Raw genomic sequence first — 57671 nt, forward strand, 5'->3', positions numbered from 1 at the left:
TAGAAAAGTTAAAGGCAGAGTATGAAGGCAACAAGAATGCTTACATACAAACTATTGCTAGGATAGAAGCCCAATGGCAAGGTGATAGAACTGCTCAGGAAGCAAATATTCGACAATTGGCTGCGGAACTGAAAAATGCTAAATCGGAATATCAACGTTATCAACAGTTATATTCCCAAGGAGCAGTTTCTAATTCTTTAATTGACAGTAAACGGTTAAATGTGGAGACCAGCGAACAAAAATTAACCGAAGCTAGGGCGATTTTGGAACGGATTAATACCACCGCTAGTAAACAACTGGCGGAAGCTAGGGTACAACTGAATAGAATTAGTAGCACTAGTGCGAAACAAATTAGGGCAGCTGAGGAAACACTAAATAGCATTGCTGACGTTCGTTCTGTAGATGTGAATTTAGCCAAAACAGAACTTGAAAGTGCTGTTTCAGTTCTTAACAGTGCTAAGACCGACCTGGAATCAGCTTTTATTCGTGCCCCTATGAGTGGTAGAATTCTGAAAATTCATACTCGTGCGGGTGAGAAAATTACCGCATCAGGTATTGCGGATTTTGCCCAAACGGAAAAAATGTCAGTGGTAGCAGAAGTTTACCAAACTGATATTAATCGAGTCAAGATTGGGCAGAAAGCCAGGATTATGAGTCCTACATTATCAGAGAAATTGGAAGGTAATGTAATTCAAATTGGTTTACAGGTCAACCGTCAAAATGTATTTAGTAATCAACCAGGTGAAAATCTAGACAGTCGAGTGGTTGAGGTGAAAATTCGACTCACTCCCGAGGATAGCAAAAAGGTTGCTGGACTAACTAATTTACAAGTGCAAACGGCAATTGAATTGTAATTTAATTTACTGATCGATTTACCTCTATTATTTAAATCCCTGTATTAAATCCTGGTAGGGTCCATGATATCAAAACTTTTTCTTAAAACCCCTTTGGCGTGGCGACAGCTCATGAAAGAAAGGACTCGATTGGCAGTTGCTGTGGCGGGTATTACTTTTGCTGATATGTTGATCTTTATCCAGATGGGATTTGAAAGTGCTTTATTTGATGCAGCAATTCAACCCCATCGCAAATTGCTGGGAGATTTAGTGTTAATTAATCCTCAATTTAATAGCTTGTTTTCCACGAAAAGTTTTTCTAGAGATAAACTATATCAAGCACTAGGGTATGATGGGGTAGCATCGGTTAATTCCATTTACATTGGTACGGCACAATGGCGCAATCCTCAAACACGAATTGATCGACCAATTTTGGTTTGGGGAGTTGATCCCTATCAACCTGGATTGAGATTTCCCGAAGTAGAAAAAAATAAAGATACTCTCAAATCACTCAATCATATTATGTTTGACCAAGCTGGTCGTCCCGAATATGGTGAGGTTGGTAAAATATTTCGAAAAACCGGCAACTTCCAAACGGAACTGAATAATAATTTGGTCAGCGTGAGGGGTTTATTTAGTAATGGTGCTTCCTTTGCAGCTGATGGCAATGTGGTGGCTAGTGACTCCACATTTTTACGATTATTTCCCCAACGCAAACCCGATCAAATTGAAGTGGGACTAATTAATTTAAAACCCGGTACAGATATCCAGAAATTAAAGGCACAACTGAAAATTGGGTTGAACCCCGATCCTAATAGCCCATTTGTGGAAGTGGGCACAACAGAGGATTTTGCCCAAAAAGAAAAGAATTACTGGGCCACTAGCACAGGGATTGGTTTCATTTTTGGTTTGGGTGTAGGGGTGGGTTTTATTGTTGGTATTGTCATTGTCTATCAGATTCTTTATTCAGACGTTTCTGACCATCTTCCTGAATACGCTACCCTCAAGGCTATGGGTTACACTGACTGGTATCTTTTAGGAGTTCTGATTCAGGAATCTTTATTTTTGGCTATTCTGGGTTATTTGCCTTCACTATTCCTGTCTTTTGGATTATATCAATTAACTTTTGTCGCTACCATGTTACCCATTACTATGAAAGCTGAACGGGCAATTAATGTATTTATTTTAACGGTAATTATGTGTAGTATTTCTGGAGCGATCGCCCTAGGTAAACTTCGTTCTGCTGACCCGGCGGATATTTTTTAGATATTTCTTAAACAAGGAGAATGTCATGTTAGGAATTACCTACGATGCAAAAATAGCAACTCAGACAGTAATTGAAGTTTCTCAACTCAATCATTATTTTGGTGAAGGTGCTTTAAAAAAACAAGTTCTATTTGATATTAATTTACAGATTAAATCTGGAGAGATTGTAATTATGACAGGTCCTTCTGGTTCAGGTAAAACCACTCTCTTATCCTTAATGGGTGGTTTACGTTCTGCACAAGAAGGCAGCTTGCAAATACTCAACCAAGAGGTTTGTGGTGCTAGCAAGAGAGTCTTAACCAAAATGCGCAGACAAATAGGCTACATTTTCCAGGCTCATAATTTAATGAGCTTTTTAACTGCAAAAGAGAATGTAAAAATGTCCTTAGAACTGCACCCTGAGTATTTAAATCAAGACATTAATACCAAAGCCATAGCAATGTTAGAGCAAGTTGGACTAGGCGATCGAGTCAACTACTATCCAGAAAGTTTATCAGGAGGACAAAAGCAAAGAGTTGCGATCGCTCGTGCATTGGTCAGTCATCCCAAAATAGTACTAGCGGACGAACCAACTGCTTCCCTAGATAAACAATCAGGAAGGGATGTGGTGGAACTAATGCAAAAGCTGGCTAAAGAACAGGGTTGCACGATTTTACTAGTTACCCATGACAATCGGATTTTAGATATAGCAGATCGAATCATTTATATGGAAGATGGTCAACTGCGTTGATATAGATCCATTACCACCAAACTGCTGTACCATATATAGTGTAGGGCTTAAAAAAATTCGTCAATAAATTAGGGGAGGTATTTATGAAAATTTGGATCAATGAGCAGATCGATCCCTCGGGGATGATTCATGCTTGTATAGCTTGTTGTGATGAAGACCAGGCTAAAGAATGTCATAACTCCTTTAGCCATGGCTTAACGGAAGGACAAAAAGCTGCTGGTTGGATAGCAAAGTTACGCACGGTAGAAACCTGGGACGAAGTACCAGTTAATGCTTTAAAACTGAATTAGGTGGAGTTGAGATAGTTTTGCCTGAACTTGATGATGATTATGGGAAGGTTGATTTTTGAGCAGTCTTCAGAGTTATGATCATAGACAATTAAAAAACAAAATTGCAAAAACTGATTAAATGTGGTCAACTCTCTAAGTGTTCGCACTTCCGATCCCAGCTATCCTATTAATTTAGTTGGCAAAACAGGACAAGCTGTGTACATTTCCATTCATAACCCCAGTCAATATATCTGTGCCAACTGCGAACAGATATTGCCAGATTGGAAACAACAACAATTCTTATGGGTGATAGTTGTATTACAACAATCAAAATATCCACTGGTAGAAATGACTGGGGAAATAGAAACAGAAAAAGAAAAATTGCGGGAAAAGTTTATCAGGTTCGGTTGTGACGTGGCTTTCAATTTACGAGATCAAGGTTATACTACCGATTTAATTGATCCCCGCACGGGTTATCCCTTACTTTCCCATCCGGGTCTGATTCCCCATGATGACACTGCAGTTGCTAAAGCATTGCTAAATTATCCCGTAATTAAAAATAAATGCTGTGTCTTAGTTCATCCCCAGTGGGGTACCGCTGTTTATCCCAGCGTTTTACTTTCTAGTGCGCCACCAGAAGTAATCCTATCGGCCATTAAATCTATTGCTCCCTTACATGGTTGGATGGAAGTTGATAATTAATGAACTACCTCACCTCTAAATACCCCTAAATATGTTTTGGACGTCTTAACTGTCGGGAATTCATCGGAGCTAAAACTTGGTTTAAACCCCGTAATTGTTCCGCCGTACCCATACAAATCAGGGTATCTCCGGATATTAATATTGTATCCCCCGTCGGTCCCCCAATCAAGTTTCCATCACTCCGCCGAATTGCTAATACTAGAGCACCAGTTTGCGATCGCAATTTTGCCTTTTGTAGAGTCTGTCCTAGGAATGGACAATCACCATCCAGTAAAAATTCTTCCATGTATAACTGTCTGTCCGTCCCCGAAAGTATACCATCAACAAAATCTAGTACCTGGGGTCTTAACGCCGCTGCTGCCATCCTTTTACCTCCAGTAATGTATGGTGAAATTACTGTGTCAGCTCCCCCACGTTGTAGTTTTTGTAAAGACTCCTCCGTACTCGCTCGGGCGATCGCCCTAATTTTGGGGTTAAGGGTTTTTGCTGATAATACGGTATATAAATTTTCAGCATCAGAGGGTAAGGCCGCCACAATACAAACAGCACGTTGTATACTTACCTTCGACAAGGTGTCATCCAGGGTAGCATCACCTTGATAGACCATATAACCCTGGGACTCCGCCTCTTGTACGGATTCCATATTAGAATCAACCACCACAAAGGACACGGACTCGGCCTGAAATTCTTTAGCAATTTGTCTACCGGTACGACTAAAACCACAGATAATGTAGTGACCTATTAATGATTCCATTAAACGCCTTTGTTGTCGAACTTTAATGCCTTGTTGAAAATAGCCTTCAATTATTGCCTGTGTAAATCTATTAACTATGTAACCAATATTAACTACACCCATCAATATCAAGGCAATAGTAAATAAACGCCCCCGACTACCTAAAGGATTGGTTTCCCCATATCCCACAGTGGCCAAGGTAATGACGGTCATATAAGCAGCATCCTCCCATGACCACCCTTCTACTAAACAATACCAACAAGTACCAACAAGGAACACCAAAACTAGAGCCAAAGCACCAGCCATTAGCTCCTGCTGAATCCGTTTATATTTGTCTTCCAGGGTAGAGTACACAGTTAATCAGAAATTAAAAACCAAAGATCCAATCAAAAATCTGAAAATTCACCAAACTTTTACCGACCCTTTACAATAATATAGAAGATAGTGGATAATTTTGAAATCTTCCGGAAAAACTGGCAAATAGAGTATTTACAATTAAAAATTTATTGGAGGTGCGGTAGTGAGTATCCAAAGTTTAGTTGAACAGCCGATGATCCGCCCAAATATGTCAGGTATGAATGTATTTAGTGTGGATAATTTTAACCAAGTAGTGATGTCCACCTACGGACGTTTTCCCATTGCCCTGGAACGGGGTGCTGGTTGTAGAGTTTGGGATACCCAGGGTAAGGAATATCTTGACTTTGTTGCTGGTATAGCTACTTGTACTTTAGGACACGCCCACCCGGCTATGGTAGAAGCAGTAACCCACCAGATTCAAAAGCTACACCATGTTTCCAATCTCTATTATATTCCAGAACAGGGGGAACTGGCTAAATGGATTGTAGATCATTCCTGTGCTGACCGGGTGTTTTTCTGCAATTCTGGAGCGGAAGCCAATGAAGCGGCCATTAAACTTGCCCGGAAATATGCTCACAAGATTCTAGACATTGCCCACCCCATTATTTTAACTGCTCATGCTAGTTTTCATGGTCGAACCCTAGCTACTGTCACAGCTACGGGACAACCCAAATATCAGAAAAACTTTGATCCCCTAGTTCCCGGGTTCCATTATATTAAATACAATGATATCAAAGAAGTAGAAGCAGCAGTCAGTGAGTTAGATGAAGGCAATTATCGGGTTTGTGCAATTTTAATTGAGCCATTACAGGGCGAAGGAGGGGTTCGTCCCGGTGACAAGGAGTATTTCCAAAGATTAAGGGAAATTTGTGATGAAACGGGCATTTTATTGATTTTCGATGAAGTCCAAATAGGAATGGGACGCAGCGGTAAATTATGGGGTTATGAACATTTAGGTGTGGAACCGGATATTTTTACCAGTGCCAAGGGGTTAGGTGGAGGTATTCCCATTGGGGCCATGATGAGCAAGAAATTTTGTGACATCTTTGAACCCGGGGAACATGCGAGCACATTTGGTGGTAATCCTTTTGCTTGCGGTGTAGCTTTGACGGTTTGCCAGACCTTGGAAAGGGAAAATATTTTAGAGAATGTTCAGGAGCAGGGGGCCCATTTACGGGAAGGACTAAAAATGATTGCCCGCAAATATCCTCGCCATATTTCCCAGGTACGCGGTTGGGGACTAATTAATGGTATGGAAATTAAGGAAGATAGTCCCTTAACCGCATCGGATGTGGTCAGAGCTGCTATGGAAGAAGGGTTGTTACTAGTACCAGCTGGTCCCAAGGTAGTCCGGTTTGTACCTCCCCTAATTGTTACAGATACTGATATCAATCAGGCATTACAGTGTGTAGAAAAGTGCATGGCGAGAATTAGCGATAGACTCATGTGAGCTAAAGGGTGAGTGGGTCACGACTCAGTCCCCCTCTCCTCCCTTCCACACAATATCCTTACTTGGATTGGGATTTGGTAACTTTAAGGAAACTAAACCAGCTCCCAACACAAAAATCATTGATGTCCACAAACAACCCACTAAGCCAAATAACTGATAGACTAACCCGGATAATACTGTTCCCGCTAAACGACCACCAGAATTAGCCATGTAATAAAAACCAACGTTTAAAGCTACTTTGTCATCATCGGTAAATGCCAAAACTAGGTAGGAGTGAACCGCAGAATTAAAGGCAAATACCACACCAAATAACATTAGTCCGCTAATCATAACTATATTAGCAGGCATCCCGCTTTGAAGAGCTAATGCTATAATACAAGGAATAGCTGTCAAGGTAAATGTCCAAAATTGAATATTTTTGGCTGTTGGTGCCCGACCGGAACCAAATTTCTTCATTAAATTGGGAGCGAAAAATTGTACAATTCCATAGCCAATCACCCAGGTTGCTAAGAATCCACCTACTTGATAAAAAGACCAACCCAAAACTTCACGTAAAAATACCGGTAAACCAACTACAAACCAAACATCACGGGAGCCAAACAAAAAGAATCTAGCTGCGGATAAAATGTTGATCTCTTCACTTTTAGAAAATAGCTGACTGAATTTAACTTTCTTTTTAATTTTCCCCATCCCTTTGGGTAATAATAATCCTGTGAACATAATCAAAAATAGTGCGCCAGCCATAATTAAGAGAGCATTGACAAAGCCAAATAATGATAACAAAGCACTACCAACAAAAAAACCAATTCCTTTTAAGGCATTTTTAGAACCGGTTAAAATTGCCACCCATTTGAATAGGGAAGATTGAGCATCTTGAGGAACCACTAAACGAATAGCACTTTTGGAGCTCATCTTAGTTAAATCCTTGGCAATGCCAGAAAATGCCTGGGCCACCATCACATAAAGAACTGCTAACCACTGGACCCAATCTGCATTTAACCAAGACAACATTAACAAAGAAAAAACTTGTAAACCTATACCACTATAAAGAGTAACTTTCAGACCTAATTGGGATCCCACCCATCCACCTAAAAAATTAGTAACGATGCCAAATATCTCATAAAACAGAAATAAAAAGGCAATTTGTAAGGGGGTGTAACCAATTTGATTAAAGTATAACAAAACTAGCATTCTCAATGCGCCGTCTGTAATAGTAAAACCCCAATAGGCTAGGGTAACTACGGCATAATTTCTCAAATTTGCACCTGAATCAGCACTATGGTTCATATATTTTTGTTGTATTACTGATGCCAACTTAAAGCTACTTTTCGAGCTAATTCAGCCATCCGATTAGCATAACCCCATTCATTGTCATACCAAGCCAAGATTTTCACTTGGGTTTCATTGACAACCATTGTGGAAAGTGCATCAATAATGGAAGAGCGAGGATCATCTTTATAATCAATGGAAACTAGGGGACGTTCCTCATAACCCAAAATTCCTTTTAATGGTTCTTGTGCAGAAGCTGCTTTTAATAAAGCATTAATTTCTCCTATGGTGGTTGGGCGCACTACCTCAAACACACAATCAGTGAGGGAAGCATTCAATAAGGGTACACGCACAGCTAAACCATTTAACTTGCCATTTAATTCGGGATAAATTAGTCCAATAGCTGTAGCTGAACCGGTGGAAGTGGGAATCAATGACATACCAGTAGCTCTAGCACGACGCAAGTCTTTATGGGGTGCGTCAACTATGGTTTGGGTGTTAGTATGATCATGAATTGTGGTAATAATTCCATGCTTAATTCCTATACCTTCATGAATGACTTTCACCACTGGTGCTAAACAGTTAGTGGTACAAGAAGCAGCTGTTAAAATATGATCTTCTTGAGGTTTATAAAGATGATCATTTACCCCCATTACAATATTTAAGGCTCCCCCTTTTACGGGTGCAGCAACAATTACTTTACCCACTCCTCTTTGAAAGTAGGGACTGAGAGTTTCTAGGGTTCTAAATTTTCCTGAGCATTCTAACACAATGTCCACGGCAAATTCTTCCCAGGGGACTTCCCCAGGTTGGGAATATTCACTAAAGGTGAGGGATTTATCACCAATAAGGATTCGGTCTTTTCCCGTTCCTACCTCATTTTGCCAACGTCCATGTACGGAATCAAATTTGAGTAAATGAGCTGCTGCTTCCACACCACCTTTGAGTTCATTTATATGCACAAATTCTATTTCTGACCAATCCCAACCAGCACGCAATACTAAACGTCCTATACGCCCAAAACCATTAATTCCTACCCGGATTTTCATGTTAAAACTCCTTCCGTTTACGCAATAATTGCCCAATAGTTAAATCCAATTCTGACTTACCCCCAAATACCGTTCCAGCTTTACCGTTGTGCAAATGCACATAGCCAATTTTGTATGCTTCCTCCGGTAAAGGTACGGATCCAACTAAATTAACTATTGCTGGTGCTTTTTTTAAGTAAAAGTCCACAAACTTATAAATTTCCGCCCGCTTTTCACCTGACCACAAATTCACATAAATAAATAGGGGTCTGGATAAGGGTTGATACCTGGATTTCCCTACTGTTTCCTGGGATGGTAAAACCGGTCCCTTTTTGTTATCAATGGCTACCAGTTTTAATTTGTCTTGATTCTTTTCGTAGTATGCATAGCCAAAATAGCCTAAAGCCTTAATATCTTTATTAACTCCTTTAACTAACACATTGTCATCTTCACTGGCTGTGTAATCATTACGACTGGCTTTTTCTCTGCCAATAATGGCCTCGACAAAATAATCATAAGTGCCAGAATCCCTACCTGGTCCGTATAATTTTAATGGATGGTCTGGCCAGGAAGCACGTATTTGATTCCACTTGGTAATTTTTCCCTCGGATTGGGGTTCCCATGTCTTTTTCAATTCATCAACTGTCATATCCTCAACCCAGTTATTTTGGGGATTCACTACAACAGTTAAAGCATCAAATGCAATAGGTATTTCTATATATCTGACACCATTCTTATTACACTCTGCCATTTCCTTGGCAGAAATCGGTCGGGAAGCATTATTTATGTCCGTTTCATTACTACAGAATTTTTTAAACCCTCCCCCCGTACCAGAAACACTTACTTCTACTGAACTGGAATTTTTCCCATCCTTGGTAAACTCTTTAACTATAGCCTGGGTAATCGGATATACAGTGCTGGATCCATCTATATTTATTTTACGTGCTATCTGAGAGTTAACATCTTTTGTTGCTTCTACTGAATTGTTTTTGCTCACATCAGCGGTGCAACTGGTGGCCAATGTTAACATTCCCACTGTGATCAATAATCTTACTGCGGTTGCTTTCACTGGTTTATCCTAAATATGGTTCTACTGGATAGTATGTATTCATCATTTCAAAAAAAATTGATATGTCAATTATGTAAAGGGGAAAATATACAAAAATTAACCATAACAATTTAATATTCCCCATTTCCCTTTCAGGTTAAGATGTCAAATCCTCCAGTTCAGGCAAATCATTAGGCGCACCACATGCGGAAATGTTACCAGTAAAGTTCACATCTGCCATCAATTCGGGATGCTCTTGTTTACGCTGGGCTATTTGTTCACGGGTAAGAATTTTGGACTGGTCAAATCCTAGTTCAATTTCGGTGCTTAAACCTTTATATTTGACCCGTTTGAGATTGTAAAAACGTTTGTTTAGGGTGGTTTTTACAAAAGCTCCTAAACAGCCTAAAAGATATTTACGCTTAAAGGAATCCTTCACAAACCAATATTCAAAGGTCTTGCGGAGGTAAAAGCGGGCATAGTTCTTAAGCACTCCTTTGAGAACATCTTCTCGCTCCATAGCATCCGGTTTCATGATGGGAGTGACGAAGTTATATTGGGAATAATCTCGAACTTCCACACGGTCTCCCAAATCCTGAAATAATTCAGAAAATGGCCAGGGGGTAAACATGTTCCAGTTTACCATGTCAGCTTTCCAGTCCAAAGCCATTTTATAGGTTTCTTCAATGGTTTCTGGGGTTTCGTTTTCCAGTCCCATAATAAACTGGGCTTCAGCAACCATGCCATTTTGCTGTAATAATTGAATTGCCCGTTTATTTTGTTCAATTGTGGTTTCTTTGCGGAACAGATTTAACTTTAATTGTGCAGCAGCTTCCGTACCCAAGGAAACATGAACTAAGCCAGCTTGACGGTAAAGAGGTAAATCTGCTTCGTCTCTCAATATGTCTGTAACTCTGGTGTTGATTCCCCAGTGCACACCTAAATTTCTGGCTATTAACTCATGACATAAATCTAGAAATTTTGGTTTGTTAATAGTTGGTTCTTCATCGGCTAAAATGAAAAATCCTACCTGATATTTTTTTACCAAAAGTTCAATTTGGTCCACGAATTTTTTAGGACTACTAGAACGATATTTCCGCCAGAATGCCCACTGGGAACAAAAACGGCAAGTAAATGGACAACCTCTGGCATAGTTGGGAACAGCTACTCGCACGTTCAAAGGAGTGTAGATATATTTACTCCAATCTAATAAGTCCCAATCTGGGGTCAGGGTATCTAAATCACTAATGGGTGGATGTGCTGGAGTGGCTACTACCTCCCCATTTTCTAAAAAGGCAATTCCTAAGATATGACGACGGTCTTTTTCATCACTACCTTGAGCGATCGCCTGTACTAAATTAACTGTAATTTCTTCTCCTTCTCCACGGATAATATAATCTACCCAGGGAGCTTCCTGGAGAACTTCGTTGTACATATAGGTGGGGTGAACTCCACCCATAATTGTTTTGGCTTGGGGAAGGACTTGTTTAACAATTTGTAGGGTGGTTTGTGACTGATAAATCATGGGTGTAATGGCTGTTGCCAATACAATATCTGGCTGATAATCTCGAATGATTTGTGCTAGAGCATCATCAGTGATATAGTCGGTCATGGCATCCACAAACTGAATGTTAGTAAACCCGGCATTTTTTAATGCTCCTCCTACATAGGGAACCCAACTAGGTGGCCAATTACCCGCAATTTCCGCACCACCAGAATGGTAATTGGGTTGAATCATCATGATCCGCATAATTTACCTCTTAATCTTTCTCGATTTGAAGACAGGATTTACGCATCATCCACGGAAAATTTCGCTATTTCAGACCCAATATAGGGTGGCTATATTCGGCTTTTAATTATTTTTTAAAAACTTTGTTCTGGGAATTTGCTTGTAGGGCACAAAATCAAAAAATGTTATGGTTTATGGTTAAAGGTGATGTTTGGGAGGCGCTCTGGTTCATCCCCTATCATAAGTCTACACCTAGAAACTTTCCTCTATGAATAAACTTTGCTAAGATTTAATGTTCAATTTACTTTTTTCTGGGAACGGTTCATGCTTAATTAATGCTAATGCGAAGCAAAACCTATAAGTATCGTCTATTTATTTACTCATTTACTCACAAAAGGAGGTAAGGGGTAAAACGGGGGAGTTGACCCGAATATCTTGTAAATACTGTTCTAAGATCTGAAATTGACCCAAATTTAAACTATAGTATATCCAACGTCCTTCTTGGCGATTTACGACCAGACTTGTCTGTTTAAGAATCTTTAGATGAAAAGAAAGTTTAGACTGACTAATACCTAAAGCATTACATAAGTCACACACACAGAGTTCTCGATGGCGCAACAGCTCTATCACAGCAATCCTAATAGGATCGGACAAAGCATGAAAAGTCTGGGCCATGAGATAAGAGGTTGTGTGCAAAGAGGTGGGCATGGATTTCTCCAATATTCAAGCCACCATCCTAGCATCTTTAAGCTAGTATTTCATCGTCAACAGAAAAATCTATTTCCCCTTGAGCTGCACCACTGGTTAAATAGTCATTTTGAAAGGAATCTTGCAAACCGGAAATTAAATCGTACTGGGGTTGCCAATTTAATTCTGTAATTGCTCTATTCACAGATGCAAAAAAGTGCTGTGCCCTCATGGGAAAAGCCTTACGCTTACCAAAATCAAACTTTTTAGGGTCATAATGGACAATTTTCACACTGTCACCAGACTTACCAGCAGCAATAGCACAAGCACGAGCTAAACCATCAAAAGTCACAAAGCGATCGCCTGAAACATTATAAATCTTACCAATGGCTGTTTCGTTACCAATTACCTGTAACATTGCCTGGGCTAAATCTTTAACATGACCTAGTTGGGTAATATGTAAACCATTACCTGGAATGGGAATGGGGCGATCGCGCACTATGCGGTCAAAGAACCAACTTTCCAGGGGATTATAATTTTTGGGTCCGTAAATATAAGTGGGACGAATGGAAGTAAAAGCAATTCCTAACTGTTGTAAGAAGGACTCAGTCTCATGTTTACCGCGATGACGACTTTTAGGATCAACAGTATCTCCTTCTACATGGGGCAATTGATCAGATTTAAGATACACTCCAGCTGAACTCATATAAACAAAGTGTTTAACCCTTCCCTGAAACATTTCCGCCACAGGTTGAGTATCAGTAAGTTCCCGACCATTATTGTCAAAAATGACATCAAAACTCTCCTGGGATAACTTAGACAACTGACTAGGATCCGTGCGATCGCCAATAATTTGACCCACATCGTTTGGTGCAGGATTATTGCCACGATTAAACAATACTACTTCGTGTCCAGCCTTAACTAGTAATTGAGTTAAATAAACACCAATGAACCGAGTTCCACCAATAACCAGAATACGCATAAAATCACCATATCTGACAAACTTGAGGAGAAAAAATCGCCTGTGAATTGAGAGTATCACAGAGAATGACCCAATGGGTAATCACTTGCCAACTTTCACTGACTATTGCTATGCTATGGAAACAGAATAATCAGGTGAGAATCCCGACTTTAAGTCACCTCTATACTGATAAGTGACCTCTAAGGAGTCCAGTAAAAATTATTCTGTCTAGTAAAGACGGCGAGAATCAAGCCGCAGATAAGTAAAAGTGCGCGAAGAATTTATCTTCATGCATTGGTTGATACGCCGTTCAATAATGTTATTCGTAATGGGGCTAATCACCGTGTCCACAACTAAAAAATATGCTATGGTTCACGAGTGGCTAACACCCAAAGCTACTGGGGGTTCAGAACTGGTAGTCCAGGAAATATTAAATCTAATTGATGCTGATTTATATGCCTTAATAGATTTTGAATCAAGTAATCCTGAAAGCTATCTTTATAAGCGTCGAATTGGCACGACTTTTTTACAACGCTGGCCATTTGCTCATCAAGGTGTACAAAAGTATCTGCCTTTATTACCGCTAGCTATAGAGCAACTAGACTTGCGAGAATATGAAATTATTTTGTCATCATCCCATGCAGTAGCTAAAGGGATTTTAACCACTCCCAACCAATTACACATTTGTTATTGTCATAGTCCCATGCGTTATGCTTGGGACCTAACCTTTGATTACTTAGCTCAGAGCAAGGTCGGTAAAGGAGTTTTGGGATGGGTAACTAAATATCTACTACATGGATTGAGACAGTGGGACGTGGTCAGTGCTAACCGAGTGGATTACTTCATTGCCAACTCTCAACACACTGCCAAAAGAATTTGGCGGTGCTATCGTCGTCAAGCCAAAGTCATCTATCCACCAGTTAACACTGAAAACTGCCCGTTTAGTTCGCAAAAAGAAGATTTCTACCTGATAGTTAGCCGATTAGTTAGCTATAAACAAGTATCTTTAATTGTTCAGGCCTTTAATCAACTACAACGCCCACTAGTCGTCATTGGCACTGGTCCCCAAAGGAAACATCTACAGGCGATCGCCCGTCCCCATATTCAGATCTTGGGATGGCAATCAGAAACAGTAGTGAAATCATACATGGCACGTGCAAAAGCTTTTGTATATGCAGCTTGTGAGGATTTTGGTATTGCTTTAGTTGAGGCCCAAGCTTGTGGTACTCCAGTAATTGCATACGGTGCAGGGGGAGCTTTGGAAACAGTTAGGGATATTCGTACTTGTATTAAAACCGGAACAGGTATATTCTTTAAACAGCAAACCATAGCGTCTTTAGTGGAGGCCGTGCAAAACTTTGAAACCTATGAGGACCTGTTCAAACATGAGTATCTGAGATCCCACGCGGAAGGATTTTCTTCCCAGGTTTTTGCTAATGATTATCTAGATTTTCTAGATTCTTGTCAAAAGCAACACCACTCATAAAATCATATCCGCAACTCGTGCAGTTATTTTTCCAATTTTCAAGAATGTTTTTGAGAATTGTCTCGGAAATAAGTGTCTTTTAGCTTTAAGATCGGGACTGTGTGTGGTGTGGATTATTAAGGAGTATAATGACTGCCCAGAGCTCACTCCTCTCCGATAAGCGTTACCCGCGTAAAGATGCCAATACTTCGACGCATACTTCTAAAAAACGCGGTCAAAAACCTCAACCTCCCAGGATTAAACCTAGGGGCTTGAACTTTGAGGGTTTAAACGGAGAGTTTACCAAACGATTGTTTGATATCACTTTTTCACTATTGGTTTTGATCCTGTTTTTCCCTGTCTATATAGTTCTGGCTTTACTGATTGCTCTCAGTTCTGAAGGCCCTATATTCTACCTTCAAGAACGAGTTGGAAAAAATTATCGTGTCTTTAATTGCATCAAGTTTCGTACTATGGTGACAAATGCAGATGAAATACTGGCACAGATGATGGAAACTTGTCCAGAAATGCGTGATGAGTTTAACAGCACTTTTAAACTTAAAGATGATCCTCGTATTACCAAAGTTGGTCATTTCTTGAGAATTACTAGTCTGGATGAATTTCCTCAATTTTGGAACGTATTAAAGGGAGATATGAGCGTAGTTGGTCCCCGTCCCCTAGTAGTTAAGGAACTGCAAAAATACGGGTCTCACATTGATCAGGTTTTAACTATCCGTCCGGGAATAACCGGATTGTGGCAAGTCTCCGGGCGTAATGACATACCTTATCCTAAAAGAGTACAAATAGATCTACACTATGTTAGATCTAGGAGCTTTTTACTGGATCTATGGATTATTCTCAAAACTATTAATATAGTCATTATTCCCAAGAACAACGGAGCATACTAAGAAACTTTCGGTTATTTAACCTGATTCAGTGGGTTTTTTCCCACTTACTAATCAGGTTGAACTAGTTGAAATGGTAAGAAACTAACCACCTACATGGTATTCTGGCTAATACTATAACTTTAAAAGGAAAAGTTTGGCGTGAATCAAATCAAAAAAGCTTTAATCACTGGTATTACTGGTCAAGACGGTTCATACTTGAGTGAATTTTTGTTAGAAAAAGGTTATGAAGTTCATGGCATAATTCGTCGCACCTCCACATTTAACACGGATCGTATTGATCACATTTACGAAGATCCCCATCAACAAGGTGCAAGGTTCTTCTTGCACTATGGTGATCTAACCGATGGCACTACCCTACGTCGAATTTTGGAAGAGGTAAAACCGGTTGAAATCTATAACTTAGGTGCCCAGTCCCATGTGAGGGTTAGCTTTGATTCCCCAGAATATACGGTTGATTCCGTAGCTATGGGAACCCTACGTCTCTTAGAAGCTGTTCGTGACTACCAAAATCGCACGGGGATTCAAGTTCGTTTCTATCAAGCTGGTTCTTCAGAAATGTATGGTCTAGTACAGGCTGTGCCTCAAAGTGAAACTACACCCTTTTATCCCCGTAGTCCCTACGCCTGCGCTAAAGTTTATGCCCACTGGCAAACTATCAACTATCGAGAATCCTATGGCTTATTTGCCTGTAATGGTATTTTATTTAATCACGAATCTCCCAGACGTGGGGAAACCTTTGTAACTCGCAAAATCACTAGAGCTGTATCCCGTATTGTAGCTGGTAAGCAAAACAAATTATATATGGGCAATTTAGATGCCAAACGGGATTGGGGATATGCTAAAGATTATGTGCGAGCTATGTGGTTAATGTTACAAAAAGAACAGCCAGATGATTATGTAATTGCTACTGGTGAAACCCACTCAGTGAGGGAATTTTTAGATTTGGCATTTAGTTATGTGAATCTCAAGTGGGAGGATTATGTTGAATTTGATCAACGGTATTTAAGACCAGCAGAAGTAGACCTATTAATTGGTGATTCCACCAAAGCTAGACAAAAATTGTCTTGGCAACCCTCAGTCACCTTTGAGGAGTTGGTAGCTTTGATGGTAGAAGCAGATTTACAGGCATTAGGACTAAACTCTCCCCATAGCAGTAGTCTGCAAATTCCCCGGGATATGGCAATTATTCGTCATGAGATCGGTGCTCTACATTTTTAAGTGGGCGGATAGTCAAAACCCCCCAGGGGTCTCCAGGAGGAAAGAAACATGAATGAATTAGAATTACAAAGCAAACGTATTCTGGTAACAGGTGGAGCGGGTTTTCTAGGTCGCCAGGTAGTAGCTCAATTATGTCAAGCTGGAGCTAATCCAGAAAAAATCACAGTCACACGCTCCCGTGATTGTGATCTAAGAGTTTGGGAAAATTGTCAGCGCGCAGCTAACCAACAGGATATTATCATTCACCTAGCTGCTCATGTGGGTGGAATTGGTTTGAATCGAGAAAAACCAGCTGAGTTATTTTATGACAACTTAATCATGGGAACCCAGTTGATCCATGCAGCTTATCAAGCAGGTGTGGAAAAGTTTGTCTGTGTGGGAACTATTTGCGCTTACCCTAAATTTACCCCAGTTCCATTTCAAGAGGAAGATCTTTGGAATGGTTATCCCGAAGAAACTAATGCTCCCTATGGGATTGCTAAAAAAGCTCTTTTGGTTCAGCTCCAGTCCTATCGTCAGCAATATGGTTTTAATGGTATTTACTTACTACCCGTAAATCTCTATGGACCTGAAGACAATTTTGACCCTAGAAGTTCTCATGTGATTCCCGCTTTGATTCGCAAGGTTTACGAAGCCCAAGTTCAGGGGGAAAAACAACTGTTGGTTTGGGGTGATGGTTCCCCCACCCGGGAATTTCTCTACTCCACAGATGCAGCACTGGGTATTGTTATGGGAACCCAGTTTTATCACGAACCTGATCCCATTAATTTGGGTACGGGTTATGAAATCTCCATTAGGGATCTGATTAATCTTATTTGTGACTTAATGGACTATGAGGGAGAAATAGTTTGGCAAACTGATAAACCTAATGGACAACCAAGACGCTGTTTAGATACTCGAAAAGCTAAGGAAGCTTTTGGTTTTACCGCTCAAGTGGGCTTTGAGGAAGGATTGAAAAATACCATCCAATGGTATAGGGCTAAAAGCTGAAAATGCAAACTAATGTCAGCAAGAAACAACTGCGTCACCAAATATTGGCAACTCGTCAATCCATGACTTTACAAGAATGGCAACTCAAGAGCGATCGCATTTGTAGTATAATAGAGGCCTCACCTTTATTTACCCGAGCCAAAACAATTCTCGCCTACTTGAGTTTCCGTCAGGAACCGGATCTGAGTTCACTGTTTAGTCAGTCTATGAATTCCCAACGTCGTTGGGGTTTCCCCCGCTGTGTTGGCAAATCTCTTGTTTGGCACTTATGGCAACCAGACACCATTCTAACCATCAGCAATTATGGCATTGCTGAACCAGATCCCCGTTCTCCTAGCATAGAATCCACGGAAGCTGACCTCATCCTGGTTCCCAGTGTGGCCTGCGACCACCGGGGATACCGTCTGGGATATGGTGGTGGTTACTATGACCGATTTTTGAGTTCCCCCACCATATCCCACATACCCACTAGAGGGGTAGTTTTTGATTTTGCCTACCTACCAGAAATACCCTGGATTGATCCTTGGGACCAACCATTGGGAGGGGTTTTCACTGATCACCAGGGTTCTTAAAGAACCTGTAATCGGAGCGGCGGGATTCGAACCCACGACCTCCACTACCCCAAAGTGGCGCGCTACCAAGCTGCGCTACGCCCCGTTAATCGAATTAAATCACTTTCCCTAATATATCAAAGGTGGGAAAAAAAAGCAAGGGTTTTTCAAAAAACTTTCAGGTTTGCCACCGCCTTGACCAACTCTTGGACAGCATGGGCACTTAAGTATCCTTGAACAGATCTTCCACTAGTCAGGATAAATCGCATGCTGTACAAATGGGCATACCCTTCTACTTCCATCCACACTAGATCGGTTTCAGCTTCACAGGTAATTTTTTCTTCATCCATGAGTTCTGATGTCAAAACCCTGATGGTGTCCACTAGTTGGGTTAGTAGATGGCAAAAATGTTCCAGCTCCGGTTCGGTTAGTTCAACAGCCCAATCATCACTTCCCACCAAACCCTTAAATTGGCTAGAGTCTGGTTTCCAACCTATTTGCCAACCAGCTCCCCGTTTAACTACCTTTTGCATTTTCCGTGGTATTACAGCCAATCGCTAGGTAACTCACCAATAATTTCTGGCTGAGTTAACTCGTCTGACATTTCAATGATTGCTCTAAGCACCGGTTTCATAATACTGTCTTCGTTATTCTCAAAGTCCTCATAACGGCGACGTTTAGCACGATTAGCCACCTGCACAGTGATCCGATAACGATTTGATGCGGCGTTAATCAAATCCTCTGAGCGCTGCATAATTTGAGATTGGGTGGTCTCGAACCTGGAACGTTTGAGCATACTGGTTTTGGGTTGAATTTTTGACGTTCAATTTACTTACTCACCAATATTAGCACAGTTATCAAAAAACGACTAAACCCACAAGATAATTGTTGGATAATTTTAATGAATTTTTTGAACACCTGTGATACCCTATTTGTGTTACAATCCTTACTTGAACCCAGGAAAAGATCATGAACGAGCTAACAAAGTCCGATCTCAGGGAACGCTTAGGCAACATAGATCAGATCCGCGATATACTAATTGGACCTCATTTGAGAGAGTATAATAACCGTCTAGAACAGCTGGAACGTGGTTTGGCATCGGTTCAGTACGAATTACGCAGTCGAGGTGAGGAAACCCGTCAAGCAATCTTAGTGGAGTTAAACGCTACTGCTGATCTACTAGAAAAAAAGATTCGCAATCTAATTATTAAGGATGAGGAGGAGAAATTTAATCTCAATCAGCAAATAGATAATATTAACAAGCGCATTCTCACAGCCACCCAGGAACTACAAGATTCCCTAACGTCTGAATTAGACGAACTAGCGGAAAATGCTGATAAACGGTTTAAATCAATACAGACAAAAGACGAGGAGGAAAAGCTAGAAATTCGTCAGCAGCTTGAGCTAGTGAACAAAAGGCTGGGGGGTAGTATTGAAACAGTGAAGGAAACATTTCAACAGCAGACTAAAACCTTGCAGGAAAATTTGCAGGCCACTCGGAATAAGTTACAGGATGAAATCACCGAGCTACGTGTTCAAACCATTGAGGAGTTGGAAAGGTACTCCTCTATATTAACTCAAGAGAAAGTTTCTAAGGATGATATGGCGGAATTGCTGTTTGAGCTGGGTCTAAGACTCCAAGGAAAGGAATTTGTTCCCGAGCTGCAGCAGGTTGCCAATTTGACAGAAGAGCTGCAAACAATTATAACTGAGTCCCCAGACCAATCTGTAACGCACTTGATACCTGAAAATCCCCCAGAAGTAACGTCAGAATCAAAACCCACGGTTTCTAATTCTTCCCCACGCGCTAAGGTAGAAGGTTCTACTCCCCGTCGGACTAGAACCAGTCGTCTTAAGGGAGGCTAGCATCAGAGATTGTTTAGCCGGTTTTCATTTTTAAAAACAATTCCTCGTACTGGTTTATACTTTCTAAGGATAAGGGTTTTAAGAACTCGCATTTTTCTAGTAATTCCTGCTCAATTGCGAGTAGGTTTTGTATGGAATCACTTATACCCTGAACCTTAGAAGTATTGATAAAAGTAGGGGTGTTGGTTTTACCCAACATCACAATTTGTCCAGCAATGTCTGGTTGCCAACAAAAGTCAATCCATTGTGATATTAAATTATCTGTTTCCTCAGTCATTAGTGTATTTGCTGGTTGCACCCATAAATCTGCCCAAATTGCTGTTCCTGACTGGGGTATAACTGCTCTCAATTGGGGATAACGACTTAAAATAGGGATAATGTCATTTGACCAACCTACTGCTAACCATGTGTCTCCAGTAATTAGGGGTTCTAGATAGTTAGTGGAGTCATAGAATTTCACCTGCTGATTTAAACTCTCCAGTTCTATGTTTAAGTTGGAAATTTTTACTGGATTTACCGTGTTGTAAGATCTGCCCAGTTTCTTTAAAACCAATCCAATCACCTCCCTGGGGTGATTGGGTAGAGAAATACGAGAGCGCAAATCACTTCGCCATAGATCACCCCAATCTCGTGGTTGCCAATTAAATTTCTGTAACTGTTTTTGATTATATACAAGCACCGTATTTCCCCAACGATAAGGTGCCCCCCATACTTCACCTTGAGAATCCCAATTACCCTGATCATCCCGTTTCACCAACTGCTGCCATTTTTCCTGTAAGGATGACCATTGTTTACTTTTTTTTATTGGTAAGGGTCGAATTAATTTCTGCTCAATAGCTGGTTTTAACCAATAGTCTCCCAAGGTTACTAGGTCACAATGGGGTGATTTTTTCCCCCCTGGACTCTTATCTGTTGTCTCTCGCCAAGTTTGTAACTGTTCAAACAAATCATATATCTGATTTTTTGGTACAAAACTTAGTTTGACATTCGGGAGTGTTTTATCTGATTGTAATTTTTTGTTAAATTGATTGACCACATAGCCTGGTATAGAACCCTTTAAAAGCAATACCTGGAATTCTGATTGATTTTTACCGTTACATCCTATGAGTGTTTGACCAAGCAGAATTCCACCCACATTAAATAGAAAATTCCTTCGTTTCATTTTGTTTCCCCAATTCCTGACCCCATTTTTGCATACCACTACCAATAGGATATCAACAGTTGAATTGTTGAATAATTGCGTCAGCAAATTCAGAGCATTTTAGTGGTTCCACTGGAGGTTCCATTAGCCGTGCTAGGTCATAAGTGACTTTACCATCAGCTATGGAAGCACCTAGCCCTCTTTTAATTAAATCCGCTGCTTCTTGCCATCCCATGTATTCTAGCATCATTACACCTGATAGGATAACAGAACCAGGATTAATTTTGTCTAATCCTGCATGTTTTGGTGCTGTGCCATGGGTAGCTTCGAAAATGGCACAGGAGTCTCCAATGTTTGCTCCTGGACCCATTCCTAAACCACCGACAATGGCCGCAGCAGCATCGGATAAATAATCTCCGTTTAAGTTCATGGTGGCTAAAATAGAATACTCATCTGGCCGGGTCTGAATCTGCTGGAAAATACTGTCAGCAATCCGATCATTTACCATGACTTTATCTTTCCATTGCCCATCCCCGTGGGTAGACCATATTGAATTGATTACTGTTTCTACTTCCTTGACAATTTGTGCTTTTTTTTCTGGTGTCAAATTGTCAAATCCTGGGTCAATCATTCTGGCATTTTCTTCCAGGGAAATTTGGGGATTTTTCTCCTTATTGCCTAAAATCCATGATTCCCTTTCTGTGACACACTCTGCACGAAATTCCTGGGTTGCTAACTCATAACCCCAATCTCTAAACGCTCCCTCGGTGTATTTCATTATATTCCCTTTATGCACCAAGGTTACCTGTTGTTTTTCCTTGGGTAGTTGTAAAGCATGCTTTAGGGCACGTCTCACTAGTCTTTGGGAACCACTCCTACTAATCGGTTTGATTCCTATTCCCGCATCCAGGGGAATCTGTTTTTTGCCATGCTCTGGTGTCGCTGGTATGAGATCTTTGTTCAGGATGCTGATCAATCGCTCTCCTATTTCACTACCTTGTTTCCATTCTATCCCCAAGTAAATATCTTCTGTATTTTCCCTATAAACAATTACATCTAGTTTATCTGGGCTTTTATGGGGAGAAGGAGTTCCCGCATAGTAACGACAGGGACGCACACAGGCATATAAATCAAATATTTGACGCAATGCCACGTTCAATGAACGAATTCCACCACCTACGGGGGTAGTTAGCGGACCTTTAATGGCAATACCATATTCCTTAATGGCTGTAAGAGTATCCTGGGGTAAGTACTGGTAGGTTCCATATAAATCGCATGCTTCATCTCCAGCATAGACCTTGAACCAACTAATCTTTCTTTTTTCATTGTAAGCCCTAGCCACTGCTGCATCTAGCACTTTCTCCGTAGCTGGCCAAATATCTATACCTGTTCCATCACCGCGAATAAAAGGGACAATGGGATTATCCGGAACTATGGGTTCCCCGTTCTGGAAGGTGATTTTTTCGCCGGTTGGGGGAGGGGTAATCTTTTCGTACATGGTTAACACATTCCAAAATAAAGAAACAAGCGCTGCTTTGGTGCTATCTTCCAGCAATTTCCTATAAATACTTCCACCGAAGCTAATTTAACGCAGGAAACCCACCTGTTTTGGTAATTCCATGATAGCATGAATCCATTAACGGTAAAACTTAAAAGTATGGAGTCCCAAGGAATTCTACCCCTCAAATCAGCCTGTGGTATTAGTTACGATTCTTTGGCGCAATTGCTCGTCAAGCAAGATTTTCAGGCTGCTGACCTATTGACAATTCAACAAATGTGTGAAGTGGCGGGAACCCAAGCAGTGCGCAGAAAATGGTTATATTTCACTGAAGTGGAAAATTTCCCCATCCAGGATCTGCAAACCATTAATAGTCTTTGGTTGGCTCACTCCCAAGGCAAATTTGGTTTTTCTGTGCAGCGGGAACTTTGGTTGGGGGTAGGTAGAAACTGGGATAGGTTATGGCCTAAAATCGGCTGGAAGCAGGGTGAAAAATGGACTCGCTATCCCCATGAGTTTACCTGGAATTTGACCGCCCCTAGGGGTCATTTACCCCTGTCTAATCAACTACGGGGGGTGCGAGTTATGGCCTCTCTCTTATCTCACCCGGCATGGATTACTCCTTCCTAGTTTTCTCCTACTGTCCACCAAGCTAGGGCGTAGTCTTGTTTTGATTGGTTAACTTGGTTTTTAAAATCCACGCGTACCTTATACTTACCACCTTCAGGGATACTACAAAAGATATGCTCCACATTGTCAATTTGACTTGTGGAAGAGCAATTGGAAACTTTTATTTTTTTTTCATCGGCTTTTAAGAGGTAAATATCTAAGTTATTTATTCCTTTGTCTATAAATGTTTCGTCCGTATCATATAATCGGTTTTGATTGGTATCCTCCAGTTCTACTAGTCTGTCCCAAGTCAAGGTAATAGCCACAAAACTGTCTTTTTTTAAGGGTTTCCTCAGGCTATAGTCTATTGATGAGTTGGCACTAATCCTATGATAATCCCAACCAATGGCTGGTACTTCATTACCGGGCCCCCATTGTCCCCACATAAATTGTTGGTAGGCACGAAATACATTTAAATGACCTGAACCCATTTGGGGATCTAAGGGAATTCCTGGATTGTTATAGGCTTGGGAAACTACCCAATCTCTATTTTGTTTATCTACTAAGGTCCTGGTCATTCCCAGTCTTAGTCCATTACCATTATCTAGGATTTTCTCCGCTGAGTTTAATAGTACGGCTTTCATGACTTGATGTCTCCTGGCATCAATTTTCCAATTTACAGTCTGCTTTCTTAATTGTCTATCGGCAAATTCTTGTAACAGGGCTATGGTTCCTGTGACCTGGGGCGCAGCAAAACTTGAACCAGTAGATTTATTTAATTTACCATCCGGGTTAATTACCGGAATGTTTGTCCCAGGAGCTACTAAACCTACGGAACTGCGCCCATTAATGTTAAATTCCTTCCCTACCAGGCGATCGCTCACTTCTTGGTTATTTCCTGCCAAATTAGAAACATGAAGTTTGTCAAAAATTCCTCTCCTTGGTGATGAAAAAGCCACGTTGATGGCGTTAAAATTGTCCGTAGGAATGGAAATTCCTCCTTTACCCTGATTTCCAGCAATCACATAGGTTACATCATGCACTCGAGTTGACCAGTCAACACATAAAGTTAGTAGGGCTTTACCATCTAACACTGGTTCTGGTCTAGGATCGCGGTTAAGGGGTTCGCCAAAACTAAAGTTAATGGCTCGTAAATCTCCACCATTTTGTAGAGCAACATGTTGTGCTGACAAGCACTCCTCTGATTGACCTAAGTTACGGCCAAGTCCAACAGCAGAGGAGTATAATTTTGCTTGGGGTGCTACCCCTGGAAGATACTTGTCTTGACTAGTCATCACTCCAGCTACATTGTAGGCATGAGTATCAACACCAAGGTTAGATTGAGCGGGTTCATTTAGTGAAAATACGGCAGTTGGGGTAACGGCGCGGTTTTTAGATACGGCTTTATCCAAGCCAAATACACCGGGACGGCCAATTTCTACCTGGCCCAGGGCAATTTTACGACCAGTTAATTTATAGGGTGGTTGGTGTAAAATCAGAGCATTAATACCATTAGTTCCCAGAAAATTGCTAGATTGAATAGATGCAAGTACTGGCACACCTAAAGAGCAAATACCCAAAGTGCATATAATCAAAGTTTCCTTCATCGTAGCAGATATCCCTATGCAAGTAATTTTTAAAAACGGCAAACGGACTTTCTAAATCATTCTTCTGTGAATCTGCACATAGCTAGGAATAGTAGAATAGAAGAATGAGGGAGTTCTATCCCCCGTGCTTTGAAAGGAAAGCGAAAAATCGCCAATTTCTATTGGAAGGAATTGTTCCATATTCTGTTACAGTAACTACAGACGAAGACGATAAAGAACCCCCTAGCCATGACTCAAAACCGATCTCAAAAGCCCATAGTTATTGCTCCATCCATCCTATCAGCAAACTTTAGCCGTTTAGGCGAGGATATTCGTGCGGTAGATGCAGCAGGAGCAGATTGGATTCACGTTGATGTAATGGATGGACGTTTTGTCCCCAACATTACCATTGGTCCTCTGGTTGTGGAGGCGATTCGTCCAGTTACAACCAAACCACTGGATGTCCATTTGATGATTGTGGAACCAGAAAAATATGTAGAAGGTTTTGCTAAAGCTGGTGCGGATATTATTTCCGTCCATGCTGAACACAATGCTTCCCCTCATCTGCACCGCACCCTAGGACAAATCAAGGAGTTAGGTAAACAAGCTGGGGTTGTACTCAATCCTGGTACGCCCTTACAGCTAATTGAATATGTACTAGAACTCTGTGACTTAGTGCTAATCATGAGTGTTAACCCTGGTTTCGGCGGACAAAGTTTTATTCCCAGCGTGGTACCTAAAATTCGCCAACTACGTCAGATGTGTGATGAAAAAGGTTTGGATCCTTGGATTGAAGTTGATGGTGGTTTAAAAGCTAATAATACTTGGCAGGTATTAGAAGCTGGAGCTAATGCCATCGTAGCAGGTTCAGCTGTATTTAATGCTCCTGATTATGCTCAAGCCATTGAGAATATTCGTCATAGCAAACGTCCTGTGAAGGAACTAGCTGTTTCTCTATAGGGATTCGCCATTAAAGGGGGTGTAGTCAATCATCTGGTTGCAAATCGATAGCATACTGTTTAAATCTTTCTAAGTCTGCTTGGAGTGTTGATTCTACCACCCGACCTAAAAACAAATTGTCCATCAACTTACCAAGGATTCCTGGTATAGCGTAGGCGACTGTCATCTTGACAATGCTACCCCCTTGATGGCGGTCATAAAAGCGAATAGCTCCCTGATTTGGCAGGCCATCAACCGATTCCCACTGAATAATTTGCTGGGAGGTAATTCGGAGGATGCGGGATTTCCAGGTGAATTCCAGACCACCCGTGCTCAGTTTCCAAAGGGAGATATTGGGGTCATCGGTGGAGATATTCACCGAATCAATCCATTTCATCCATTTGGGCATTTGTTGTAAATCAGACCACAATTCCCATACTAGTTCTATGGGAACTGGAACTTCTATCTGTACGCTATGCTCTAACCAGTCAGCCATGGGATTTGAGTTTTGTTTGAGACTTTACATCTTAAATTTTAGACTGTCAATTAACTGTCACTTAAAAATTCCCCAAGTTGCTAAAATTGCCTTAGCTGCTCGTTTACCGGAAATAGTCGCCCCTTCCATACTATCAATATAGTCTTGTTGCGTATAACTGCCAGCTAGGAAAAAGTTGCCCACAGGTGTTTTCTGATCCGGACGGTATGGATCCATCCCTGGTGCTTCTCTGTAGAGAGATTGGGCCAACTTGACTACACTGTACCAGGTCATGTTCAACTCCCTAGAAGAAGGAAACAACTCATGAACTTGCTTGAGTACATGGTGAGCGATCGCCTCATTGCTTTGTTTAATGAAGGGATCACCAGGTGTGAGAACCAGTTGCATGAGGGAACCTTGTCCGGGGCGATAATAATCTGCGGGACTGGTTAGGGCCAAATCAGCAAAACAGGAGAAGTCAGCATCAGCGGTATATAATAAATTATCTATACCGACAGCTTGATGGAGCTGGTGACGTTTTTCTGAGTCTTGTAGTTCTGTGACCCACCCGTCGAACCGGAGTTGTACAGTAGCAACGGGCACTGCATCTAACTTGTAAATATTATCAAATTCTGGCCACTTGCGCCAGGATAAAGGAAGGACACGCTGAATTCCTGGCACATCACAAGCAAAAACATAAGCATCTGCTGTGATTAGTTCTTCCTGCTCACCTTGAGCGACCAATATACCGGTAACCTCAGCTTGGGAGTCAGACTCGGTAAATTGAATTTCTCGTACTTGACGACGGGTGTGAATTTTAGTTCCCCTATCGGTCAAATAATTAACAATAGGTTGATGTAAATATTCTTGAGGTGAACCTTCCAGCATGCGTAAAATAGAAGCTTCGGTTTTAGCTGCAAAGAACTGGAAAATTGTCAACATGCAACGGGCAGAAATATGGTCACAATCGATAAAACCCAAAGCATAAGCAATAGGATTCCACATCCGTTTGATGCTCCCTTTACTCCCTCCATGGCTGTAAAACCACTCAGAAAAGCTAATCTTATCTAAATTGCGGATATCCCTCATAGCTCCTTCAAAGTCAATTAGACCTCGAACAATAGGACTAGTGCCCAGAGCAAGAGCATTTTGTAACTTATCTTGTAATGAAAGTTGGGAAGTGGTAAAAAATGCCTTTAACCCATTAAAAGGTGCGCCAGTAATAAATCGAAAGTCTAAAGCTCCCGTATTTCCACCTTTATTGACAAAAACGTGAGTGTGTTCCTTGAGACGTAAATTATTGCCTGCTCCCACCTTTGCCATGAGCTCAAATAGATTGTAGTAGCATCCAAAAAACACATGCAACCCCATTTCTATGTGATTGCCATCACCATCCACCCAACTGCTGACCTTACCACCGACAAACGGGCGAGCTTCAAAAATTTCCACCTCCCAACCCGCATCGGCTAAATCTACAGCAGTAGCTAATCCAGCCAATCCTGCTCCTACAATTACAACACGCATTCCCAAATTCCTTTATTGCTTAGACCCAGTTATCAGTTGTTTACAAATTGTAACTTGATTGGGGTCAAAAATTTGCGAAGCTATAGCAAGCACAGCATCTAAGAATTTTTATTCTAAAATAAGGTTGTTAGGTCTATTCAGACAAATTTTTTTTATGTTTTGCCACCTGTGGGAGGAAGGTATAGCTAACACCCGTTTAAACTTAACATATTTAAATTCACTAAACTAACACTGAAGTAACTTTATGACAGGCTTTAGTCCATCCACTATTCGTAGATTAAAGAAGTTGACCCAAGTACCCTGTGTATGGGAGGGAGATCGCCGTACACTTTTGTCACCAGTGGTCAGTGAAGAATTTGAATTACCAGCTGGGGAGTGCATTCTCTGGGTGGATGGTTCGGAGGGAGTTATTAGAAGTATGGAGGTAATAGGCTCAGTACAAGGAAGGGAAGCCATGGTGCGTACTCTAATACAGGCCATGGAACACCCGCAAGGTGGAGATAAACGTGCCAGACCTCAAAAAATTCTCGTACGGGACAGGGAAGTTCAATTTTACCTGCGGGGGATTTTACAGGATTTGGATATTACAGTTGATTATTCACCGGAACTACCACTGATTGATGAAATTTTCCAGTCCTTTGGCGAGGTCATGGAAAGTTATGTCCCCCCTTTACCTCCAAAATACGCAGAAGGTCTTACAAAGAAGGCTTATAAAATTTGGGAAATGGCACCATGGGAATTCGTCCATCCAAATAAGATTATTTCCATAGAAATTAATAAATGGGATATAGAAAAACTGTATGTCTCAATTATGGGAGGTGCTGATTATACTGTGTTGTTCTACCGTTCTGCGGAATCTCTGACAAGATTCCGCACTGATTTTTATCACTCCTATGAAGAATCTGAAGATGAGTCTTTGGAATCAGCTTTTCTCCAGCAGGATTGCCTATTTCTTACTTTTGATCCCATAGATGAGGATGATGAAGACCTGGACACAGAAGATGAAGATATAAATATAGGGTATTTACCATCCTCAGAAATTGAACCCGATTTTGGCACTATCCATCCTTTGGAAGGATTGAACTCCATTCTATACGAAGAAGAAGCACAGATTATGTATGTTGCACTCGAAAGCGTCATCCGTTTTCTGCGTGATCATAAACGTCCCCTGTCCCAAAAGGATTTCCCAGTAATTACCCAACGCTATCGCATTTCTGTACCTGATTGTGATCAAGGCAATCAAAATGTATCTGTCAATATTTGTACCATGCCAGAACTGTGTTCGCAGTTATATGAGATTGAAAGTGCCCATTTAGTGGAAGATGATTTCGATCAGATAGAGCAATTACGGAATGACTTAATACCGGAAGGTTGTTTACTGTCTCTCGGAACCATACCCTGGAACAGCTTAATTTCCCTACCTCCTACTGTTAGACATTTAGGAGGTCACAAAATTAAGTCTAAATGTGACACCATACCTATTTTTTTAGTACAAACTTCTCGCGCAAAAGCGAACACTATCATTAAAAATATTCGCGATGCAGGGGATATTAGAGGGATTTGCTTTAATACTGTAAATAGTCACCAAGATGGAAAAAAAGTTGACTTGAGTATCCTGCAAACACATAATGAGGATCTGTTCTTAATTACGGAATTTTCACACGACGATGAAAATTATATTGCATCCCAGAAAAGATGGAATAGAGCATGTCGCCAAAATGGTGGCCATTGTGGATTAGTCATTGCCAAGGGACTCTCCACCACCCGTGGTAATCCTGGAATCAATGATATTATGGCCTTCTTTGATGGAAAATGTATTACCCCTGAAGAGTTAGGCATCGATTTTTTGGAAATTTAAGTATTAATTATTACTCAATATCTATTGGGTTCAACAATTTTTATGCTAATCTGTGGTTTTCCGTAGTGCAGTTAGGCAACAATTGTTGTATGATTGTGGTTCGGACAGTTTAACTCTATACAACAGTAGTCAACCCAAAAAAGTTGGATAATTCTGGGTTTTATCCCCTGGAAGTTTAAAAATAAAGGTATCATTTTCTACTCTTAACAAGCGGGAATTTGTGTCTGATGACTAACAAAAAATGGGCTGTTAAACGTATAACCGTCAATCTGGCAACACAGGAAGCCGAAAAATTGGAAAAATATTGTCAACAAACCGGAAGACCAGCTACAGATGTGATTCGTGAACTGATTAGGAGCTTACCCAACAATGATGAATATAAGTCTTTAGCAAGCGAGCTGGAAGGTCTCCAGGTTTTGAGCAAAACAACCAAAACAATGGTACAATTACACCAGGACTAGTTTAATTCTTAAAAAGGTCTATTTAGCTAAGGAGTTTAAATCAGATATGACACCAGTAACTCAAACTCAACAACGCGGAATTATTCTCAGTGAAGCCGCACTACGTCAGGTAAAATCCCTCCAAGCTCAACAAGGCCAAGATTTATGCCTGAGGGTGGGAGTCCGTCAAGGCGGTTGTTCTGGAATGTCCTACATGATGGATTTTGAAGACCTCTCTAAAATTACCCCCCAGGATGAGGTTTTTGATTACGATGGCTTTAAAATTGTTTGCGATGGCAAGAGTTTATTATATCTATATGGATTAATGCTAGACTACAGCAATGCTATGATTGGTGGAGGCTTCCAATTTACCAATCCCAATGCTTCCCAAACCTGTGGTTGTGGCAAATCCTTTGGAGTATAATAGACTAGATTAATTCAACTAATTAATTCAACACAATGACCGTGACAGTTGAGGAACTATTTGATACAGGGTTACAGCGATATAAGGATGGTGAGTCTGCTGCAGATCTCATCCCCGTATTTAAAGAGGTGTGCGATCGCTCACCGAAATCAGGTTCCGCATGGATATGTTTAGCCTGGTTGTATCTTTTAGAAGAGAAAGGGCAACTAGCCTACAAAGCGGCGAGTAAAGCCGTCAAGATCAACCCCCAAGATCCCCAAGGTAGGGTGAATTTAGCCCTAGCCATGTTAGAGACAGGTCAAAAGGGTTTAAGAGAACACATAATAGCTGCCCAGCAATTGATTTTCGTCAATAAAGAATGGGAAGAAGACCTGAGAAATAGTATTGAGGATGGTTTAGCTAGAAAGCCCAATTGGAACAATTTAGCTAAAGTGAAAACATGGTTATTTGACATCAGTTAAAGCACAATTCGATGAAAGAAAAAATATTAAACTGGGTCAACATAATACTAGTAGCCGACTTTTTCCTAGTAATTTTAGGATTTGGCTGGTTTGCCATAGCCATTGTGGGTAATGCTTCAGGGATGAACTTAGGATTAGACCTTTGGCACAAACTATGGACCCCCCTATTCAATCCAGCCATTGGCTTGCTAATGGGGGGAGCATTAGTGAGTGGAATTAGCAGTTGGGTGAGTAAGAAGTTTAGCAATTAGCCTAGGAATCAGGTCAAGATTTCCCGTAAAGCGGAGGGGAGAAGGGGGTACTGATATTGAAAACCCAAGGCTTGAGTGCGTTGAGGTAGAACCCTTTGTCCTTCCAGAACTACCATCGCCCCTTCTCCCAAAAGTGCTTCCAGGGCGAACCCGGGTACTGGTAACCAAGCGGGACGGTTCATCACCTGTGCCATTGTATTGCTAAGGTCTTTCATTTGCACAGGATGGGGAGCAGTGGCATTGTACACACCTTGTGCATTTGGATCAACCAAAGACTGAATAATTAGATTTACAATATCGTTGAGATGAATCCAAGAGAACCACTGATTACCACTACCAATGGGACCGCCCGCAAAAAGTTTGAAGGGGGTAATCATTTTGCCTAAAGCACCACCATTACCAAGGACAATACCAAAGCGCAAAATGACCAACCGCACATCATAATTCCTCACCATTTGTGCTTGCTCTTCCCACTGTTGACAGACCTGAGCGAGGAAATCATTACCTGTGGGGCTATTTTCATCAAAAGTAGCGGTTTGACTAGTGCCATAAAAACCAATAGCTGAAGCATTGATCAACACAGACGGTTTAGGGTTAGCTTCAGCTATAGCTTGGACGATTTTTTGGGTGCCCAACTTGCGACTATTAAGAATCTCCAGCTTGTGTTCTGGAGTCCAGCGTTGTTGTGCTATGGGTTCCCCTGCTAAGTTTACCACACCATCACAACCAGCAATTCTATTTTGCCAGACTCCGGATACACCAGGTGTGTAAGCCAAAATTTCCACATTGGGAAAAACCTCGGAAGGAAAAATCCTAGCAGCGGATCTAGGATTGCGACTCAACACTAATATTTGTTCACCTCTGTCATGTAGACATTGGACTAAACGACTACCGACAAATCCAGTTGCTCCAGTAACTGCTACTTTCATATAGTTTATTTTTCACATACCGATGGTGTTTTGGTTACTAATCGATTCCCATTCTACCACAATTGGCTTTCCTTAACTAGCCAAACCAATTAGATGGTTCACAGCCAGGATGAACTGGTTCATTCAAAAGATGACTAATTACATCAGCTTTAGCTTGGATAATAGCAAAAACTCCCTGATGGACTAAATTTTGCAGATGTAGTTGCTGCTCTAAAAAGTTACCTGATAAATGTCTATTAAATAATCTATTGTCACCATCTTCCTCCACTACTGGCAACATTTGGTCTTGACTAGCCTTAGGATTAATACCTGGGAGACGATTCATCACGAAAACAATCAACTCCTGACGTAAATCACTAATTTGAAAAACTTGTTGATAGGGACTGTATGGGTACGTGCGCAAAATGCTTTCAATTTCCCCAATCACCAGTTCCTGTGTTAACTTAATCACGGTCCTCATAACTTTTGCACTCCATTTTATTAAAAGGACAAATTTCTATCTATATTTATAATTATTTGACAGTTCACAAAAATATGCTAAGAAACTACACAAAACTAAGTATAAACATTAGGGATCAATTTTATAAAGGAAAAATAGGCAATAGGGGGGAGGGAGTGGGCAGTTGATAGACAAACTTTTCGAGATATGTTACTATTGGTACAATCCGGTGGAAATCCATCAAGGAAGTAAAACATCACAAACCAAGTTAAACATGGGATAAGGAGGAAAGAAAATTGGATGAGCTGAGGACAGTTCTGGAGTTGGCGACCCACGAAGAACTGCAAGACATAACCGCAATTCTGTTCAGTCGTAAATTTAACCCCTTAGATTATGTTCATACCCCGGAACCTGTCATGGTACAAAGCCAAAATCGTCAGGCTTGGTTAGATACTTTAGAGAGTAGATTTAGATTTTTAGCAGCTGATGGAATAACCGTATTGCGTAAGCGTACTGACAAAGTAACATATAGGCAAGCCTTAGTTCAAGTTTGTAGGCATTTAAAAATATCCTATTATGAAGAGTTATCAACCGTTGATTTAGAAGCAGAAGTATTTTTGCATCTTCTAGGAAAAGTTTGGAGAAAATTACCACCACAACAACGGCAAAAAATCTCTTCTCGAATACAGTCTCAACTACTAACATCAGATTTACCCAATTCTGTGTTACAATTGTTGCCTACAGATTCTTTAGGATTGATTTTCAAAGCTGGTAGTGCAGTAGCAGTCACTTCCGTGATTCAACCATATTTACTGAAACAAATTGCTTGTCAGTTTGCTACCCATTTAGCCACCTATCAGGTAACCAAGCAAGCTACCATTGTTGGCACAGAAATGGCCAGTCAACAAATTAAAAACTATGTTACCGCCCAAATGGCGCGACGGGGAATGACCCTCAGTGCTGCTCGTTATGGTGCGGTACGCACTGTTTTTTCCATCGTGGGACCCGTAATGTGGGCCTGGTTTCTAGCAGACTTGGGTTGGCGGACAATTTCTACTAACTATGGTCGTATTATTCCCACTATTTTTACCCTTGCTCAAATTCGTCTCACTCGCACAGAATGTTGGCAGCCAACTTAAAACAAATTCGACAGTTTTTTGTCCATCCCCATTCTAGTCTACAACTACCATGGAATAGTTTGTTGTTGGGGTTACTGATTCTCCCCATTAATCCATTTTTTGGGGCCATAGCCATTTGTTGGGCATCCTACAAGACCTGGAGAAAAAAACACTCCAGTATTAAACACAAAACCTTGAATCATTTATTGGTAATTTTAAGTTTTTGGTTTTTAATTACTACGGGATTTACGGTATTTGCTAAGGATCAACCAGATACTCTTTTAGGATTATTCAATTTCTTGCCATATTTTGTGGTGTTTGCTGGATTAACTCCTTTAATCACTAGAGTTAGTGAATTGCGTCAACTGACTTGGATTATTGTATGCAGTTCTTTACCTGTGGTAATTATTGGCTTGGGACAACTGTTTTTAGGTTGGCATGCAAGATGGCAATTTCTATCAGTAGTGGTTAATTTGACAATTTACCCCGGGGGAGAACCCTTGGGAAGAATGTCCTCCATATTCATGCACGCCAATACTCTAGCAGCTTATCTGATTACCGTATTGATTCTGGGCTTAGGTTTATGGTTAGAAAATTATCAAAAGATACGTAAAAAAGCAGATTATAACCACTCTTCATTTATATTCTTGAGTGTAATGATCATTGCTAACTTTTTAGCTTTGATATTAACTAGCTCTCGCAATGGGTGGGGAATAGCAGTTATGGCTTGTATTGCCTATTCTCTTTATAAAGGTTGGCGACTAATTGTAGCTGGAATAATGGGCATAACTGCCAGTATTATGTTAGCAGCCTTTGCAACCGAGAGAATCGCTTCTCTTTTTCGTAGTTTTGTTCCCTATTTCATCTGGGCGCGATTAAATGATCAAATGTATCCTGACAGACCCTTGGCATTAATGCGTAAAACCCAGTGGCAGTTTGCCTGGGATTTAACCCTACAACAACCCTTAACCGGTTGGGGTCTACGCAGTTTTCCTCACCTTTATCAGCAGAAAATGGGTGTTGGTATTAACCATCCCCACAATCTGTTTTTAATGCTATCAGCCGAAACGGGTTTAATTACTACCTGCTTGTTTATTTGCTTCTTATTTTGGATAGTTATAGTTGCTATCAAAATTTGGTACAAGTCATCTTTGCCAAGAGAAAATAGATTAGTCTTTTTGAGTTACCTATTAGCTTTTATAGGCTGGATAATGTTTAACATGGTAGATGTGACCACTTTTGACCTGATATTAAGTGCCCTGTTCTGGGTAATTTTAGCAGCTTTATACGGTGTAGCTCATCGCTATGAAAGTTCCCATAATTAACTCCAGCATGGAATTTTTGCGTAAATCTCAGATTTTGTCCTATTCTATTGGATATCAGCAGTTACAATTTTATGTCTAGTTTATGCCCACTACAGCAGACTTTCTTCAATACTCTCAATGGTCAGGAATCACGACCATAGCACTTGCAGCACTGACAATTTTGGCTCTTCTATTTAAATGGGGGTTACGTTTTCGCTTGGTAGGTGCAACTGGTTTTATGCTTGTGCTCACAGCAGGACTCTTTTCACTATCCCTAGTTCCCCTGAGTCGTACAGTAATTCCTGGTGCTGCTAGATATACTTTAGTTTATGACAATGGTTCCAATCAAGCCGTAATTGCTACCAGTCCAGATATTACTCCTACCCAGCTAGAAGCAACTTTACGCCAAGCAGCCAGTAATCTCTACTCTTACGGGCGCATGGGAGCTGGAGGTAACAACAGTTTGACAATTCGCGCTCGGACAGTTCTCCACCCGGAACCAGGTATATCAACACCTGTCTACTTGGGTAAAGTGGAAAGAACACTAGTTACCCGGGAAGACCCACAAATGTTGGTGGAAGTTTTCTTGGATAAATTTCCCCAATTACCACCATCCTGAAATCATTTAGGTTTTGACCCATATAGTACATATTTATTATTAATATTTGTGATGGTTTTTGCCATACTATATCTATTATGTCTATCGTGTCTATCATGGCTAGTCTATTACCCACTCCTACCACTAGTTCTTTCTTGACATTAAGTGTTGCTCCAGCAAAGGTAATCCGAGGTGCTGGCGTTCTTGAATCTGCTATCTCAGAAATTTCTACCCTGGGTAACCGACCCTTAATTGTCACAGGAAAACACACTCTGAGTATTTATCAGGAGAGCTTACAAGTCATTTTCCAAAAAACAGATCTGGATACTTTTGCTACTTCCTATAGCCCAGATTGCTGTGAAGTCAGTTTGAAAGCGTTACGGAAAGCAGTTAAGGAACATAGAGCAGATGTGATTATTGGACTAGGTGGTGGAAAATCCATAGACACAGCTAAATTACTGGGACATCAATTACAGCTACCAGTAGTAACAATTCCTACATCTGCTGCCACCTGTGCAGCATGGACAGCTTTATCTAATGTGTATTCTGAATCGGGGGCATTTTTATATGATGTTCCCTTGTGTCGATCTCCGGATTTGCTAATTTTAGATTATGATTTGATTAAAACCGCACCCCGGGAAACTCTGGTAGCTGGAATTGGAGATGGGATTGCCAAATGGTATGAGGCATCTGTTAGTAGTGGTAATATGCAGGATACACTGATTATTGCTGCAGTCCAACAAGCTAGAGTTTTACGCGATATACTATTACAAAAGTCCGCAGCAGCTTTGGACTCTCCTGGTAGTCAAATTTGGCAAGAGGTGGTGGATTGTGCTGTAATGTTAGCGGGTGTAATTGGTGGTTTAGGGGGAGCCCGGTGTCGTACAGTTGCTGCCCATGCAGTACATAATGGGTTAACTCACATTTGTGGACATGGTAGCATTCATGGAGAAAAGGTAGCATACGGAATTTTAGTGCAATTGCGATTAGAAGAAATGCTTCAGGGCAATCAACTAGCGGAAACCGCTAGACAGCAATTATTAAAATTCTATACAGAAATTGGACTGCCACAAAAATTGGCAGATTTGGGACTGGGAAATATTTCCTTGACCCAATTGCAAACAGCAGCGGAAATCGCCCTAGCACCTAATTCTGATATCCATCGGTTACCCTTCTCCGTATCCTCGGAACAGTTAATGGCGGCTATGATTTCTACTACTGCTCCGGTTCTAAGACAAAGGGAAATTAGCTAGTTAATCATTTGCTGATTTTCACCAACTAATGCTATACTTTCCTTATGGCATACATACCACTCAGAAAAGCGGTGGAATTTCTAGGATTGCATCCAAACACTTTGAGGAGATATGCAGATGAGGGGAAAATCAAAAGCAACCCAGCAGAGCGAAGATTGTACGATGTCGAATCATACGTCAGGGGTGATTCAATATTAAAAATGCTTACAAAGAGTGACGAATTATTCCGAGGTTGAAGAATGAGTTTAAGTTGGATTACCCCCGCAGATAGGATAAAGAAACTACCACCCTATGTTTTTGCTAGATTGGACGAATTAAAGGCCAAGGCTAGAGAGCAAGGACTGGACTTAATTGATTTAGGAATGGGAAATCCTGATGGTGCAACTCCTCAACCAATTATAGAAGCAGCCAAAACAGCTTTGGCAAATCCTGCTAATCATGGTTATCCACCCTTTGAAGGTACTGCTAATTTTCGTAAGGCAATTACTGAATGGTATTATCGGCGCTATCATGTGCTTTTAGATCCTGACAGCGAAGCATTACCTCTATTAGGTTCTAAAGAAGGTTTGGCACATTTGGCGATCGCCTATATTAATCCGGGTGATACGGTTTTAGTGCCTTCTCCTTCCTATCCCGTGCATTTCCGAGGTCCAATTATTGCTGGGGGAGTAATTCATAATATCATTCTGCAGGAGAAGGATGATTGGTTAATTGATTTAGGGTCTATTTCCGATGAAGTAGCTCAAAAAGCAAAAATCCTCTATTTTAATTACCCTAGCAACCCCACAGGAGCAACCGCACCACGGGAGTTTTTTGAGGACATAGTTGCTTTTGCTAAAAAGCATGAGATTCTACTGGTTCATGATTTGTGTTATGCTGAATTAGCTTTTGATGGTTATCAACCTACCAGTTTGTTAGAAATCCCCGGTGCCAAAGATATTGGTGTGGAATTTCATACCCTATCTAAAACCTATAATATGGCAGGTTGGCGAGTTGGTTTTGTAGTGGGTAATCGTCATGTTATCCAAGGTTTAAGAACTCTGAAAACTAATTTGGACTATGGGATTTTTTCCGCATTACAAACCGCCGCAGAAACCGCTTTACGCCTACCAGATTCTTACTTACATACAGTGCAGCAACGTTATAGCATGAGGCGAGATTTTCTGATTGCTGGTTTAAGCAAGTTGGGTTGGAATATTAATCCTACTAAAGCAACTATGTATTTATGGGTTAAGTGTCCTGCAGGTATGGGTTCTACGGATTTTGCCCTCAACATCCTGCAAAAAACCGGTGTGGTGGTTACTCCTGGTAATGCTTTTGGGGTTGGTGGTGAGGGGTATGTGAGAATTAGTTTGATAGCAGATTGCGATCGCCTAGGTGAAGCTTTGGAGAGATTTAGGCAAGCGGGTATTTGTTATCAGTCAGATGTGGTTCCGGTATGTTTTTAAAAACTGGTGTAATTAATTACTCTGTTCTACCTTAATTCAATGCTAAATTTTCCTGTCCCTTCCACCTTGCTCTATTCCATCCCATTAGCTGCGGTCACGATTTATTTTCCGTATCTACTAGTAGCTTATGCCAGGGTGAAAGTGGGTTATGACCTGTCTGCTCCCCGTTCTATGTTTGATAAATTACCACCATACGCACGGAGAGCTACCTGGGCCCATCAGAATTGTTTTGAATCCTTCATGATTTATGCTCCTGCAGCTCTGATGGCCTATGTGACGGGAGTGGATTCTCAATTAGCACTATACGCGGCGATCGCCTATGTGACAGCACGGGTTCTCTTTTCAGTTTTCTACATACTGAATATACCCATTCTTCGCTCCTTGATGTTTGGAGTTGGTTCTGCTTGTATTATTAGTCTTTTTGTCCTCAGTATTTTGAAAGGGACCACCTAGTCAATGAGTTAAAAATTGATCGATTTTTGACCAACAAAAACCCCCTAGTTTTTGGCTAGGGTGGGTTAGCAGTTTCAACTACTTGTTGAGTTTGTGAGTGTTACCAACCTGCTTTCGCTTGCTCCATAACATAAGCTGCTACATTGGCAATTTCTTCAGCACTTAATTTACCTTTGAACTTAGGCATACTGTTTTTACCGTTTGTAACTTGAGCAATAATAGCATCTTGTGAATACAAATTGTACTCTTCTAGATCTGCTTTGCTCAAGGTTTTAGCAGCATTAGCTAGGTTTTTACCACCAGCATGACACTGGGCACAATTAGCTTGAAATACCGCTGCTCCAGCTGCTGTATCTGCTGCTATAGCAGGACTACCGAAAGCAAGAGTTAAGATGGCAATGGATAACATCAACACGGCAATAATCTTTTTCATTTTGTAGTCTCTCTACCATAGTTCATCTTTTAGTATTCTGTTTGATGAGTTGAATATAAACTGTAAGTGTTGAACTGAATATTTGACAAAGTATATTTTTTGTTTTTCTTTAAGGAATCCATATTAAATATTAAATTTAATTAAATCATCCATTTCCAATCCCCGGTGATAAAAACCGGGGGAGGAAGAATTTAAAATCAAATTAGCCAACCTTTTAAACGTTTAGCAATATGAGGACGACGCAATTTCCGCATGGCTTTACTTTGAATTTGACGCACGCGCTCACGAGAAAGATTAAACATATTTCCTACTTCTTCTAGGGTGCAAGGTTCACTAGTTGTTAATCCATAACGCAGGGAAATCACGTCCTTTTCCCTAGGGGTAAGTACATCACCTAAAACCTCCCATATCTCCTGACGCATCATGTTTTCATTCATTTTAGCTTCTGGAGATTGGTTGTCCTCATCTTCTAATAGGTCCATTAATTCCGTATCTTCCTCCTTACCCACACGATGGTTTAAAGAAAGTGCTTGACGACGCAATTGTTGTAACTGACGAAGTTGTTGAACAGTCATTTCCAAGAATTCCGCCATTTCTACTTCTGTTGGGTTACGCGCAAATTTCTGTTTCAGTTCTCTTTGAGCTTTTTTCAGCTTGTTGAGTTTTTCTACAATGTGAATTGGTAGTCTAATAGTTCTAGCATCATTAGCTATTGCCCGTGTAATTGCTTGCCTAATCCACCAATAAGCATAAGTTGAAAATTTATATCCCTTATCGGGGTCAAACTTCTCTGTGGCACGATTTAGCCCCATTGCTCCTTCTTGAATTAAATCTAGAAAGGGCACTCCCCGATTTAAATATCGTTTAGCAATAGATACTACCAATCTCAGATTAGAGCGAATCATTTTCCGCTTTGCCACTCTTCCCTGATACAGTCGGCTTTCTAATTGTTTCTCATTCAGATCAAACTTGCTTGCTACTTCACTTTTACTGGCACTGTGACCTAATTGCTCTTCTAAAGCAGCTTGTAAATCCTTAACTTCTTCTAAGAATCTTACTCGACGTGCTAACTCCACTTCCTCATCAGGTTTGAGTAGGGGGTAACGGGCCATTTCCTTAAAAAATGCTCCCACAGCATCATCATGTTCGGTCTTATTATATCCCGAGGGACGAGCTGCACCCATTTCATCCCCATCTCGTTCATCTGATTCCAAACTCTCCAAAATTGAGGAGTCTTCAAATACTACCGCTTCTAAATTATCCAGATTATCCAGTGATGGTTCTTCCTGTTCCACAGCGTTATCCAGTATTTCCATTCTTCCCAATTCAGCAAGATTCATGGGTTCCTTTCGGGATAGTTGCTTTGTTTGGTACATAATTAGTTGACGGTTGCTCATTTGATAATAGTTATTTTTCTGTCAGTATTCAGCTGACGGTGGTCAGCTATTTTCCCTGCTTGGAGCTAATAATTCTGATCGGATCATTCATTTAGGCATTTAATAATAATTCTCACTCCTAATCGCTAATTTTTACTCCTGAACTCTTATTTGTTTCCTATTTATATCCATAGCAACTCTCAATGATTGACGAAACTTTTATGTTCTTGCTCCCTAACCCCTTATTTTTATTCGTTAACAAGTGATAAGCTGATATGAGATTGCTATAATTTCGACTTGTATTGTTTCAATACTCAAACAAACATGGTTACGCTAAAGAATTACTCATAAATTAATCATATCCTTATCTTCTTGATTCCGGGCAAAATGTGTCAAACCCCCTGGGAGATAATCAACGTTAACAGAAATAGGAATGCCATCTACAATACTTATAGGTTGAATTTTCATGTAGTTTCATCTGGTTTCATAAGTTTAGTGTGGTTTTTTAGGATTTACATGCAGTCAATTTAAGTCTACTAAATAATCCAAATTACAGAAATCATGACTTCCAATCCGGACAATATTCATTGACCAAAGCATGTCACATAAAAAAAACCTGCATATCTATCAAGAGGTGGAAAAACCATACTACCTATTGGGTAAATAAAAGATAAACAAAAAGTAAATAAAAAGTAGAGCAAAAACAACAAAACCGAAGATTTAATATTTAATATACTCATTTTTATGTAGTTAGGATTCAATCTTTATTGAACATGATATTGAGTCTGGGGTAGAAATTAATTCTGTGATTCAACCGTATATGATTGAGATTATCAAGTATTATGAGTGAAAAAGGTATTGCCAAATACTGTTTACCTGTAGTAAACTAGAAGAAGGTATGTAGGTATTCCCAGGGGTTTTACCCTGAGATGATCCGATTCGATATCTATTGAAAAAGCCGAAAATTATGTATATTCAGCAATCTCGGGCATTAACTTTATTTTCTTTTGTGGCGGATGAACCAAAGGAAGCATACAAAACTACAACAAACCCTTACCCTTGGATTGAGGTGTTGGTGGATATGCCAAAAATTTCACAACCTGCTAGAAACAAAAATCCGCAAAATAAATTATCCCCTAATACACTAGAGGAAAACCAGATAGTGACAGATACAATCTTAGAACAAGATATATTAAATGAAGGAGGGGAACCAGAAGAATTAATTAAGGAAGAAACATATTATCAAGATTTATTGATCTATCAAATACCGGAAAACTTAAACATTAACCCAGGAGATATTTTAACTGTTCCCTGGGGAACACAACAATTAGGAGCAATAGCAATTCGCTTACTATCTCAACTACCACCAGGAATACCACTAGAAAAAGTTAGGGAGGTCAAAGATGTAGTTAGCAAAGAATTTTTCCCTCGGACTTATTGGGAATTACTCAGTCGTATTGCTACGTATTACTATACACCCCTGATTAAAGTAATTGGGGTGGCATTACCACCAGGAATATTGGAGCGATCACAAAGTCGTCTGCGTCTAAAACCGGAAAATATCCCCCCGGGAGGGGAAGAATTTTTACGTTCCCAAGCTGCTCGGGAAATTCTGAAAATATTGCAGTCCCAACCTGATGGGGACTACAGTTTTCAGTATCTCAAGCGTCAGGTACGGGGTTTTGACAGGGGTAAAAAACAATTACTAGATAGAAATTGGGTGGAAAGTTACTTTAAACTCACACAATCAAGGCCACAGACCCAATTAGCAGTTACTTTGGTGGATCCTGGAAGAGAATTGAATTTGACCAAACGACAACGGGAAATTTTAAACCTCTTGGCAGATCATGGGGGTGAGTTATGGTTGACAGCGTGTGTGGAAGTTTGTAAGACTACACCGCCCACATTAAGACTGTTGGAAAAACTAGGTTGTGTGGTAATTGAAGAGCGGGAAAGATTACGTAGGGAACAAGGTCCAAAAATGGGCAAAGACCAGTCTAAAACCCTAACCCCAGATCAATCTCAAGCTCTACAAGCTATTATAGCAGCCAAGGGATTTACTAAAATTTTATTACATGGAGTCACGGGGTCAGGAAAAACAGAAGTATATCTACAAGCGATCGCCCCTTTGCTGCGGGAGGGAAAATCCGCTCTAGTCTTAGTACCGGAAATTGGATTGACACCCCAACTAACGGATAGATTTCGGGCTCGGTTTGGGAATAAGGTTCAGGTCTACCATAGCAACCTTTCCCGAGGGGAGCGCTATGACACCTGGCGACAAATGTTTACTGCCAGCTCCCAAGTGGTGATTGGAACTAGAAGCGCCATTTTCTCTCCCTTACCTAACTTGGGCATAATTATTTTAGACGAAGAACATGATAGTAGTTTTAAACAAGACTCTCGAATTCCTACCTATCATGCGCGCACGGTGGCTCAGTGGCGTGCAGAATTGGAAAATTGCCCCCTGATTTTGGGATCAGCTACTCCTTCCCTAGAAACCTGGGTGGATGTTACAGTACCACCCTCTCCAACTCATAATCAATATCTATCTCTCCCTCAACGCATCAATTCTAGACCTCTCCCACCAATAGAAATTGTGGATATGCGTCAAGAATTGAAGCAGGGAAATCGCTCTATGTTCAGTAGAACCTTAGAACAAGCACTACAAGAATTAAAAGGTAAAGGACAACAGGGAATATTATTCATCCACCGCCGGGGACATAGTACATTTGTTTCCTGTCGCAGTTGTGGATATGTTTTAGAATGTCCTAACTGTGATGTTTCTTTGGCCTATCATCATCTGGAAGCAGGGGGACCAGAACTATTAAAATGTCATTATTGCAATTACGGGCGATCGCACCCTAAGCTGTGTCCAGAATGTGGGTCTCCCTACCTGAAATTTTTTGGTAGTGGGACCCAGAAAATAGTGCAGGAACTAAATCGACAATTTCCGGATTTGCAAGTGATCCGTTTTGATAGCGACACTACTCGCAATAAGGGAGCCCATCGCAAACTATTAGATCAATTTGCTAAAGGTGAAGCGGATCTATTAGTAGGTACCCAGATGCTCACAAAAGGGTTAGATTTACCCCAGGTGACCTTAGTGGGGGTGGTAGCAGCGGATGGACTACTACATTTATCAGATTACAGAGCAAGTGAACGAGCTTTTCAAACTCTAACCCAGGTTGCGGGGAGAGCGGGAAGGGGAGAAGAATCGGGGAGGGTGATTATTCAGACTTACACACCAGAACATGCGGTGATTGCTGCAGTGCAAAACCATGACTATCAATCTTTTTGCCGTGCTGAACTGGCCCAAAGAGAGGCTTTAAGTTATCCCCCCTGTGGGAGGCTAATCTTACTGAGATTAACCAGTTTAGATCCTATACAAGTACAGAATACGGCCCAACTCATTGCTACAACTTTCATTGAGCAACCAGGACTGGATATACTAGGACCAGCTCCAGCTAGTATTTTAAGGGTGGCTAATCGTTATCGTTGGCAGATATTATTAAAATTTGCCCCTGATATCCTACCACAAATGCCAGACTGGGGACAAATTTTCCAACTGTGTCCACCGGGTGTCAGTCTTACAATTGATGTAGACCCTCTTAATATCATCTAAAATCGCCTCCCTGGTAGAGTTGATTGCGGAAGATACCAGCTTAAAAAATCCATAAATATCCAGAAAGTAGTAAAACAGTAATGATTGATTAATGGAAACACATTTAGAAATACGGTCAAAAATAAGTTCAAAGATAAGTTCAAAAATACGTAGTTATGCAAAGTGTCTTACAAATCGTTATCATTCTGGGAATTGTCGTACTAATTACTCCTATCTTGGGTAGGTACATAGCCAATGTTTTTCTAGAACAGTCAACAATCTTTGATAGTCTGCTCAATCCCATAGAAAATATTATATATGTGGTCTGTGGAGTCAATAAAAAACAGCAGATGACTGTAGGACAGTATATTAAATCTGTTCTTGTCAGTAACTTTATCATGGGGATAAGCGCATATGTTCTTATTTCATTTCAGCAACTGCTGCCTTGGAACCCCAACAACCTAAATGCACCAAGATGGGACACAATATTACACACCACCATATCCTTCCTAACTAATACTGATCAGCAACACTACATACCGGAAACAACACTGAGCCATTTTAGTCAAACAGCAGCACTAGGGTTTTTAATGTTCACCTCAGCAGCTACTGGATTAGCAGTGGGAATAGCATTTATTAGGGGATTAACCGGAAGAAAACTGGGTAATTTTTACACTGATATTATCCGTGCCATCATCAGAATCCTATTACCCATAAGCATAATTGGGGCGATCGCCCTAGTAGCATTAGGAGTGCCAGAAACCCTGGAGGGAACATTAGTAGTCAAGACATTGGAAGGGAGAACCCAATATATACCCAGGGGTCCGGTTGCTTCCTTTGAGATGATCAAAATGATAGGACAAAATGGAGGGGGCTTTTTTGCTGCCAACTCAGCCCATCCCTTTGAAAACCCGAACAGTGTTTCAAATCTAATAGAAGCCATAGCCATGATTATCATACCAGCATCGCTCATACATAGCTACGGTGTATTTGCCAACAATTTGAAACAAAGTTGGTTACTATTTTGGATGGTATTCCTAATATTTGTGATTTTTGTCTGGGTGACAGTGGCAGGGGAAATGCAGGGAAATTACTTAGCTAACCAAATTGTAGGTATAGAAATACCCAACTTAGAGGGTAAAGAAATGAGATTTGGGGTAGGAGAAACCGGATTATGGGCGGTGATAACAGCTACTACCATGACCGGAGCGGTGAACGGGATGCTGGATTCATTTATGCCCCAGGGGATATTTTGTAATCTATCAAGCCTATTCCTGCAAATGGTTTGGGGTGGACAGGGAACAGGAACGGCTAACCTATTCATTTATCTAATCCTGACTGTATTTATCACAGGCCTAATGGTGGGAAAGACACCAGAATTTTTGGGGCGTAAAATTGAACAGCGGGAAATATTTTTAGCCAGCGCCATCCTATTGATTCACCCCATTATCGTTTTAGTTCCCAGTGCCATTGCTTTGGCCTACCCCAACTCCCTGTCAGGAATCAGCAACCCGGGATTTCATGGTATTTCCCAAGTAGTTTATGAGTATGCTTCAGCTGCAGCTAATAATGGTTCAGGACTGGAGGGACTACAAGATAATACATTATGGTGGAACCTAAGCAGTAGTTTAACCATTTTACTGGGGCGTTACGTTCCCATCATAGCCATGTTGCTATTAGCCAGTAGTATGTCTAACAAATCAACAGTTCCCCAAACCCGTGGTACCTTGAGAACTGATTCGGTAATGTTTACCAGCATTACAGCCTGTTTAACCATGATTTTAACCCTACTTACCTTTTTCCCCGTTCTAGTCTTAGGTCCGGTGGCGGAGGGTTTAAATCTGGTCTCTGGAAACTGATTAATCTCTTAATCCCAACTCCCCACCTATGAACTCCGTTGCAACTAAGCGCAAGCAAAGATCATCCCGTTCCCGAAATAAGAGTGGAGGTTTGAATGGCCAAAAATCGCGATTCAGCGATTTAGCGATTTACACCCAAGCAATTGGGGACACCATAATCAAGTTATCCCCTCAATATGCCATTAAAAATCCTATCATGTTTTTAGTGTGGTTAGGAACAATCATCACCCTAATAGCCACAATTTATCCGCCTGCATTGGGAACGGTTAATCAAACCAATCCTCGACTATTCAATGGTTTGGTGACCACAATCTTATTTTTCACGGTTATTTTTGCCAATTTTGCCGAATCTTTGGCACAGGGGAGAGGTAAAGCCCAGGCTAATGCTTTACGAAGAAGCAGAAAGGAAACCACTGCCAAGAAAATTGACCTTGATGGCACTATTACGGAAACCCCTTCTACCCAGCTGAAAAAAGGTGATACGGTTTACGTGTCAGCTGGTGATATGATCCCCGCCGATGGTGAGGTAATTATGGGTGTAGCCTCGGTAGATGAATCAGCTATCACTGGTGAATCCGCCCCAGTTCTCAAGGAATACGGTTCAGATGTGGCCAGTTCGGTCACTGGGGGTACACGGATTATTTCCGATGAGTTGATTATCCGCATTACAGCTGATCCTGGTAAGGGATTCATTGACAGGATGATTGATTTAGTTGAGGGGGCCCAACGGCGCAAAACGCCCAATGAAATTGCTTTGACCATTCTTCTGTCAGTACTGACATTGGTGTTCCTAATTGTGACAGTTACCTTACCATCATTTGCATACTATGTCAAGTCTCCTATTAATATCACCATACTTGTTTCTCTATTGGTAGCACTCATACCTACAACTATTGGCAGTTTACTCAGTGCCATTGGCATTGCGGGTATGGACAGGGTCGCCCAGTTTAATATTATTGCTACCTCTGGACAAGCAGTAGAAGCCTGTGGTGATATTAATACGTTGATTTTAGATAAAACCGGTACAATCACTTTAGGAAACCGCCTGGCAGAGTCCTTTATCCCTATTTGTGGACATTCAATCACGGAAATTGCCAATGTGTCATTAGCCGCTAGTATATTCGATGATACTCCTGAAGGTAAATCGATTATTAGACTGGCGGAAAAACTGGGTGCTAAATTTGATATTGATCGCCGGTTAGCTCAGGGAGTGGAGTTCTCGGCCAAAACCCGTATGAGTGGAACTAATTTACCGGGTGGTCATGAAGCGAGAAAAGGTGCTGTGGAAGCGATAAAGGCCTTTGTTCGTTCCCGTAATGGTCAGTATACCCCAGAATTGGAGAGTGCATATCAACAAGTATCCCGCCAGGGAGGCACACCCTTAGCGGTTTGTCTAGACGATAAGGTCTATGGTGTTATTTATCTGAAAGATATAGTCAAACCTGCTATTCGTGAGCGGTTTGACCAACTGCGACGGATGGGGGTGCGCACGGTGATGTTAACTGGAGATAACCATATTACGGCTGAGGTAATTGCTAAAGAAGCAGGAGTGGACGAGTTCATAGCTGAAGCAAGTCCAGAAGATAAAATTCATGTCATTCGCTCAGAACAAGCTCAGGGTAAACTGGTTGCTATGACTGGAGATGGCACTAATGATGCTCCCGCTTTGGCGCAAGCGGATGTGGGTGTAGCTATGAATACTGGAACCCAGGCAGCTAAGGAGGCTGCCAATATGGTAGATCTGGATTCTGACCCCACAAAACTTATTGATATTATAGCCATTGGTAAGCAATTACTAATTACCCGTGGTGCTTTAACTACCTTTTCTATTGCCAATGATATTGCCAAGTATTTCACTATTATTCCAGTAATTTTTGCTACTGCTAATCTCCAAAGTTTAAATGTTATGAGATTAACTAGTGTCAATTCAGCAGTTTTATCAGCCCTGACCTATAACGCTCTGATTATTCCTGCTTTAATTCCTTTAGCATTAAAGGGGGTGAAGTTTAGACCTTTGACAGCTAACCAGCTATTACAACGGAATATTTTAATTTATGGTGTGGGAGGAGTAATTGCTCCTTTTATTGCCATTAAACTTCTAGATCTGATTTTTACCTTTGTGGGTTTAGCTTAATTATGATGGCATTTATCAAGGAAGTTTTTCGCGGGATACGAGTACTTGTATTAATCTGGATATTAACTGCAATTGTCTATCCTTTGGTAATATTGAACTTAGGTCAGTGGGTTTTTCCTTTTACGGCTAATGGTAGTATCTTGTTCAACATTAAAGCTGAACCAATGGGTTCCTTTTTGATTGGCCAAAGTTTCACATCAGAACAATATTTTCAAAGCCGTCCCAGCGCCATTAGGTACAGTCAAGGCAAAAAATCTGCCCCCTATGGTATATCTGGAGGGAGTAATCTTTCTCCTACTAATCCACAGTTGATTGATAGAATTAGTCAAGAGGTTAGCCAATTAAAAGAGGAAGACCTTAAACCTATTGCAGACCTAATTTACACTTCTGGTTCTGGTTTAGATCCCCATATTTCTTGGAAAGCGGCAAGACAGCAGTTACCAAGAGTAGCAAAAGCACGGGGTATGAAAGAAGATGAAATAGAAAGCTTAATGTATAAGTACACAGATGGCAAATTTTTAAGTATTTTTGGCGAATCAGTGGTGAATGTTTTACGACTAAATTATGCCCTTGACCTTCAGTCTCTCAATCAGGGGGAACAATGAAGGAAATAATCCTCCCAACTCGTGTTATTGGTTTAATGAGTGGTACTTCTGTAGATGGTATAGATACCGCTTTAGTGGAAATATCTGGTAGAGACTTAGACCTGAAGGTAGAATTGTTGGCGGGGGAAACTTACCCCTATCCACCCCAACTACGGACTAAAATCCTCTCCATCTGTGGGGGAGAACAAATTTCCATGCTGGAGTTGGCTACTATCGATGATGAAATAGCCACGGTTTTTGCCCAGGCGGCCCAACATATTCAGGTTGGTTACCCCCCTGCCACTCTCATTGGTTCTCATGGTCAGACGGTTTACCACAGACCCACAGGAGAGGAAAATCACGTTCCCCTGGGTTATAGTCTACAGCTGGGTCGGGGTGCTGTTATTGCTCGCCTCACTGGTATTACTACTGTTAGTAATTTCCGTGTGGCGGATATTGCAGTCGGTGGTCACGGAGCACCCTTAGTCCCTAGAGTTGATGCTTTTCTCCTTAGTCATTTTCAGGAGGTTCGCTGTATCCAAAATATTGGTGGTATCGGTAATGTTACTTATCTACCTCCACGCTCTGATGGTTGGCTAGGCAAAATTATGGGTTGGGACACAGGTCCAGGAAATAGTTTGTTGGACTTAGCTGTGTCTCATTTTACTAATGGTCAAAAAAGTTATGATCAGAATGGAGCCTGGGCAGCTAGTGGTTCTCCTTATTATCCATTGGTTAAACAGTGGTTGAGTCAAGACTATTTCCATTTACCCCCTCCCAAGTCCACTGGTAGGGAGCTGTTCGGTGTTCATTACTTTTATCAGTGTTTACAAGATTGTAATCACTATGATTTGTCTATTCCAGACGTGTTAGCAACAATTACTGAACTAACAGCAGCCTCTATTGTTCACAGTTACCGTGAGTTTTTGCCACAAATGCCACAACAAGTCCTGTTGTGTGGTGGTGGCGGTCGCAATCTCTATCTGAAAAAACGACTGGAGGTGCTGCTGGATTCAATACCAGTTACCACCACAGATGTCATGGGATTGAGCTCAGCCTTTAAGGAGGCGATCGCCTTTGCCGTTTTAGCTTACTGGAAACATTTAGGGATTCCTGGGAATTTGCCCGTTGCTACAGGAGCGCAGCAGGAGGTCGTTCTAGGAGAAACTCATGGTCTGTAAAGTTTTATAAACAAAATGTGTTAATGAATGGGAATTATAGTTTTATGGAGTGGGGGACGAAAACAGTCCCAGGGTGAAAGTCAAAAGCCGAGACCGGTTTGAGTGCAAGTTAGGTTTTGGTCTCGACACATTCTCCTATGCCATAGAGCCTAAATCCAATCCCCACTGGTGTTTGAGTAGTTCCTTATAAGTGGCTTCTCTGACTACCATCTGCTCGTAGAGTTTCACGAGGAACTCTTGCGCCTGTTCATGACTCATTTCTTTGACTTGGCTGGCAAAGGAGTAAATGTTGAATTGCTGTTCTAAGGAAAGCTGTATTGGTTGATTCATGGCTAAAACCTAAAGAGCAACTAGTAATGGTGGTGTGGACGGGGAACCAGCTTTTGGGTTGGTTCGTTTTGGTCTGGCATGTCACTTGTTAAGAAAGATAACAGTTATTTGACAAATTGCCCAGTGTTATATGTTTCGGGTTTCCGACCTACCATCGGGATGGTCAGGTTGGGAGAATATGTTTATGGTCGAATGGTTGGGGGATTGGGTGTATAAATTATTTGAAGGACTGACGGTTAAGTGAAATAAACCCGTCGGGTGATGGGTTCGAACCTATTTTTAGCAGGTTACTGGGAAAAAAAATGCTCGAATTGAACATTTTCCCAGATTATTGGGTGGGTAGGAATCCCCGCCATTTGTGGCGGGGGAGTATCAGTCTTGATGTGCAGCAGAAATTAAGATAACGGTGATGTTGTCCTTACCCCCATTGGCTTTGGCTGCTTCCACCAGGGATGAAGCTGTTTGCTCTAAATCTGGGTTCTGGTACAGCTGAAAAATTTGTTCGTCCAGCAGTTCCTCAGTTAATCCATCGCTACATAAAAGCAGGCGATCGCCTGGGTTGAGTTCAAAGGACTGAACTTCTGGGTCGCTGAGATCTGCTCTTCCTAAACAGCGTGAGAGGACATGGCGATAGGGGTGGGAGCGGGCTTCTTCGGGACCAATCTCGCCTGTTTTTATAGCTTTAGCGACCCAGGTATGGTCTTGAGTGATTTGGTGGACTTGGGAGTTAGTGAAGTGATATAAACGGGAATCCCCCAGGTGGGCACACATGGGGGGTTCAGGGGAGCGGAAAACTACGACCACAACGGTGGTTCCCATGTCGGAACGTTCCGGGTGAGAAACTTGGTCTTGTAAGATGGAATTATTGGCTTGGGATATAGCCAACCTTAATAAGGACTGGGTATTTTCAGGGAAGTCCCATTGGTTTGTTAAATAGGCTTGAATTTCTTGAATGGCAATTCGACTAGCTTCCTCCCCTCCAGCATGACCTCCCATACCATCAGCAACGATAAAAAAACGTCCATCAGGGTCTATGTAGTAAGCATCTTGATTATGAGAACGAATAAGTCCGGGATCGGTTGCACCGGTAAAGTTAAGTTTCATATTTTTTCAAGTATTTAAGATATTTGAAATATGTGTAATCACTAATACTTCTGATCATAACGATCAAGACGGGAGACTAGACGCAAGAAAATGAAAGATATGCCAGCAACTATCAAACCTGCTATTGCAGCTAACCAGTAAAATCTATTGACTAATAGGATAGTGGCTGAAATAGTAAAGGCGCTTATGATCAGGGCGTAACTAATTCCCATTTGAATATTACTTTGTCGTCTTAATAGACGTTCTGTTTCCATCGCACGCACTCGCAACCGGATATCACCTCGTTCCAGCTTCTCCAGGGTATCTTCTAAACGACGAGGCAAACCTAATGCCGTACTACTAACCTGCACCGCTTGACGACTCAACTCATTTAAAAAAGTATTTGCTTGACTAGCACCGTTGTTATTATTCATAAGCTCCATTGCATAAGGCTGGGCAACTTCCATAAAATTAAATTCCGGGTCTAAACCCTTTCCTACCCCTTCTAAGGTAGAAAAAGCTCGCATGACAAAAGTAAAAGTGGCTGGGAACCGAAATGGCTGATTATAGGCAATTTCATACAAGTCTTCACTGATATTAGCCACAGATTGGTTTTCAAAGGGTTTGTCCATAAAATTGTCCAACATGTACTGGACAGAACGTCGCACCGGACCCATATCCTCCACCGGAGCGATCGCACCCAAATTAACTAATGATTGTACTACGCGGTCACCATCTTTTTGAGCGATACCAAATAAGGTTTCCATCAGTCCTTCCCGAACATTGGACTTAATAGTGCCCATCATGCCAAAGTCGTAGAAAATTAAGGCTCCATCCGGACTTACTGCCAAATTACCAGGGTGGGGATCAGCATGGAAGAAGCCATTATTCAATAACTGGTGTAAATATGCCTGAGCTCCATAACGAGCGATCGCCTTTCTATCCACACCTGCAGCTTCCAATGCTTCATACTGACTCACTTTAATGCCAGGAACATATTCCAAAGTAATGATTTTAGAAGTGGTATAGCGCCAATATACCCTAGGGACCTTCACCCAGTTGTAGGAGCGAAAGTTGCGCCTAAAAGTATCCGCATTGCGTCCCTCATTGAGATAATCAATTTCCTCCCAAAGAATGCGACAGCACTCCTCATAAATACCCATCCAATCTCTTCCTCTTCCCCACTCAGGATGATTTTGAAAATAGTGAGCAATACCTTTAAGGATTTGTAAATCAATTTCAAAGAGTTTTTTCAGTCCTGGTCGTTGTACCTTAACTACTACGGTTTCCCCCGAGTGAAGTTCAGCCTTGTGAACTTGACCTAAACTAGCAGCAGCAAGAGGTATGGGTTCAAAACTGGCAAACAGTTCAGTAATTGTTTTACCCAATTCCTGTTCAATGATTGTGGCCACCTGTTCGTAATCAAAAGCTGGTACGCGGTCTTGTAACTTAGACAGCTCATCCACATACTCACTAGGAAATATATCCGCACGGGTGGAAAATAACTGGCCAACCTTGATAAAAGTTGGTCCTAAATCCAAAAATGTGTTTCTTACCCAGACCGCCTGGGCGTAGCGTCTGGTTGCTTGTTTGGACTCCGTTATACCCCCAGGATAACTCCATGCCTTATTATACCGCCAAAGTTTAAACATAAAGGTCAAAACAAAAGACCAGATATCCACAAAGCGGCGTTTGCTGGAGTATTTCTCCCGATTCCAACGGTAAGCCTTACCCGAATAACCTTGTTCCATATTTATTTTGTAGTTTGTTTTGTACCGTTGGTCAATATACATCTTTAGCCAGAACGCCATAAACAGTGCCGACGGGTAAAATACTAGGTAGGCGTTCTGGCTCACCCGCTTACGGGTGGTGATATAATCTCAAGAAACACCTAGCAATTTACCGCCATTATTCCCCACCTTGAACAAAGTAAGGTGGAGGATTTACAGCTGAGTTAAAACGTGATCCACCGCTGTTACAAGATATAGAGCCTATTGTATACCTATTTTGCTCCACTGCGATATTTTTGTAGCTCGGTCCGCAACAAAGCGACCTCTGCTCGTAAATCATCAATTTCAGCTTGTAAGTCTGTTGGACTATTAGCATTGGTACTGCTGGGGGTGACACCTGTTTGTGATGCTTCCGCTGCTCGACTGGCACGTGTCATCACTTCTTCCGTAAACTGGTGGAGCTGTTCTTTCATCTCAGCATCAAATTTACCCAGTTCACTTAAAGCGTCAGTCAGGGTGACCTCTAGGCGCTCATTAATTACTTCTGCTAATGCTCTACCCACAAAGAAAGCTTGCACGAGATTATTACGCATAAATTTTTGTAAAGTTGTTCCGTAAAAAAATTATAACCTGCATTCAGCGGGTGTTGGTGAAAAAGTCAGCAGTGAAGATTAATTGCACTAATATGCTTTAATTAAAAGTGTATGGCTCTGAAAAAGACTGTAAAGAGCAGTCTTTAACCGCATTAAGATAGCGACGTAATAGGAGGATTTGGGGAATGTCAAATCTATAGGTAAGATTACCCTGCTTTTGAAACAAGGGTGTGGAGGAAATTGCCCGATAGTCAGGATTTTCCTGAGAATTTTTGGTCAACCACAGATAGTTAAAACTCTCTGGAACTCCATCCCTAGGGCTGTAGTTTTTCCTAGTGATAGGTACTAGCCCACCAGGTAGTTCACCTTCTAAGAAGGCTAGCAAACGCTGTTGACATACCTTGGTATTAATGCCACGACTTTCCAAAAGTTCCAGAATTTGATTCAGGGATAGGGAGAGGGTAGTTTTTGTGGTCAAGCTATTTGGCACAATGTTTAATAGTTCTGAAAACAAAAAATAATCCGTATATTGTTGTCTAGATATTTCTAGAAACTGGGGATACAACAGTGCGGTAGCTAGACCGTAAGCTACCCGACTGCACCTGCTAGTAGACCCATTTACTCCCGGGTGTAAATCTTGTATAATTTTGGAGTGGGGCAATTTTTGTCCTAGCCAACGCTTAATGGTCGGTATGGTACTCACTCCACCAGAAATGACCACTTGAGCTATGGACTCTGCTGGCACACCTCGCGCCACTAATAGTCTATTTAATTCTCCATTAAGACGGCGCACGTATGGCACAAGTATTTGGCTTTCTAGGTCTTGGCGATACAGCTTCCAATACTGATCTGCTAATTTAAGAGTAAATGACACTTGGTGCTGTAAAATCAGTTTTATGGCCATAGCTGCATCTAACATGCCTCGCCCCAACACAGAACTTTCTAACCTTTGCTGTAGCAAAGTCCTAGCTAGTGTATCTGTTTGACCTAATTGTGGTAGTTCCAAACCTGTTAAATTTAGACTAGACCACTCTACCCGATCTAAACCGGGAGTTGTAGGTTGCCAATGCCATGAATTATTTTGATCGTCCCCATTACTTTCTTTTATGTTACTATGGGTTTGGTGTGTTTCGGGTGGTAGGAGCAACTGACAAATGATATCCTGTTCCATTGCCTTTCCACCATAGGAAAAACTGTGCAAAGTCAAGTTTTTGTAGGTTAATTTGCTCAGGTCTTCCACAAGATCAACTAGTACCATTTCCGTAGCACTCGCACCAATGTTCAAAGCTAGGGTGGCTCCCTCACTCAGACCAGAAGTGATCTTTAGGGGGTGAATACCTTGATTATCCCACACCTGGACTGGGGTCGACCTACTGGGATCTAGCTCAGGTAGCAGGGTGGCTATGGCCTCCTCCACAAAAAATATTTGGTTAGCATGGGAGACCAGCTTACTGGTTAATATGGACTCTCTTACATTAAATCGGTATTGTTCTGACCAGTTACCTGGACAACTACAAATAACACCGGTTAAATCGTTAATAACTTCCAAGAAGGCTTCTTTTTCCATACCTGTAGCATGAGCGCTTAAAGCTGGAGTTGTACTGGTACGATCTGATTTTAAGGTCAATAATAACTTTGACAAAGAACGCACAACCCAAATTAAGGGACTAGCGGCAAATTCGTTCAGCTGCAATACAGGTTCCCACTTATTTTGGTTGTTTTTATAAGAAACACCTACATGTAAAAAAGGCTTTAAATGAGTAGAATAAAGTTCTGGTTTAGTGTCAACTGGTATGGAGAAACCATTATCTATTTCCGTAGTGGAATTAATATCTTGGGGATTTTCCTGGGTTTCTGAATGTGAGTGAGGGATAGAGCCAGTTGGTAGATATACTTCTGCTGGCAATCGAAAAGACTGGGTAAAAGTTGTTTTACCTGATTTATCTTCTGCGGACCAATAGATGGGGTGGACAATTAATTTGGTATGATTTAACAAAGCGGCAGAAATTCCCGTTGTTCCCAAGTCAATACCCAAATACCAAGATGAATTTTCATCCTTTTGGGGTGTTAGTTGAGATACTTCAACCTGATTTGTCTCCGCTTGCAGAATATTTGGTTTTACTAACTCTTCGGGTGTGGGTATAGCAGTAATATCGGTGGGAGATTCTAAGAAGATCATTCCCTGATCCACAATCTCCTCTAATGTATCCTCACTTGAGTTGGTAAGAGAAAGGGAATTTTCCACCTGCTTGATCCCTTCCCATCTGGAATCTAGCTCCCAATCAAAACTGGTGATATCACAATTATCACTTTCTAGCTCTTGTGCACCTGCAAGTTCAGATGTATTTAATATTTCATCCTGTGTACTAACCCTATCGCCCAAATCTAGAGGATTTTCTTGAGGAGAAGTTGCAATATAACCAGCAAATAAATCTACTTCCAAGTCCTCCTCAATTTTTTCTTCCCGTTCGGAAAAATCCTGATCAAAATTTTCCCAGTTTGGTATGATTTCCTCATCTTTATCCTGGGAAAATGGAGTATTACCAACATCCACCAATAAATCAGTCAAAATAGTGATCGTATCATTGCTATCTGGTTCACTTTCCGATGGCATAATTATACTAGCAAATTCTGCTTTTGTCCCTGAATCCTCTGGCAATAAAGATTCCCATAATTTCACCGGTTCATTGCTATAATCAGTAAAAAGACTGGCATAAAGTTCATCAACTTCATCCTCTAGATTATAACTTTCATAATTGATTGGAGGTGAACCTAAATCCGGCATTTCCTCCGTACCATGGGAACTTACTTTCTCGATATTGGGGTTAGCCTGGGAACTGGTAGGTTGCACGAGGAAAGTTAGTGAATCATTTTGTAGATTATTTTGTAGATTTTTGATAAAATCTGCCATTAATTGTTCACCCTCTATTCCCTGATTATGCATTCTTGTAAGAGCCTGGGATAAGGACTGATAATAAGAATTTATGTTACGTTCTAATGCTTGAAAAATAACATTAACAGTTCCATCCAAAGATAACAACCGTTGGTCCAACTCCTTGGTCAAATTAGCTAACTTTTCAATCCCACTAGTTGATCCTAAAACCGCTTCCATAGAAGAGTTGTTTATTACTGGGTTATTCCCACCAGAGCTTAAACCCACATCTTTGTTACCAGTTGTATTTAAGTGGGGAATTAGACTCTTTACTAGAGGATCAATTAGTGCTGGTACAGTTTGACTAATTATTTGTTTTATTTGTTCCTGGGTTGTTAATTGCTGCGATGGGGAAAATTCTCCACGCTTTTGCTCTAATTCTCTAATTTCCTGGCTGAGATGGGCCCTTTGTTGCAACATAGTAGATAATTCATTCTGCAGGGATTTGAATAAACCCATCATTTCCCCTTGAAGTTGCTCTGAAACCAAATTGGTACTTTCTTGTTTCTGTTCATGCAAGTCTAGGTGTGACTTTTGTTGTTCCCTATTGACATATCTTGTTAATAAAGAGGATAATGGTGTAGATTGGGGTTCATCAGTAAAAACCTCTTCCATAGACTCACTTTCATGGAGATCTACCAGAAAACTGCGTATTCTTTGTAAAATGGTTCTTTCATCCTGTCCTTGACCAGATAGCAATTTGGCCAGAGGGTTACCACCATTAGAGAGTAAGTTATCAATATCAAGAATCAGTCCTTGAATTTCATCTGTGCGGGAGGTCACTTTAAATTACCTTAAATTAAAATTACGTTAACTAAATAATATACTTTGTATATTGATTATATTTGGATATTGATTCTATAACGACTTGTACACGCAGCTCTTATTCTCAACATTCCCATTCCTCATGCTATGAATATTGCTAATTCTCCACTAGATCGGCCAGATCGAGAATCTAAAACCTCTCATCCAGTTCAGGTCCCCTTGAGATTAGTGGAAACGGCATTTTTTGCCAGTACCTCCGCTC

At 41.1% G+C, this 57671-nt stretch carries 54 protein-coding genes, 1 tRNA gene and 1 pseudogene (2 of these 56 only partly in view); 31 read left to right on the plus strand and 25 right to left on the minus strand.

Annotated elements, in window-relative coordinates:
* From IAR63_RS16700 to IAR63_RS16720, 5 genes are all read left to right on the plus strand, one after another.
* Positions 1-854: the 3' portion of an ABC exporter membrane fusion protein gene (locus tag IAR63_RS16700; RefSeq protein ID WP_115538530.1), read on the plus strand. Its footprint begins 406 nt before the window's first position; only the last 854 of its 1260 coding nucleotides appear in the window; its start codon lies off the left edge, out of view; its stop codon occupies positions 852-854.
* A gap of 63 nt (positions 855-917) precedes the next feature.
* Positions 918-2099: an ABC transporter permease DevC gene (devC, locus tag IAR63_RS16705; RefSeq protein WP_187706044.1), complete on the plus strand. Its 1182-nt coding sequence runs from the start codon at positions 918-920 to the stop codon at positions 2097-2099.
* A 25-nt stretch (positions 2100-2124) separates the two neighbouring features.
* Positions 2125-2829, plus strand: coding sequence for a DevA family ABC transporter ATP-binding protein (locus IAR63_RS16710; protein ID WP_187706045.1), 705 nt, complete (start codon positions 2125-2127; stop codon positions 2827-2829).
* Between the two features lie 83 nt (positions 2830-2912).
* Complete coding sequence (locus tag IAR63_RS16715; RefSeq protein ID WP_061546072.1) at positions 2913-3119, plus strand: hypothetical protein; 207 nt, start codon at positions 2913-2915, stop codon at positions 3117-3119.
* A 120-nt stretch (positions 3120-3239) separates the two neighbouring features.
* Positions 3240-3800, plus strand: a complete 561-nt coding sequence (locus IAR63_RS16720; RefSeq protein ID WP_187706046.1) for a methylmalonic aciduria and homocystinuria type D protein — start codon at positions 3240-3242, stop codon at positions 3798-3800.
* A 25-nt stretch (positions 3801-3825) separates the two neighbouring features.
* Here the strand turns inward: IAR63_RS16720 and IAR63_RS16725 are convergent, their stop codons facing one another.
* A complete protein-coding gene (locus IAR63_RS16725; protein WP_328701200.1) occupies positions 3826-4887 on the minus strand; it encodes a potassium channel family protein in 1062 nt (353 codons plus the stop codon).
* 211 nt (positions 4888-5098) lie between these two features.
* Between IAR63_RS16725 and IAR63_RS16730 the strand changes: the two genes are divergently transcribed.
* A complete protein-coding gene (locus IAR63_RS16730) occupies positions 5099-6340 on the plus strand; it encodes an aspartate aminotransferase family protein (RefSeq protein WP_235678304.1) in 1242 nt (413 codons plus the stop codon).
* 24 nt (positions 6341-6364) lie between these two features.
* Here IAR63_RS16730 and arsJ read toward each other — a convergent pair whose 3' ends face one another.
* From arsJ to IAR63_RS16760, 6 genes are all read right to left on the minus strand, one after another.
* Entirely contained in the window at positions 6365-7627 is a 1263-nt protein-coding gene (gene arsJ / locus IAR63_RS16735) for an organoarsenical effux MFS transporter ArsJ (protein ID WP_187706048.1), read from the minus strand.
* Between the two features lie 14 nt (positions 7628-7641).
* Complete coding sequence (locus tag IAR63_RS16740; RefSeq protein ID WP_187706049.1) at positions 7642-8658, minus strand: ArsJ-associated glyceraldehyde-3-phosphate dehydrogenase; 1017 nt, start codon at positions 8656-8658, stop codon at positions 7642-7644.
* Position 8659: 1 nt separating this feature from the next.
* Positions 8660-9706 carry a PstS family phosphate ABC transporter substrate-binding protein gene (locus tag IAR63_RS16745; RefSeq protein ID WP_187706050.1) on the minus strand — a complete coding sequence of 349 codons (1047 nt, stop codon included), beginning with the start codon at positions 9704-9706 and terminating at the stop codon, positions 8660-8662.
* Positions 9707-9842: 136 nt separating this feature from the next.
* Positions 9843-11435, minus strand: a complete 1593-nt coding sequence (gene bchE, locus IAR63_RS16750; RefSeq protein WP_187706051.1) for a magnesium-protoporphyrin IX monomethyl ester anaerobic oxidative cyclase — start codon at positions 11433-11435, stop codon at positions 9843-9845.
* Between the two features lie 363 nt (positions 11436-11798).
* On the minus strand, positions 11799-12122 hold the full coding sequence (locus tag IAR63_RS16755) for an ArsR/SmtB family transcription factor (protein WP_187706052.1): 324 nt from the start codon (positions 12120-12122) through the stop codon (positions 11799-11801).
* 37 nt (positions 12123-12159) lie between these two features.
* Positions 12160-13083: an NAD-dependent epimerase/dehydratase family protein gene (locus IAR63_RS16760; RefSeq protein WP_187706053.1), complete on the minus strand. Its 924-nt coding sequence runs from the start codon at positions 13081-13083 to the stop codon at positions 12160-12162.
* A gap of 307 nt (positions 13084-13390) precedes the next feature.
* On the opposite strand from IAR63_RS16760, the gene IAR63_RS16765 reads away from it, so the two are divergent.
* The 5 genes from IAR63_RS16765 (at position 13391) to IAR63_RS16785 (ending at position 18215) form a co-directional block, all read left to right on the plus strand.
* Positions 13391-14548 (plus strand): glycosyltransferase, encoded by a 1158-nt coding sequence (locus tag IAR63_RS16765; RefSeq protein ID WP_187707503.1) that lies wholly within the window; start codon positions 13391-13393, stop codon positions 14546-14548.
* A 128-nt stretch (positions 14549-14676) separates the two neighbouring features.
* Positions 14677-15435 (plus strand): undecaprenyl-phosphate galactose phosphotransferase family protein, encoded by a 759-nt coding sequence (locus IAR63_RS16770; RefSeq protein ID WP_006276646.1) that lies wholly within the window; start codon positions 14677-14679, stop codon positions 15433-15435.
* Between the two features lie 138 nt (positions 15436-15573).
* A complete protein-coding gene (gene gmd, locus IAR63_RS16775; RefSeq protein ID WP_187706054.1) occupies positions 15574-16653 on the plus strand; it encodes a GDP-mannose 4,6-dehydratase in 1080 nt (359 codons plus the stop codon).
* A gap of 48 nt (positions 16654-16701) precedes the next feature.
* The gene (locus tag IAR63_RS16780; RefSeq protein ID WP_187706055.1) at positions 16702-17643 is read left to right on the plus strand and encodes a GDP-L-fucose synthase family protein; all 942 of its coding nucleotides are present in this window, start codon (positions 16702-16704) and stop codon (positions 17641-17643) included.
* Between the two features lie 2 nt (positions 17644-17645).
* Positions 17646-18215: a 5-formyltetrahydrofolate cyclo-ligase gene (locus IAR63_RS16785; RefSeq protein ID WP_187706056.1), complete on the plus strand. Its 570-nt coding sequence runs from the start codon at positions 17646-17648 to the stop codon at positions 18213-18215.
* 11 nt (positions 18216-18226) lie between these two features.
* Here the strand turns inward: IAR63_RS16785 and IAR63_RS16790 are convergent.
* From IAR63_RS16790 to IAR63_RS16800, 3 genes are all read right to left on the minus strand, one after another.
* Positions 18227-18300, minus strand: a tRNA-Pro gene (locus IAR63_RS16790).
* Positions 18301-18361: 61 nt separating this feature from the next.
* Positions 18362-18727: a DUF1818 family protein gene (locus tag IAR63_RS16795; protein ID WP_096546402.1), complete on the minus strand. Its 366-nt coding sequence runs from the start codon at positions 18725-18727 to the stop codon at positions 18362-18364.
* 11 nt (positions 18728-18738) lie between these two features.
* On the minus strand, positions 18739-18990 hold the full coding sequence (locus IAR63_RS16800) for a DNA-directed RNA polymerase subunit omega (RefSeq protein ID WP_096546400.1): 252 nt from the start codon (positions 18988-18990) through the stop codon (positions 18739-18741).
* A gap of 173 nt (positions 18991-19163) precedes the next feature.
* Here IAR63_RS16800 and IAR63_RS16805 point away from each other — a divergent pair, with 173 nt between their 5' ends.
* Positions 19164-20060: a hypothetical protein gene (locus IAR63_RS16805; protein ID WP_187706057.1), complete on the plus strand. Its 897-nt coding sequence runs from the start codon at positions 19164-19166 to the stop codon at positions 20058-20060.
* A 13-nt stretch (positions 20061-20073) separates the two neighbouring features.
* Here IAR63_RS16805 and IAR63_RS16810 read toward each other — a convergent pair whose 3' ends face one another.
* Entirely contained in the window at positions 20074-21222 is a 1149-nt protein-coding gene (locus IAR63_RS16810; protein WP_187706058.1) for an extracellular solute-binding protein, read from the minus strand.
* A 52-nt stretch (positions 21223-21274) separates the two neighbouring features.
* Positions 21275-22699 carry an NADP-dependent isocitrate dehydrogenase gene (locus IAR63_RS16815; RefSeq protein ID WP_187706059.1) on the minus strand — a complete coding sequence of 475 codons (1425 nt, stop codon included), beginning with the start codon at positions 22697-22699 and terminating at the stop codon, positions 21275-21277.
* Positions 22700-22867: 168 nt separating this feature from the next.
* Between IAR63_RS16815 and IAR63_RS16820 the strand changes: the two are divergent.
* A pseudogene (locus IAR63_RS16820) lies at positions 22868-23329 on the plus strand (GUN4 domain-containing protein); the annotation flags it as partial.
* Here the strand turns inward: IAR63_RS16820 and IAR63_RS16825 are convergent.
* Positions 23326-24915: a S8 family serine peptidase gene (locus IAR63_RS16825; protein WP_187706060.1), complete on the minus strand. Its 1590-nt coding sequence runs from the start codon at positions 24913-24915 to the stop codon at positions 23326-23328. The pseudogene IAR63_RS16820 and the gene IAR63_RS16825 overlap by 4 nt on opposite strands.
* Positions 24916-25143: 228 nt before the next feature.
* On the opposite strand from IAR63_RS16825, the gene rpe reads away from it, so the two are divergent.
* Positions 25144-25854: a ribulose-phosphate 3-epimerase gene (gene rpe, locus IAR63_RS16830; protein ID WP_006276635.1), complete on the plus strand. Its 711-nt coding sequence runs from the start codon at positions 25144-25146 to the stop codon at positions 25852-25854.
* 25 nt (positions 25855-25879) lie between these two features.
* On the opposite strand, the gene IAR63_RS16835 is transcribed toward rpe, so the two are convergent.
* Together IAR63_RS16835 and zds are read right to left on the minus strand one after the other, a co-directional pair.
* Positions 25880-26329, minus strand: a complete 450-nt coding sequence (locus IAR63_RS16835) for an SRPBCC family protein (RefSeq protein ID WP_187706061.1) — start codon at positions 26327-26329, stop codon at positions 25880-25882.
* 57 nt (positions 26330-26386) lie between these two features.
* Positions 26387-27832, minus strand: a complete 1446-nt coding sequence (zds, locus tag IAR63_RS16840) for a 9,9'-di-cis-zeta-carotene desaturase (protein WP_187706062.1) — start codon at positions 27830-27832, stop codon at positions 26387-26389.
* Between the two features lie 244 nt (positions 27833-28076).
* On the opposite strand from zds, the gene IAR63_RS16845 reads away from it, so the two are divergent.
* From IAR63_RS16845 to IAR63_RS16865, 5 genes are all read left to right on the plus strand, one after another.
* Complete coding sequence (locus IAR63_RS16845; protein ID WP_187706063.1) at positions 28077-29690, plus strand: DUF6930 domain-containing protein; 1614 nt, start codon at positions 28077-28079, stop codon at positions 29688-29690.
* A gap of 227 nt (positions 29691-29917) precedes the next feature.
* Entirely contained in the window at positions 29918-30151 is a 234-nt protein-coding gene (locus tag IAR63_RS16850) for a ribbon-helix-helix domain-containing protein (RefSeq protein ID WP_187706064.1), read from the plus strand.
* A 46-nt stretch (positions 30152-30197) separates the two neighbouring features.
* Positions 30198-30554 carry an iron-sulfur cluster assembly accessory protein gene (locus tag IAR63_RS16855; protein WP_187706065.1) on the plus strand — a complete coding sequence of 119 codons (357 nt, stop codon included), beginning with the start codon at positions 30198-30200 and terminating at the stop codon, positions 30552-30554.
* Positions 30555-30589: 35 nt separating this feature from the next.
* Positions 30590-31015, plus strand: coding sequence for a tetratricopeptide repeat protein (locus IAR63_RS16860; RefSeq protein ID WP_057178182.1), 426 nt, complete (start codon positions 30590-30592; stop codon positions 31013-31015).
* An 11-nt stretch (positions 31016-31026) separates the two neighbouring features.
* On the plus strand, positions 31027-31266 hold the full coding sequence (locus tag IAR63_RS16865; RefSeq protein WP_009344192.1) for a hypothetical protein: 240 nt from the start codon (positions 31027-31029) through the stop codon (positions 31264-31266).
* 8 nt (positions 31267-31274) lie between these two features.
* Here the strand turns inward: IAR63_RS16865 and thyD are convergent, their stop codons facing one another.
* Positions 31275-32195 carry a thylakoid membrane protein ThyD gene (gene thyD / locus IAR63_RS16870; protein WP_187706066.1) on the minus strand — a complete coding sequence of 307 codons (921 nt, stop codon included), beginning with the start codon at positions 32193-32195 and terminating at the stop codon, positions 31275-31277.
* 76 nt (positions 32196-32271) lie between these two features.
* Positions 32272-32655 (minus strand): hypothetical protein, encoded by a 384-nt coding sequence (locus IAR63_RS16875; RefSeq protein ID WP_187706067.1) that lies wholly within the window; start codon positions 32653-32655, stop codon positions 32272-32274.
* A 275-nt stretch (positions 32656-32930) separates the two neighbouring features.
* On the opposite strand from IAR63_RS16875, the gene IAR63_RS16880 reads away from it, so the two are divergent.
* From IAR63_RS16880 to IAR63_RS16905, 6 genes are all read left to right on the plus strand, one after another.
* Positions 32931-33773, plus strand: coding sequence for a YaaW family protein (locus IAR63_RS16880; RefSeq protein WP_187706068.1), 843 nt, complete (start codon positions 32931-32933; stop codon positions 33771-33773).
* Positions 33755-35077 carry an O-antigen ligase family protein gene (locus IAR63_RS16885; RefSeq protein ID WP_187706069.1) on the plus strand — a complete coding sequence of 441 codons (1323 nt, stop codon included), beginning with the start codon at positions 33755-33757 and terminating at the stop codon, positions 35075-35077. The genes IAR63_RS16880 and IAR63_RS16885 overlap by 19 nt, the downstream gene beginning before the upstream one ends.
* An 82-nt stretch (positions 35078-35159) precedes the next feature.
* Positions 35160-35675 (plus strand): Ycf51 family protein, encoded by a 516-nt coding sequence (locus tag IAR63_RS16890; RefSeq protein WP_187706070.1) that lies wholly within the window; start codon positions 35160-35162, stop codon positions 35673-35675.
* A gap of 95 nt (positions 35676-35770) precedes the next feature.
* On the plus strand, positions 35771-36907 hold the full coding sequence (locus tag IAR63_RS16895; protein WP_187707504.1) for an iron-containing alcohol dehydrogenase family protein: 1137 nt from the start codon (positions 35771-35773) through the stop codon (positions 36905-36907).
* 239 nt (positions 36908-37146) lie between these two features.
* The gene (locus IAR63_RS16900) at positions 37147-38355 is read left to right on the plus strand and encodes an aspartate aminotransferase (RefSeq protein WP_187706071.1); all 1209 of its coding nucleotides are present in this window, start codon (positions 37147-37149) and stop codon (positions 38353-38355) included.
* A gap of 39 nt (positions 38356-38394) precedes the next feature.
* Positions 38395-38808, plus strand: coding sequence for an MAPEG family protein (locus IAR63_RS16905; RefSeq protein ID WP_187706072.1), 414 nt, complete (start codon positions 38395-38397; stop codon positions 38806-38808).
* Positions 38809-38908: 100 nt separating this feature from the next.
* On the opposite strand, the gene petJ is transcribed toward IAR63_RS16905, so the two are convergent.
* From petJ to IAR63_RS18680, 3 genes are all read right to left on the minus strand, one after another.
* Complete coding sequence (gene petJ / locus IAR63_RS16910; RefSeq protein WP_187706073.1) at positions 38909-39241, minus strand: cytochrome c6 PetJ; 333 nt, start codon at positions 39239-39241, stop codon at positions 38909-38911.
* A 197-nt stretch (positions 39242-39438) separates the two neighbouring features.
* Complete coding sequence (locus IAR63_RS16915) at positions 39439-40617, minus strand: RpoD/SigA family RNA polymerase sigma factor (RefSeq protein ID WP_187707505.1); 1179 nt, start codon at positions 40615-40617, stop codon at positions 39439-39441.
* 345 nt (positions 40618-40962) lie between these two features.
* Entirely contained in the window at positions 40963-41085 is a 123-nt protein-coding gene (locus IAR63_RS18680; RefSeq protein ID WP_268905677.1) for a hypothetical protein, read from the minus strand.
* 499 nt (positions 41086-41584) lie between these two features.
* Between IAR63_RS18680 and priA the strand changes: the two genes are divergently transcribed.
* The 5 genes from priA to IAR63_RS16940 all read left to right on the plus strand — a co-directional run bounded on the left by priA (position 41585) and on the right by IAR63_RS16940 (position 49976).
* On the plus strand, positions 41585-44239 hold the full coding sequence (priA, locus tag IAR63_RS16920; RefSeq protein ID WP_187706074.1) for a primosomal protein N': 2655 nt from the start codon (positions 41585-41587) through the stop codon (positions 44237-44239).
* A 155-nt stretch (positions 44240-44394) separates the two neighbouring features.
* The gene (gene kdpA / locus IAR63_RS16925; protein WP_187706075.1) at positions 44395-46077 is read left to right on the plus strand and encodes a potassium-transporting ATPase subunit KdpA; all 1683 of its coding nucleotides are present in this window, start codon (positions 44395-44397) and stop codon (positions 46075-46077) included.
* 28 nt (positions 46078-46105) lie between these two features.
* A complete protein-coding gene (gene kdpB / locus IAR63_RS16930; protein ID WP_187706076.1) occupies positions 46106-48211 on the plus strand; it encodes a potassium-transporting ATPase subunit KdpB in 2106 nt (701 codons plus the stop codon).
* Positions 48212-48216: 5 nt separating this feature from the next.
* The gene (gene kdpC / locus IAR63_RS16935) at positions 48217-48816 is read left to right on the plus strand and encodes a K(+)-transporting ATPase subunit C (RefSeq protein ID WP_187707506.1); all 600 of its coding nucleotides are present in this window, start codon (positions 48217-48219) and stop codon (positions 48814-48816) included.
* A complete protein-coding gene (locus IAR63_RS16940; protein WP_187706077.1) occupies positions 48813-49976 on the plus strand; it encodes an anhydro-N-acetylmuramic acid kinase in 1164 nt (387 codons plus the stop codon). The genes kdpC and IAR63_RS16940 overlap by 4 nt, the downstream gene beginning before the upstream one ends.
* Positions 49977-50111: 135 nt before the next feature.
* Here IAR63_RS16940 and IAR63_RS16945 read toward each other — a convergent pair whose 3' ends face one another.
* The 5 genes from IAR63_RS16945 to IAR63_RS16965 all read right to left on the minus strand — a co-directional run bounded on the left by IAR63_RS16945 (position 50112) and on the right by IAR63_RS16965 (position 57427).
* On the minus strand, positions 50112-50306 hold the full coding sequence (locus IAR63_RS16945; protein WP_006277332.1) for an NblA/ycf18 family protein: 195 nt from the start codon (positions 50304-50306) through the stop codon (positions 50112-50114).
* A 372-nt stretch (positions 50307-50678) separates the two neighbouring features.
* Positions 50679-51410, minus strand: coding sequence for a Stp1/IreP family PP2C-type Ser/Thr phosphatase (locus tag IAR63_RS16950; RefSeq protein ID WP_187706078.1), 732 nt, complete (start codon positions 51408-51410; stop codon positions 50679-50681).
* A 41-nt stretch (positions 51411-51451) separates the two neighbouring features.
* On the minus strand, positions 51452-53140 hold the full coding sequence (locus IAR63_RS16955; RefSeq protein WP_187706079.1) for an ABC1 kinase family protein: 1689 nt from the start codon (positions 53138-53140) through the stop codon (positions 51452-51454).
* A gap of 251 nt (positions 53141-53391) precedes the next feature.
* Entirely contained in the window at positions 53392-53712 is a 321-nt protein-coding gene (locus IAR63_RS16960; RefSeq protein ID WP_187706080.1) for a DUF6825 family protein, read from the minus strand.
* Positions 53713-53809: 97 nt separating this feature from the next.
* Positions 53810-57427: a hypothetical protein gene (locus tag IAR63_RS16965; RefSeq protein WP_187706081.1), complete on the minus strand. Its 3618-nt coding sequence runs from the start codon at positions 57425-57427 to the stop codon at positions 53810-53812.
* Positions 57428-57556: 129 nt separating this feature from the next.
* Here IAR63_RS16965 and IAR63_RS16970 point away from each other — a divergent pair, with 129 nt between their 5' ends.
* Positions 57557-57671, plus strand: partial view of a DUF2232 domain-containing protein gene (locus IAR63_RS16970; RefSeq protein WP_187706082.1) — the beginning only. It continues 566 nt past the right edge of the window; only the first 115 of its 681 coding nucleotides appear in the window; the start codon lies at positions 57557-57559; the stop codon falls past the right edge of the window.

It is taken from the genome of Cylindrospermopsis curvispora GIHE-G1, assembly GCF_014489415.1.
Taxonomy (GTDB): Bacteria; Cyanobacteriota; Cyanobacteriia; order Cyanobacteriales; family Nostocaceae; genus Raphidiopsis; species Raphidiopsis curvispora_A.

What these genes read in the sequence shown, in the direction of transcription:
- devC (WP_187706044.1), top strand. Translation starts at nt 918, where the DNA reads ATGATATCAAAACTTTTTCTTAAAACCCCTTTGGCGTGGCGACAGCTC.
- IAR63_RS16710 (WP_187706045.1), top strand. Translation starts at nt 2,125, where the DNA reads ATGTTAGGAATTACCTACGATGCAAAAATAGCAACTCAGACAGTAATT.
- IAR63_RS16715 (WP_061546072.1), top strand. Translation starts at nt 2,913, where the DNA reads ATGAAAATTTGGATCAATGAGCAGATCGATCCCTCGGGGATGATTCAT.
- IAR63_RS16730 (WP_235678304.1), top strand. Translation starts at nt 5,099, where the DNA reads ATGTCAGGTATGAATGTATTTAGTGTGGATAATTTTAACCAAGTAGTG.
- arsJ (WP_187706048.1), bottom strand. Translation starts at nt 7,627, where the DNA reads ATGAACCATAGTGCTGATTCAGGTGCAAATTTGAGAAATTATGCCGTA.
- IAR63_RS16740 (WP_187706049.1), bottom strand. Translation starts at nt 8,658, where the DNA reads ATGAAAATCCGGGTAGGAATTAATGGTTTTGGGCGTATAGGACGTTTA.
- bchE (WP_187706051.1), bottom strand. Translation starts at nt 11,435, where the DNA reads ATGCGGATCATGATGATTCAACCCAATTACCATTCTGGTGGTGCGGAA.
- IAR63_RS16755 (WP_187706052.1), bottom strand. Translation starts at nt 12,122, where the DNA reads ATGCCCACCTCTTTGCACACAACCTCTTATCTCATGGCCCAGACTTTT.
- IAR63_RS16760 (WP_187706053.1), bottom strand. Translation starts at nt 13,083, where the DNA reads ATGCGTATTCTGGTTATTGGTGGAACTCGGTTCATTGGTGTTTATTTA.
- IAR63_RS16765 (WP_187707503.1), top strand. Translation starts at nt 13,391, where the DNA reads ATGGGGCTAATCACCGTGTCCACAACTAAAAAATATGCTATGGTTCAC.
- IAR63_RS16770 (WP_006276646.1), top strand. Translation starts at nt 14,677, where the DNA reads ATGACTGCCCAGAGCTCACTCCTCTCCGATAAGCGTTACCCGCGTAAA.
- IAR63_RS16780 (WP_187706055.1), top strand. Translation starts at nt 16,702, where the DNA reads ATGAATGAATTAGAATTACAAAGCAAACGTATTCTGGTAACAGGTGGA.
- IAR63_RS16785 (WP_187706056.1), top strand. Translation starts at nt 17,646, where the DNA reads ATGCAAACTAATGTCAGCAAGAAACAACTGCGTCACCAAATATTGGCA.
- IAR63_RS16795 (WP_096546402.1), bottom strand. Translation starts at nt 18,727, where the DNA reads ATGCAAAAGGTAGTTAAACGGGGAGCTGGTTGGCAAATAGGTTGGAAA.
- IAR63_RS16800 (WP_096546400.1), bottom strand. Translation starts at nt 18,990, where the DNA reads ATGCTCAAACGTTCCAGGTTCGAGACCACCCAATCTCAAATTATGCAG.
- IAR63_RS16805 (WP_187706057.1), top strand. Translation starts at nt 19,164, where the DNA reads ATGAACGAGCTAACAAAGTCCGATCTCAGGGAACGCTTAGGCAACATA.
- IAR63_RS16810 (WP_187706058.1), bottom strand. Translation starts at nt 21,222, where the DNA reads ATGAAACGAAGGAATTTTCTATTTAATGTGGGTGGAATTCTGCTTGGT.
- IAR63_RS16815 (WP_187706059.1), bottom strand. Translation starts at nt 22,699, where the DNA reads ATGTACGAAAAGATTACCCCTCCCCCAACCGGCGAAAAAATCACCTTC.
- IAR63_RS16825 (WP_187706060.1), bottom strand. Translation starts at nt 24,915, where the DNA reads ATGAAGGAAACTTTGATTATATGCACTTTGGGTATTTGCTCTTTAGGT.
- rpe (WP_006276635.1), top strand. Translation starts at nt 25,144, where the DNA reads ATGACTCAAAACCGATCTCAAAAGCCCATAGTTATTGCTCCATCCATC.
- IAR63_RS16835 (WP_187706061.1), bottom strand. Translation starts at nt 26,329, where the DNA reads ATGGCTGACTGGTTAGAGCATAGCGTACAGATAGAAGTTCCAGTTCCC.
- zds (WP_187706062.1), bottom strand. Translation starts at nt 27,832, where the DNA reads ATGCGTGTTGTAATTGTAGGAGCAGGATTGGCTGGATTAGCTACTGCT.
- IAR63_RS16845 (WP_187706063.1), top strand. Translation starts at nt 28,077, where the DNA reads ATGACAGGCTTTAGTCCATCCACTATTCGTAGATTAAAGAAGTTGACC.
- IAR63_RS16850 (WP_187706064.1), top strand. Translation starts at nt 29,918, where the DNA reads ATGACTAACAAAAAATGGGCTGTTAAACGTATAACCGTCAATCTGGCA.
- IAR63_RS16855 (WP_187706065.1), top strand. Translation starts at nt 30,198, where the DNA reads ATGACACCAGTAACTCAAACTCAACAACGCGGAATTATTCTCAGTGAA.
- IAR63_RS16860 (WP_057178182.1), top strand. Translation starts at nt 30,590, where the DNA reads ATGACCGTGACAGTTGAGGAACTATTTGATACAGGGTTACAGCGATAT.
- IAR63_RS16865 (WP_009344192.1), top strand. Translation starts at nt 31,027, where the DNA reads ATGAAAGAAAAAATATTAAACTGGGTCAACATAATACTAGTAGCCGAC.
- thyD (WP_187706066.1), bottom strand. Translation starts at nt 32,195, where the DNA reads ATGAAAGTAGCAGTTACTGGAGCAACTGGATTTGTCGGTAGTCGTTTA.
- IAR63_RS16875 (WP_187706067.1), bottom strand. Translation starts at nt 32,655, where the DNA reads ATGAGGACCGTGATTAAGTTAACACAGGAACTGGTGATTGGGGAAATT.
- IAR63_RS16885 (WP_187706069.1), top strand. Translation starts at nt 33,755, where the DNA reads ATGTTGGCAGCCAACTTAAAACAAATTCGACAGTTTTTTGTCCATCCC.
- IAR63_RS16890 (WP_187706070.1), top strand. Translation starts at nt 35,160, where the DNA reads ATGCCCACTACAGCAGACTTTCTTCAATACTCTCAATGGTCAGGAATC.
- IAR63_RS16895 (WP_187707504.1), top strand. Translation starts at nt 35,771, where the DNA reads ATGGCTAGTCTATTACCCACTCCTACCACTAGTTCTTTCTTGACATTA.
- IAR63_RS16900 (WP_187706071.1), top strand. Translation starts at nt 37,147, where the DNA reads ATGAGTTTAAGTTGGATTACCCCCGCAGATAGGATAAAGAAACTACCA.
- IAR63_RS16905 (WP_187706072.1), top strand. Translation starts at nt 38,395, where the DNA reads ATGCTAAATTTTCCTGTCCCTTCCACCTTGCTCTATTCCATCCCATTA.
- petJ (WP_187706073.1), bottom strand. Translation starts at nt 39,241, where the DNA reads ATGAAAAAGATTATTGCCGTGTTGATGTTATCCATTGCCATCTTAACT.
- IAR63_RS16915 (WP_187707505.1), bottom strand. Translation starts at nt 40,617, where the DNA reads ATGTACCAAACAAAGCAACTATCCCGAAAGGAACCCATGAATCTTGCT.
- IAR63_RS18680 (WP_268905677.1), bottom strand. Translation starts at nt 41,085, where the DNA reads ATGAAAATTCAACCTATAAGTATTGTAGATGGCATTCCTATTTCTGTT.
- priA (WP_187706074.1), top strand. Translation starts at nt 41,585, where the DNA reads ATGTATATTCAGCAATCTCGGGCATTAACTTTATTTTCTTTTGTGGCG.
- kdpA (WP_187706075.1), top strand. Translation starts at nt 44,395, where the DNA reads ATGCAAAGTGTCTTACAAATCGTTATCATTCTGGGAATTGTCGTACTA.
- kdpB (WP_187706076.1), top strand. Translation starts at nt 46,106, where the DNA reads ATGAACTCCGTTGCAACTAAGCGCAAGCAAAGATCATCCCGTTCCCGA.
- kdpC (WP_187707506.1), top strand. Translation starts at nt 48,217, where the DNA reads ATGGCATTTATCAAGGAAGTTTTTCGCGGGATACGAGTACTTGTATTA.
- IAR63_RS16940 (WP_187706077.1), top strand. Translation starts at nt 48,813, where the DNA reads ATGAAGGAAATAATCCTCCCAACTCGTGTTATTGGTTTAATGAGTGGT.
- IAR63_RS16945 (WP_006277332.1), bottom strand. Translation starts at nt 50,306, where the DNA reads ATGAATCAACCAATACAGCTTTCCTTAGAACAGCAATTCAACATTTAC.
- IAR63_RS16950 (WP_187706078.1), bottom strand. Translation starts at nt 51,410, where the DNA reads ATGAAACTTAACTTTACCGGTGCAACCGATCCCGGACTTATTCGTTCT.
- IAR63_RS16955 (WP_187706079.1), bottom strand. Translation starts at nt 53,140, where the DNA reads ATGGAACAAGGTTATTCGGGTAAGGCTTACCGTTGGAATCGGGAGAAA.
- IAR63_RS16960 (WP_187706080.1), bottom strand. Translation starts at nt 53,712, where the DNA reads ATGCGTAATAATCTCGTGCAAGCTTTCTTTGTGGGTAGAGCATTAGCA.